Genomic DNA, 57,154 nt, shown 5'->3' with positions numbered 1-57,154 from the left:
GCCCGGGCGAACAGCCTGCCGTCGGCGGCGGTGACATCTTCCTCGGCGAGACCGTGCAGCGGGGAGCCCGCGTCGGCGACGGCCAGGCGGATCGCGGTGCGCCGGGCGTCGGCCGCCGCGAGATGGACGGCGCTGCCGGTGCTGCCCGAGGTCCGGGAGCCGAAGGTCGGCGCGGCCGCCGGCAGTTCGGTGTCTCCGCCGCGGATGCCGACCCGCCCGGGCGGGATCCCGGCGCCGGACGCGGCCACCTGCACCATGGTGGTCAGGGTGCCGCCGCCGATCTCGACCGTGCCGGTGCGCACCTCGGCCGTGCCGTCCCGGTGGATCTCCAGCACGGCGCCGGCGGCTGCCGCGTGCTCGACGCGGATCGCCGACGCCATCCCCCAGCCGACGAGGTCGTTGCCGTCCCGCATGGAGCGGGGCCGCATCTCGCGCCGGTCCCAGCCGAAGACCCGGGCGCCCAGTGCGTAGCACTCCAGCAGCCGGTTGCCGCCCCACGGCCGGCCGTCCTCGGGGCGGACCTCGGCGTAGTTGCGGCGACGCAGTTCCAGCGGGTCGACGCCGGTGATGTGGGCCAGCTCGTCCATGGCGGACTCCAGGGCGAACATGCCGGGGCTGTCGCCGGGGGTGCGCATCGCCCCCGACGTGCTGGTGTTCACCCGGGCCACCTTGGTGGTGGTCCGCAGATGCGGCACCGGGTACATCACCCGGGCGGCCTGGGCGGTGGTCTCGTGCCGGTCCACGACGAAGGAGGTCGGGTTCACGCTCTCGTGGATCACCGCCCTCAGCCGGCCGTCGCGGTCCGCGCCGAGCCGGACGGTCTGCAGCGTCTGCGGCATATGGCCGGTGCCGGTGAAGACCTGCTTGCGGTCGATGGTCAACCGGACCGGACGGCGTACCACGCGGGCGGCGAGCGGCGCCAGGAAGGTGTGCGCCCAGACGAAGGACTTGTTGCCGAACCCGCCGCCGACCAGTGACGACACCATCCGCACCTGGTCCTCGCGCAGGCCGAACGCGGCGGCCACCGCGGGCCGGTGCCGGAACACTCCCTGGCTGGAGTCGTACAGCGTGAGCCGGTCCGGCTCCTCCCAGGCGGCGAGCGTCGAGGAGGGCTCCATCGGCGCGTGCGACAGCGCGGCGGTGCGGTATCGGCCGGTCAGGGTGATCTCGGCGGCGCCGAGTTCGCGCTCGGGTTCGCCGCGCAGCGACTCGGGCGCGCCGAGCACCAGGTACGGGCTGTCGGTGGGCACGTAGGCGTCGGGCAGCGCGTCGTCGAGGGTGGGCACCGGCCGGTGGGTGCGGTAGTCGGTCCGGACGAGAGCGGCGGCGTACCGGGCCTGCTCCAGTGTCTCGGCGACGACCAGGGCCAGCGGCTGCCCGGCGTGCAGCACCCGGTCGTCGGTCAGCGGCAGCCGGGGCTCGGCGGCGAAGGGGACCGGCGGGACGCCCTTCCAGGCCGGGCGGTTGCGGTGGGTGAGGACGGCCAGCACACCGTCGGCGGCCTCGGCGGCGCGGGTGTGGATGCGCCGGATCCGGCCGGCCGACTCGGTGCTGGTCACCATCACGGCGTGCGCCGTTCCGGACAGCCGGACGTCCGCCGAGTACACGGCGCGGCCGGTGACCTTGTCCCGCCCCTCGACCCGGTCGAGTGCCGCGCCCAGGGGCTCCTGGGTGCCGGTCATCGGCGGCCTCCCGTCTCGGTTCCGGTGGTGCCCGTGCCTGCGCCCTTGCCCTTGCCCGTGCCCGTGCCTGTGCCTGTGGTGCCGGTGCCGGGCGACCGGGTGTCGGTGGTGCCGCCGGCGTCGGCGGTACCGGGGTGCTCGGCGGTCTCGGTGAGGGCGCGGCGGACGCAGCGGCGGATCAGCTCCACCTTGTAGGCGTTGCCGGGGAGCGGCCGCGCCCGCCGGGCGGCGGCCCGCGCGGCGGCGTCGATCGTCTCCGGGTCCAGCGGGCGCCCGGTCAGCGCGCGCTCCGCCGCGACGGAGCGCCACGGCTTGGCCGCGACGCCGCCCAGCGCGATCCGTGCCCGCCGGACCCCTCCGCCGTGTACGTCGACGGCGACCGCCACGGAGACCAGGGCGAACGCGAAGGACGCGCGGTCGCGGAACTTCAGGTAGCGGGAGCGCCGGCCCTCCGGCTGCGGCGGCAGCTGCACGGACTCGATCAACTCGCCACGCCGCAGCGCGTGCTCGCGGTGCGGCGCCCCACCGGGCAGGCGGTGCAGCTCCCCCACGGGGATGCTGCGCCGGCCCGACGGTCCCACCAGGTGGACGGTGGCGTCCAGCGCCCGGAGGGCGACCGCCAGGTCCGAGGGGTGGACGGCGACACAGGATCCGGTGGCCCCGAACACCGCGTGGCGGGAGCTGTCACCGCCGTCGGCGGCGGCACAGCCGGAGCCCGGGTCACGCCGGTTGCAGGGGAACTCGGGCATGCGGAAGTACGGGCAGCGGGTGGCCTGGAGGAGGTTGCCGCCGAAGCTGGCCATGGTGCGGATCTGCGGTGACGCGCCGGACGCCAGTGCCTGGGCCAGCAGGGGGTAGCTCTGGCGGAGCCGGGGGTCGAGCGGTGCGTTGCGGCACAGCGCGCCGATCCGGACGCCGCCGTCCGGCTGCCACACCACCTCGTCCCACGGCAGGTCCGCGATGTCCACCACATGGGCGGGGGCGCGGACGCCGTCCCGCATCAGCGTCACCAGGTCGGTGCCGCCCGCGACGACCCGGGCGCCGGGCCGGGCGGCGAGCAGGCCGACCGCCTCCGCCGCGTCGTCCGGCCGGGAGTACTGGAACGGTCGCACCGTCACATCTCCTTCCGTGCCTGGGCGATGGCGTCCGCGATGTGCGGATAGGCCGCGCACCGGCAGAGGTTGCCGCTCATCAGCTCGGGAACCTGTGCGGCGGGCACGCCGGGGTCCTCCGCCAGCAGGGCCACGGCCGACATGATCTGGCCGGAGGTGCAGAAGCCGCACTGGAAGCCGTCCTGCGCGACGAAGGCCCGCTGCATCGGGTGCAGTTCGCCGTCCCGGGCCAGCCCCTCGATCGTGGTGACCTCGCGCCCCTCGCAGCGCACGGCCAGCGTCAGACAGGACAGGGTGCGGCGCCCGTCGACCAGGACCGTGCAGGCCCCGCAGGCGCCCTGGTCGCAGCCCTTCTTGGTGCCGGTGAGCCCGATCCGGTCGCGCAGCGTGTCCAGCAGGCTGGCGCGGACGTCCAGCTCCAGGTCACGGGTACGGCCGTTGACGGTGAGCGCCACCGTGACCGTCTCGGTCGGCCGGGGTTCCCGCTCGGGCCCGTCCTGCGGTGGTGCCGCATGCGCCGGGGCGGCCCGGGTCACGGCGGCTCCGACCGCGCCGGCCGCCCCCGCCGACACCCCGGCCACCAGGACGGACCGGCGCTGCACCCCGCCGCCGGCCGGTTCGGCGGGGCTGTCGCCGTCGGCGGAACGGCCGCACCCCGCGCTCCTCGCGTTCTCTGCATCTCGTAACGCCATGACACTGACAGTACCCTGCACTCTGCTCATAGCCAATACTCTGTCAACATTCTCGGGCGTGAGTACCATGCGGACATGCAGATGCCGGTCACAGAACGCCTGGGCCACCACGTCAAGCGGGTGGAGCTGGAGCTCATCGCCCTCAAGCAGGCGGCGGTGAAGCCCGCGGGCCTGACGGTCCCCCAGTACACGGTGCTGGTGGTACTGGCGCAGAACCCGGGCGCGTCGGCGGCCGCCCTCGCCCGGCTGTGCCTGGTGACACCCCAGACCGTGGCGACGATCCTGTCCAACCTGGAGACCAAGGGCCTGGTCACCCGGACCCCGCACCCCTATCACCGCAACGCCATGGAGACCCGGCTCACCGAGGCCGGGCAGGACACGCTCGCAGTGGCCGACACGGCGGCGGTGGCGGTCGAGCGGCGCCTCGGCGACGCGTTCACCGCCGAGGAACGCGACCTGCTCATCGACCTGCTGCGCCGCTGCTCGACGGCCCTCCACGAACTGGCCGAAGAGGTCGACGGCGGCCGGACGGTGCTGGCCCCGTTCCGCTGACCCTGACCCGGAGGGCCCCGCACGGCCTCAGGCGTTCACCCGCACCGGATCCGCCGCGGCCAGCGAGCCGCTGCACGAGCGGAAGAAGTACGCCTGCCCCGCGGCCAGCAGGAGATTGGCGCCGGCCAGGGCGAGCCACAGCCCGGCCAGTCCGCCCGCGGCGGCGACCGGGACGGCGGCCAGGGCGAGCAGGCCGTAGCAGACGGCGAACACGGCCAGGCTGGGCAGCGTACGCCTGATGCCGACCAGTCCGAAGCCGAGGACCGCCTGGACGGCGTCGGCGACGACGGTGAGAAGAACCAGGGGCAGCAGCTCCAGCAGCCTGCCGCGCAGGCCGGGGTCGTGGGTGAACACCGAGATCACCGGTCCGCCCGCCAGGACGAGCAGGCCGGCCAGAGCGGCCACCGCGCCCAGGGCGACCCCCACCCCGGCCGACGCCGTGCGCCGGATCTCCGCGACGTCGCCGCGCCTCACCGGGTCCGCCATCAGCGGCACCGTGGCCTGGCCGACCGCCACGGCGGCCGTGAACACCGGATTCACCAGCGACAGCGCGATGCTGTGCACGGCCGCGCTGTCGGTGCCGATCCGGGCCGCGGAGAACGCCAGCACGCCCAGCACCGCGAACTTGATGAGCACGGTGGCCGCGAGCGGGATGCCGATCCCGGCGAGCCGGAGCACCTCGCGCGGACGCGGCCGGCCGAGGCCCGGACGTCGCCCGGCCAGTACGGTGCTCCGGCGGAGCAGGCGGTGCGCGAGAGAGGCGTTGACCGCGGCGGAGACGAGCATCGCGACGCCGGCACCGGGCAGACCGAGGCCGTCGAAGGAGCCGGCGCCGCCGACCAGCACGAGCGACAGCACCACCGCGGCCACCGTGCCCGCCATGCCGGAGCGCAGCACCGCCCTGCTCCTGCCCAGGCCGACCAGCGCCGAGGTGGCGGTGGCACCGACCGACATCACCACGACCGCACCGGCCAGCAGGCAGGGAAACGCGCCCAGTTCGCGGAGGGTCGACTCCGGGACCCCGCCGGCCCTGCCGATGACCGGGACCGCCGCCACCGCCACCGCGCCCGGAACGCCGACGAGGATGCCCAGCCACATGCCGTTGCGCAGCACCGGCAGCAGCCGGTCCGGATCGTCCCGGTGCTCGGAGACGAACGGCATCACCCCGCGCATCGCCCCCGACACCGCGGCGGCGGCCGGGCCGAAGACGGCCATCGTGACGGCGAACGCGGCGAGCGGGCCCGTGCCGTGCCGTCCCAGGACGGCCGTGTCCACCACCGACGCCGCCGACGATGCGATCATGGTGAGGCAGAGCGGCAGCGCCGCCCCCGCGATCCGCCGCGCCCTCCCCTGCGCCGCCGCCCCGTCCGGGCCGCCCGGGCCGTCGGAGGCGCTCCCCCGAGCGCGGAGAACCCCGGACGGACGGTTCACCAACATCTGCCACGGACGAACGAACATCAACCGAAAGGGCTTACGAGCCTTTAGCGGGCACCTCTGCCGCATCCCTACCGTTCCTCCCCGTGACTGCGATATCCCAGCGCCGGGCACTGGGCGCGATGGCCGGCGGGGCCGCCGTTTCCCTTCTTCCGCCGTCGCTCGTGAAGGCGATGGCCGCACCCATGCCGGCCGGCGGCCTGGACAACATCGGGCATGTGATCATCCTGATGCAGGAGAACCGTTCCTTCGACAACTATTTCGGCAGGCTCAGGGGTGTCCGGGGCTTCGGCGTACCGCACCGCGCTGTGGCTGCCGACCGGCCGCAGCGTCTTCGAGCAGCCGCAGGCCGGCGCAGACGACGTCCTGCCGTTCTCCGTCCGCGCCTCCGCCGTCGCCGCGGGCCGCGGGCCGCGAGGAGAGCGACATCCAGTACCTGGGCTCGCTGCCGCACGGCTTCGCCGACGCCACGTCCGCGTGGAACGACGGCTGGTGGCACCGGCGGGCCCGCCTGGTCGCCGTGGGCTGCGAGAACCCGTCGGAGCGCACCCGCACCCTGCTGGTCGGCGAGTCCACGTACCGGAGGGGCCGCGGCGGCGACCGGCTGCGCGAGGTGCGGCTGGCGCCCGGCCGGTCCCGGCGGGTGGTGCTGCCGCTGCCCGAGCACGGCTGGTTCGACGTGGTCGTCCTCGATGGCGACGAGCCGCTCTTCCTGCGTCGGACGACCGGCCGCATCGGCGACGGCAGACCGGGCACCACCGACCCGGCGGGCGGCCTGCCCGAGACGCTCACCGCGGAGATCGCCGTCGACGGCGGCACGTTGGTCCAGGGCATCCCGTCCCTGGTGACCGTCACCCTCACCAACAGCGGCCCGAGACACTCGCCGACCTCACGACGGCCCTCGTCGCCCCGGCGGGCTGGGCGGTCGAGCGGGTCGGCCGGGCCCCGGGCCGACTGCGTGCCGGGGCCGCCGCGGACGTCGTCCACCATGTCACCACTGCCGGGGACGCGACCACGGGCGCCCTGGTCGCCGCTGCGTACGGCGACGGCGACGGGCTCCTCGTCCACGCCGACACCCGTACCACCGCGGCGGTCACACCGGTCCTCGGCGTCGCACTGTCCGCCCCGGCGAGTTCGCCGCGGACCGCCGGTGCCGTCGTCTCGCCGGGCAGGCCAGTCGAGGTGACCGCCACCGTGACCAACTCCGGCCGGGAGGCGATCGGCGCCCTCACGGCCCGGCTGACCGTCCCGGCGGGCTGGTCGGCCCGGCCCTCCGGGGACATCCCGACGGGCGTCGAGGCCGGCGGCACCGCCACCCTCGGCTGGACGGTGACCGCGGACGGCTCCGCCGCCCGCTCCACGGCCACGCTCACCACCACCGTCACCGGCGCCCTTCAGGACGGTGCCGGGGGCGGAGCCGAGGCGGACGCCGAGCTCGCCGTCACGGTCGGCCCGGACCTGCGCGGCCGGCTCCTCGTGGAGGACTTCGAGTCCCTGCTGCCGCTGCCGGCCCCCGCCGTCGACCTGAACGTCCCCGAGGACGTCCTCGGCTGGACGCAGACCCCGCCCGAGGGCTGGAACATCGTCAACGCGCCCGGGGTGCCCGCGGGCCCCACGGAGGAGACCGGCTGGTCTCGGTCATGCACGTGACCGGGAGTCCCTCCTCCCCGCAGCATGCGCGGGCACGGCATCGGGCCGGCTCCGGCGGGGCCCGGCGATCGGCCTGCCGGCCACGGCAGGGCTCAGCGTTCGGCCACGAAGACGTACGCGGCGGTCCGCGCGGGGAGTTCGGCGGCCCGCCCTCCGCTGCCGACCGCCACGCCGCCGGGCGACGACGTCACCCTCACGTCCGCGCCGGGCCGCACTCCGGCCTGCCGCAGGGTGCGCATCAGCCGGGGGTCGGTCTGGACCGCCTCCCCGATGCGCCGGACGACCACGCTCGCGCCGTTCGGCCCGGGCTCCAGATCGCCGAGGCTGACCGTGCTCTCGTCGGGGGACGGATCCACCGTGCGTCTCCCGCCGAGCTCCTCCAGGCCCGGGATCGGGTTGCCGTACGGCGACTCGGTGGGGTCCCGCAGCAGCTCCAGGACCCGGCGTTCGACGGCCTCGCTCATCACGTGCTCCCAGCGGCAGGCTTCGGCGTGCACCTGCTCCCACTCCAGCCCGATCACGTCGACGAGCAGGCACTCCGCGAGCCGGTGCTTGCGCATCACGCGCGTGGCGATGCGCCGGCCCTCCCCGGTGAGCTCCAGATGCCGGTCGCCGGCGACCCGCAGCAGACCGTCGCGCTCCATGCGGGCCACGGTCTGGCTGACGGTGGGGCCGCTCTGGTGCAGGCGCTCGGCGATGCGGGCGCGCAGCGGGACCGCGCCCTCCTCCTCGAGCTCCAGGACGGTGCGCAGATACATCTCCGTGGTGTCGATGAGCCGGGACATGGCGTTCGTCAGGCCGGGGTTTCAGCGGTGGCGGTGAGCACCGCACGGCCGAGGACGTGGCCGGCCATGGTGAAGCCGAGGACGGCCGGGGTGGCGTCGGCCGGGACGCCGACGGACTCGACGCCGAGGGCGTGCACCACGACGAAATAGCGGTGCGGACCGTGCCCGGCGGGCGGCGCCGCGCCGATGAAGCGCGCCGCGCGGGCGTCGTTGGGCAGTTGGAACGCCCCCTCGGGCAGCCCCGATCCGGTGTCGTCGCCGGCCCCCTCGGGCAGTTCGGTGACGGTGGCGGGGATGTCGGCGACCGCCCAGTGCCAGAACCCGGACCCGGTGGGGGCGTCGGGGTCGTAGACGGTGACGGCGTAACTCCTGGTGCCGTCCGGGGCTCCGCTCCAGGACAGCTGCGGGGAGACGTCCCCGCCTCCGGGCACACCGGAGGAGAACTGCTCGGGCGGCCAGGCGGCGCCGTCGGCGACGGTGGTGCTGGTGACGGTGAAGGAGGCCGCCTCGGGGAGGCGGGCGAAGGGGTCGTTGGCGCTCATCGCGTCGTTCCTTTCGGGCCGGGCTGTCAGGTGGGTGGCGATACGGCCGGCGGGGCGCGCTGGGCGTGACGCGGGGGCACGGCCCACGGTCACGGCCACCGCCCGTCGCCGCTGAATCGACCATAGCATCGATAATCGATTATTACCTGGATCGTCTATGGTGGAGCCATGACGCAGACGGCCCACACCGCAGCCTCTCCGGGGAAGCAGATGCTCTCCGAGCAAGTCCACGCACACCTACGGGACGCGATCATGCGCGGCAACCACGCCCCGGGTGACGCCCTCAAACCGCAGGACCTCGCCAAGGAGCGGGGCGTGAGCCTGGCCGTCGTACGCGAGGCGCTCGTGCGGCTGGTCGGCGAAGGACTCGCCGACCGGCTGCCCAACCGCGGCTTCGCCGTCCCGGCCTTCTCCGATCACCGGTGGCAGGAGATCGCGGAAGCCCGCCGGGCCGTCGAACCGGTCATGCTGCGCATGGCCGTCGAGCGCGGCGACGTCGACTGGGAGGCCCGCGTACGAGCCGCCCACCACCGCCTGGCCCGCACCCCGCCGTACGTACCGGAGGAGGGCGAGCACTACAGCGACGCATGGGCCGAAGCCCACCGGGTCTTCCACCGCACCCTGCTGGAGGGGTGCGGCAATCCCGTCCTGCTCGACACCTTCGACCGCATGTGGACGGCGAGCGAACTGGCCCGCCGCTGGTCGGCACAGCGCACCCCCGACCGGGACGGTGCCGCCGAACACCGCCGCCTGGAGGAGGCCGCGCTGGCCCGCGACGCCGAGACCGCGGCCCGCGTGCTGGCCCGGCACCTCAGCCGGACCGCGTCCGGACTGACCGGCCCCACCCACGGCGAAACGGCGGAGGAAAACTGAGCGGGGGGTGCCGTCGGCCCCGGTCCTGCGGACGATCCCGACCGGTGGCGTCCGCGAAGCCGGTCACCTTCTCGTCCCGGGCCACGGCGAGGGAGACTCGCCAGGTCCACGTCTCCGCCCCGGCCGTCACCGGGCGATCATCGGACCGGCTCGGCCCGGGACAGCGGCGCGTGCTTCGGTCCGGGCCACAGCCGCACGCCCGACGCCTTCGAACGCCTTCGAGCGCCTTCGAGCGCCTTCGAGCGCCTTCGAGCGCCTTCGAAGGAAGGGCGCGAGGGGTCAGCGCCTGCGGCAAGGCCCGCCGGGCCCCGGCCGTCCCGCGCGGAAACCGCAGCCGAGCCGTCCGACCCCACGCCACGTCCTGACACTCCGACCACCCGGCTGCCCATCGGCCGGATCGCCACCGACCGCCCGTTCCACCCCGGCACACAGCAAGAAGCACGGGATGAACGTGCAGATGGTCACCGACTCTCGGGGCGCGCTATCCGGACCTCACCCGCTCCGCCCGGGCCGTCCCATTCCCTCGCGTCAGGGTGAGGCGGGAACGGGCTCACGGACCACCGCGTGCGTGTACAGCGGACACCGCATCTGGTCGAGTCCGGAGCGGCCGCAGCACTGCCATCCCTTCCTCGAGCCCGACCTTCATGGCGAAGTCGAACCGGTCGGCCTCCAGACACAGCTCCACGTCGGCGGGGTGAGCACCGCGGCGCAGTCCGGTGCGCAGGTCGTCCGCGGCTGGGGAGGTACGGGCGCGCTGCAGATAGGGGCCGCTGCCGGGACGCTCACCGGCCAGCAGCCGTTCCAGGTACTCGGCGCAGGCCAGATCCTCGGCGGCGCGGCCGTCCTCGCCGGTGGCCACGAACGTCACCGAGTCGGCGTCGGCATCCGCCAGGGCTCGGGCCGTCGCGCCCGCCACGACGAAACTGGCGCACAGCGCCAGTTCCGCCTCGGCAACCGCCAGAGCCCCAACCGTTCCCGCAGTGGTCTTCTGGACCACGGTGCGACCGGCCAGGTCCGTCTCCTGAATCACACCAGGAGAGTTGACCAGGTCGAACCCGCTGACGGGTGCCCCGTCCTTGAGCGCGAGCCAGCCCGGGTGACACGCCTTGATCGCCAGTGCCTCGCTCTCGTCGGCAGCGAGAACGATCTTGTCTGCCCCGCGGTGGAAAGCCCATGCGGCAGTGGTGAACGCCCGCATCACATCGATCACGACGGCCACCTGCTCGGTGCCGTCCACGCCGGGTATTCCGCCTACTCGCGACTCCATGCCGGGATGTTCGCAGCCCGCTGAAACGGTCCACAAGGCACGTTGACGGGAGCTGCCCCACAAGGCTCCGACCAGGCGACTATGTGGGTGCATCCCAGCGAGGTCTCCGAGCGCTCGATCCGCTCCAGCGGCCTGGACGCCGGTCTACCCGACCGTGCTGGCCAAGGACAAGGCGGCCGGGCTCCAGCGGGAACTCGACCAGATGCCACCCAAGCCGGGCTTCGCGGACCGGCTGCGGGATCAGACCTCCGAGGAGAAGGCGAAGCAGGAGCGGCAGGAGGAGAAGCGTAGCGGCAAGGAAAGCTCCCTGCACAGCGCCAACGCCGATCTGGAGGAGATACGCGGGCGGGCCGAGCGCCTGCGGGAACGTTACGTCGAAGAGGGCGAGGCCGTCGCCGACCGGCTCAAGCACGCGATGGACATCGCGCCGAACGAGCCGGGGATCTGGGACAAGATCGGTGAGGCCATCGCCGACTTCGCCAAGATGGCCGCCGAACTCGGCGAAGCCATCCTCGACGAGGTCACGGACTTCCTCAAGGAATACGCCTGGGTCTTCGAGTTCATCGGCAACGTGGCCGGGTTCGCCAGCACTGTGCTCGGCCTGCTGTCCCTTGTCCCTGCGCTGCAGTTCCTGGCCGCCCCCGCACTGATCCTCGGCGCTGTCGCCCTCGGGGCGCACTATCTGCAGAAGGTCGGCGAGACGGGGAGCTTCCTCGACGCGCTGAAAGACCCGACCGTGCTCGCGGACGCCGCTGCGCTGACCTTCGGCTTCGGTGCCTACCGCCTCGGCAGCCAACTCGGCAAGATGGCCGGAGCTTCACCCTATGGCTTTTTCCGAGGTGTTCTCACACAACCCGGTCGTGTCCTGCAAGGGGGCGAGTTCGGACTGAAAGTGGCCCAGTTCACCTCCAACTGGGCAGCCAACACCGCGGCGCTCGTTCCCGGTGGAGGAGCGCAGCTCATGTGGGACCTCGGGAAGTACACCATCCCGGGTGACCAGACGAAGGGGCCGGGTAAGGACGAGTGGCCCGATGCCCTTACGCCGGCGCCGCTCAGGGACAAGAAGTGACCTCAGACACAGCCAGTGCCCAGCCCCTTGCCTCCGTGCCGGCATTCCATACCTGCAGAATGGCATGACATGACCGTCTCCCCACCCCTCGAAGTCTCCGCACGGCAGGATGCGCTCGGTTCCGTGCTGCTGTACGCGCCGACCGATTGGTTCGACCTGCTCGCCGACGGCGACGACGAGGACGCCGCGCGGCTGCGCTGCACCGACCTCATCGGCCGAAGCTATCCGCACAAGCCCGCTGATGTGCGTCAGGCGTACACCGACGCCCTGATGGCCTGGCGGCGGGTCCTGCTGGACCAGGGTGTGATCACGCACGGGGTCGTTGCGGTACCCGACGGCGAGTACGGCAGGGCGGTGTGGCAGATCAGCATCGGCGTCGTCGAGGTACCTGCGGTCAACCAGGACGTGAACCTCGGAGAGGTTCTCGCGCGGCATTTCGGCCAGGGACTGCAGGGCCGACAGGCCTACACCGAGTCCTTTCCCACCGAGATGGGACTCGGCATGGGGATCATCTCTCAGCCGGAGCTGCTTTCGCCCGACAAGGTCGAACTGTTCCCGAAGCTGGCAGCGGCCGACGCAGACGAGCCTGAGGCGCCCCGTCCCCTCGCGAAGCTCGGACTGGCTGGCTGTCTGGCCTGCCCGCCGGGGGGTGGACCTGGGTTGTTGGTCGTCGGCAACTGTCTGGACGCCGAGCAGGTACTGGCGATGGCAAGCATCGTGGCCCTCATCGCCGGGAAATCGACCTTCCTTGAAGAACTGGATGCTGCCGTGGACGGTGCGTCGTCGTGAAGCCCGGAAACACATTGAGCCTTCCGCCGGACCCGCAGACCCTGACCTGGTTCGACCGTGCCAAGCTCCTGACGGATCGTGCGGCAGCCGTCGCCATCCTGTCCCGGCGCAGTGTGGCCATGCGGGACATGCTGTGGACCGGACTGGCCACAGTGGTGATCGCTGGAGGCTGGCTCGTGGTGTCGGCCGGAATCGGCTGGTACCGCGGCCTTGACGATCCCGGAGGGGCGGATCTCGTGGTGACTGTCATGCTGGCGGTCATCTCGCTGCTCGTCATGGGCGTGGCCGCTGTGGCGTTCGTGCGCATGGTGCGACGTGGCCGAGCCGCGCAGGAACTCCTGGAGGCGTGGACGGCGCTCGACCGCCAACCTGCATCGCGATCGCTTCCGCCTGGGAACATCCCACAACCACTCGCCTCTACCTGGGACCTGATGCGCGCGGGGCAGCCCTGGAAGGAAAGTGTTCCGCTGGACGGGCGCCGCTACCTGGTCTTTCTGTCAGGAAAGTCGCTCGCATGGATGATGGTGCCCGTCGTCCCCCTCAGGACCGGCGCGGTTGTCGCCCTCGCCGCTCTGATGGGCGACGTCGGCCAGGAGGACAGCGGCATCTACCTCCAGCTGGGAGGAGTGGGCGCGGGAACAGTCATCGTGGCTGCCAGCGTCTGGGCTATCGGTAAGGGGCTGCGGCACTACGTGTGGGCGCTGGGGGAGGCCCGTGCGAGAGTTTCCGAAGAGAAGACCTGGCCCGTCATGCCCGCGCACTGGTAAGCCACCTCACTGACGGTGCCGAGGCACCACGTCCGGCAGAGGCGGCGATGACGAACGGGACGAGGTGAGCTGTGGGTCCCGCATGGCTCGACAAGCTGGAGCGACGGCTCCCCGACCGGCACTTCTACGCCGGAACGGCCGTCCTGGCTTTCCTCGACGGCGCGATGCTCTCCGGGATCATCAGCCGTTGGCTCATGCTTCCCGGTCTCGCGGTGGCCCTCGGGCTCCTCTGGCTGCTCGCGGTACACACCGGCCAGCGCCTGGCGCTCACCTTGACCTTCTTCGCCTCCGCCGCCGTGCTCTTCACCATCGGCCTGTTCCTGATCCAGGACCGTGCCTTGAGCCAGCGTGGTGAATGGGTCGAGGGAGTGGTGGTCGCCAGGGAGCAGACCCGGGTCAACTCGACATGCGAGCTACGCAAGGACGACGGCGCTCACATCTCAGGCCCGTTCGGCGGATGCCGGGGTGCGCAGGTCGGCGACCAGATCCGCGTCTTCTACGACCCCGAAGGTGAGGTGCCACCGAGCTGGATCGCGCCCGATGTCACCTTGTGGGTCTGGCTGGCCATTGGCGTCGACGTCATATTCACTGCCTGCGTACTCCATACGGCTGTCCTCGGCGTGGGCCACCAACGTCAACTGCAGGCGGCGGAACGGGCACAAGCCCTTCCCTCCGCCGGGCCGCCCCCACCTCCGCCACCAACGATTTCGTGACAGGCCCTCTACCGGCTTGCTACATGGCACTTCCGCCGCCTTCCACGAAACACTCGTCGGCAAGGACCCGGCCGTTTCCCTGTGGGCAGCCCTGGCCACCGCAGATACGAGCCCGACGTTCAGGGCGACGACGCCGTCGCGCAGCCGACGGTGGCCCTACTTGGCTATTTAGCGCTGTGAGCGGGAAGGTTCACTGGGTTGTGTGTTCACGCGTCGCGTCAGATGGCGTCCCGCATCGGCAACGTGCCGACGGGCGAATCTCCGCACGTTATTGCGGGCGCATCACGACCAGCCCTTGATCGTGGCTCCCGCCGGAGACTCGGCCCTGCGGCCAACGACCGAGCCGCTTCACAGGTACAGAGTGGCCTCGACGGTGATCCGCGCCCCCGGCGACCACCGCCCGCCCCCGTTCCCATCTGCCTGGTGCCCCGCCGACGACTCGAACCTGCGGCAGAGCATCATCGGTCTACCGACTCAGCTGGATGCCCATCTGGATCACCAACTGCCCACCCCGCGACCGGTGGCTTCTCCGTTCCCATGTTCCGCGTCCCCTGCCAGGGGGTCGCTCCACTCGGCACCGTCCCCCCTGGAGCTCAAAGGACGCGATTCCGGCTCCTGCTCACCTCCGGTAGGGTCCGTGCGGACTCCAGCCGTTCAGTAAGGGCTCCAAGTCGCTGGGACCAGGCTCGGGCACTCGGGGCATGCGGAGCGGCCGGGTGAGTGGATCGAGTGATCGTACGTGGTCCGTCGCCCAGGACAGCCAGGTTTCCGCCTCGGTGCGCTCGGTGCCCTGTGGCATGGCGTCGATCCGCTCGCCCGCCGCGGTCAGGTAGGCGGTGAGCCGTGCGACCTGCCGCCATGCCTTCTCCTGCCGTTCCAGCGCGCGGACACGGAAGGCCTCGGCGTAGTCGTGGCGGGCCTGCCGCACCGCCGCCTCCCACTGGCGCTGTTTGAGCCGGGCCTGTTCCTCTTCCTCGGCACGCTTGCGTTCGGCGGCCTGTCCCCGCAGGTCCACCTCCTGAAGGATCTCCGGCAGTTGGTCTTCCAGCGGACGGTCGGCTGTGTCTCTCCACACGGACTGACGGTGGGGGATTCCTCCGTTGAGCGTGATGGTCAGGCGGTCGGAGGGCACGTGGTCGTATTCGGGGACCTTGACCCAGGAATACCGCTCAGCGTCGGCAAGCTCCTTCGCCGTGGGTACGTGCTCGATCATGTCCCGCTCCTGCCCGAGCGAGACGCCACACGCCTGCCCTTGGGCCGTGATGGTGAAGAGGCCGTCCCCGTCCGATCGGCGTGAGCGGTGTCCGTGGTGTCCGCCACGGGCCAGCCGTACCGTGTGTCCCCGACGCTCCGCCTCCGTCACGATGGCCTGCACCAGGCGCAGTGCTCGTGGCTGGACCGACTTGCTCAGGCCCAGAGCGGGCTCTCCGTCCCGGAGCGCGACCACGATGTCATGCGGCCGGTGGAGCCGCTCCGGAACGGGGACGGGGTCCGGAACAGCCAGTTTCCACGCCGGCATGTCCTGGATGGTGATCTCGTACCCTCCCGCCCTCCAGCGGTGGACCAGCTCCTTCCCCGCGGGCAGCTTCCCGCAGAACTGCGCCGATCTGATCCGAGCCGTCCAATTGGGTGCCCCTGCCCCGTACTCCTGCTTGACCACGAGCGAACCGCGGCTGCGAGGAGATCGTCGATGAGCTGCTCTCCAAGCGTCTTCCGCGGTTGCTTCGCTTCTTTACGTCGCCTGTGTGTCGGGGGAACCACGTCCCCTCGGGCCGCGGGATCACTTGGAGAGGGGTCTTGCGGCGGCGTGCTCAGTTCCGTAGCCGCCGTCGTCGAAGAAGCTCGGGGCTTGGTGTGCCGCACGGCGTGCTCGTGCGGCACCGTTCGCGTGGGATACGTCCCGTGCTCAAGGTAGTGACGACCTGCGGCTGTGATCTCGGCGCTCCACACGCCACCACGTCTGGCGATCTTCACCAGCCCGCGGTTCTGCAGCGCCTGCGCGCTGGTCTTGTAGGTGAAGTCGTCCTCGTCCCAGGTACCCGAGGCGCAGCCCTCGGCGATCCAGCGGAGCACCTTCGACTGGCGCTCGTTCAGGGAAGGCTTGACCATCTCTCTCCTGCTCACACGCCACGGACGATGATGTCGCCGACCAAGCATTGATATCGGCCCACGGAGGGCTCAACCGGGCGGCCGCATCCTGCGGAATTCCGCAACGGGGATCTCGAACTGTGCCTCGATCTTCGCAGCGTCCCTGTCCCGGCCCGCTTGCCGAAGCATGCCGACGGCCCGCTCCACGATTCGGCCGATCCTGACAACCTCGGCCCGTAGAAAGCGGAGTTCGGCGTAGGCCTCGACGGCCTGCTCACCACACCACTGCCGTACAAGGTCTCGGGCGGGCTTGTACTTCTTGTCGACCTCGGCACAGACCTCGGGACTGAAGTGATGTCCCTCCCGTCTGCCTCGCCCGGGGGTATACGAACCGTAGATCGCCTCTCGCTGGGCACGCTGCTCGTCCCGCTCCACATCGGCCATGACCCGCTCGGCGTGCAAGGTGGCGCCCTTGCGCGCGCACGCCAGCGTCACGGGCCAGGGCGCCTCCGCACTCCCGTCATCGTGAAGGACGGTCAACGGGTCACCGGTGAGGAAGTCCGTGCTCTCCTCCAGTGCCGCGGCGAACGCCGTCACGTCATGGACGTACAAGACGCCGTCGTCGTGCCGTGAAAAGCCGACGCTCGCCAGTTCCTCCCATGGACAGGCCTCGAATACGGTGTCCACCGCACAGCGTTCGGGGGCGTCACGGGGAGGCCCAGCCGCGCTCAGTTCCCGCCTGCGGCGCTCCCTCGCCGGCCAAGAGTCAGCCTCCTCCCACGGTACGTGCAGCTGAGAGGGCGACACCCAAGCTTCGCGGCCCTCTTCCTCGTCCTCGGTGAAGCGGACCTTGACGCGCGGCGGACGCTTGGTACCGAGACGGAGCACCTCCACCCGAGCTATCGCATCATGAGCCCGAGCACGGTGTGCCCAGAACTCCCCAACTTCCAAGGTCACTTTCCTCACGTGAGTCCGGGCGCGAAGGCATTCGCAGATCCCCAACAGCCACTTCTCTGCGGCGGCAACGAGGTACTCCACTCGTCAGGACGACCAGTCTCGGCGCCCGCTGCACTCGCGTACGTCTGCATCGCCAATGCCACAAAAATGCGCCACGGCACCGGTATCCTGGCCTTTTCCGGCCGAAGGATCAGAGTCGGCCTCCGCCGGTACAAGGACGCCACCGAAACCTCGGCAACCCCTCATCACCGTTCACCCAAGTCGATCGGTACCAGCCGGGACCGCCCCTCAACCGCCACGGTGGCGCAAATCCGCAGATCAGCGCCCCGGACACGACCAGCCATGTTTTGTGGCTCCTGCCGGGGACTCGAACCTGCGGCCAACCCGGCCATCACCCCACACTCAGCGCCCCGCACACGGCCACCACGAGCGGCGACAGCGCCGCCGACACCGCCCCCGGCCCCATCATGCGGACCCACCGCCACCCCGCCCCACGCCCCTGCCCGCTGACTCCCCGTTCAGCCCCCTCCAGCCAGAATCCAGCCGCCGTACAGAGATCGACAGATGACGGCAGGTGACGAGCCGTCAGTTCATCCAGCCAACATCCAGCCACGGGTACGCCAACGGAGCCGCCCCGAAACCAGGTCGGCTCCGCCTGACCTGCACGTTTGCCTAGTTCGCCAGGTCCACGCCAACGCATGACCTATACATTGAAGCGGAATGTCTGCCCCGGGTTCGACGTAATTCGCGCGTTCTAGAGGTCGCGCGAGGCTGAAGGCGCAGGTCGTCGGGCTGTGATGGGCGCGGACGCCGCAGAGTGCCTAGAGACGCGACTTTCCTGATTCACCTGCGTTGGCCTGTGGCTTCGGCCTATCGTCTGGAGCCGTGTACGTAAAGACGACGAAGCGGGAGAACAAGTCCGGGACGGTCCGGTACCTGCACCTGGCCCACAACGAGTGGGATCCGGTGAAGGGGCGGGCGGTGCCGAAGGTGCTGTTCACCTTCGGCCGCGAGGACGACCTGGACCGCGACGCGGTCAAGCGCCTGGTCGCGTCTCTATCGAAGCTGCTGGAGCCGGGTGACGCCCTGGCCGCGACCACCGCACCAGGCCTGGAGTTCACCTCCTCGGTGCCGTTCGGCGGCACCTACGTGCTGGACCACCTGTGGCGCCGGCTTCGGATCGACCAGATCGTGGGCCGGGTCGGGCAGCCCAAGCGGGGTCGCCGCCGGGACATGACCGCGACCGAGCGAGTGCTGTTCGCCCTGGTCGCCAACCGCGCGCTGGCCCCGTCCTCGAAGCTTGCGGCGGCGGACTGGATCACGAACGACGTGCACATCGACGGCCTGGCCGAGACCGGTGAACAGACCTGTTACCGGGCGATGGACTGGCTGCACGAGGTGAAGGACGACCTGGAGAAGCAGGTGTTCGACGAGGTCGCGAACCTGCTGAACCTGGAGGTGGACCTGCTGTTCTTCGACACCACCAGCACCTACTTCGAGCTGGAAGAGGCCGACGAACCGGTCGCCCGCGACGACACCGCCCGCAAGCTGGAGGGCGGCCGGGCAGACAGCGACGCGAAGCAGGTGGGGTTCCGCACCTACGGCAAGTCGAAGAACTCCCGCGACGACCTGCCGCAGATCGTGATCGGCATGGCGGTCACCAGGGACGGCATCCCGGTCCGTTGCTGGTGTTGGCCGGGCAACGCCTCCGACCAGGCCCTGATCCGGCAGGTCAAGGACGAGATGCGGGACTGGACCCTCTCCAAGATCGTGTGGGTGGCCGACCGGGGCTTCTCCTGCGCCGAGAACCGCCGCTACCTGCGCAAGGGCGACCACGCCTACATCATCGGCGAGAAGCTCCGCTCCGGGAGTCCCGAGGTGCAGGCCGCCCTGTCCCGGCAGGGCCGCTACCAGGACGTCGGCGAGAACATGCGCGTCAAGGAGGTGCGGATATCCGACACCGACCGGTTCGTCATCTGCCACAACCCCGAAGCCGCCGAGCGCGACCGGCACATGCGCGGACAACTCGTCGCCCAGCTGACCGACTTGATCGCCGACACCGACAAGCTCAGCGACTTCAAGCGGGGCGAACTGCGCGGGAGGATCGCCGACAAGCCGGGCCTGAACCGCTACCTTCGCGCCACCCCGGCCGGCAAGCTCCGCATCGACCAGGCGAAGATCAAGGCGGAGGAGAACCTCGACGGGAAGTACCTCCTGCGCTGCTCGGACCCCCACCTGAGCGCCGAGGACATCGCCCTGGGCTACAAGCAACTGCTGGAAGTCGAGCGCGGCTGGCGCGACATGAAGCAGATCATCGACCTGCGGCCCGTCTACCACCGACTCGAAGAACGCATCCGAGCCCACGTAGTCCTGTGCTGGCTCGCCCTCCTGCTGATCCGGATCACCGAGACCACGACCGGCGACACCTGGCCGCACATCCGACGCGAGCTCGACCGCCTCCATCTGGGCACCTTCACCGGCCCCACCGGAACGTTCCAGCAGGTCACCGCCCTGACGAAGCCCCAGCGAAACCTGCTCGCGAAGCTGGAGATCCCCGTCCCCAAGCAGGTCATCGCGCTTCAGCCCACACCCCGCTGACCAGCTGAAACGCGGCCGCCTAGAGAAACGCCCTCCAGGCGGCCACAAGCACGTCCACCCAGGTCATACCCCCAGATTCGCGACTCCAGGCTGCCGAATTGCGTCGAACCCGGGTCTGCCACAGCGCTGTGACCTGCGAAGACGATCCTCTGAGAGATTCAGGTCAGCACAGAACCAGCACGGGGGGAGTCACAGACAGGGGGGGTGCGGACAGGGCCGAACGGGAGAGGTCCCCATCGCCGACGGTCTCATGGCCCTGACCCTTCCGAATCGCTACGGTTGTGCCATGACCGCACTGCCCGACTGGATGCGCCCGCCGCGCGCGGAAGGCTGGTTCGCGGAGGACCTGGACCGCCTCCCCGAGGCGCCCCGCCACACCGAGCTCATCGACGGAGCCCTCGTCTTCATGATGTCGCCCCAGCGGTGGTGGCACGGCCACCTCGTCACCATGCTCACCGTCGCCCTCATGGAGCAAACGCCCGCCGATCTCAGGGTCGGCCGCGAGATGACCATAAGGCTCGACCAGCGCAATCGACCCGAACCGGATCTGCTGGTGACGACGGCCGACTACGACGGCGATCGCACCTGGTTCACACCGGACGAGGTACGACTTGTCATCGAGGTCGTGTCCCCCGAGTCCGCCCACCGGGACCGCACGGTAAAGCTTCGCAAGTACGCAGAGGCCGGCATCCCGCACTACTGGTGCATCGAGGACGAGGACGGTTCTCCTGTCGTCCACGTCTACGAACTCGACGAACCGACAGGCGTCTACGCGCCTGTCGGCATCTTCCGGGGCGACCTGAAGCGCCCTGTGCCTTTCGAGATCAGCCTGGATCTCGACAAGCTCACCCCGCCGCGGGGCAGCTAGAAGTCAGCACCAAATGAGCACGGGAACACAGAAGGGGCCGGGCTCGCCAGAGCTCCACCCCTTCTGAACTGCCCGCTTGACCAACTATCTAGCACATGGTAATCAACTGATCACACATTGAAGCGGAACTCCACCACGTCCCCGTCCCGCATCACATAGTCCTTGCCCTCCATGCGGGCCTTGCCCTTGGCGCGGGCCTCGGTGACCGAGCCGGTCTCCACGAGGTCGTCGAAGGAGATGACCTCGGCCTTGATGAAGCCCTTCTGGAAGTCGGTGTGGATGACGCCGGCGGCCTCGGGGGCGGTGGCGCCCTTCTTGATGGTCCAGGCACGGGATTCCTTGGGGCCGGCCGTGAGGTAGGTCTGCAGGCCGAGGGTGCGGAAGCCGACGTGGGCGAGGGTGGCGAGGCCGGGCTCGTCCTGGCCGACGGACTGCAGCAGCTCCAGGGCCTCGTCCTCGTCCAGCTCGGCGAGGTCGGCCTCAAGCTTGGCGTTGAGGAAGATCGCCTCGGCGGGGGCGACCAGGGCACGCTGCTCGTTCTTGAAGTCCTCGTCGGTCAGCTCGTCCTCGTCGACGTTGAAGACGTAGAGGAAGGGCTTGGTGGTGAGCAGGTGCAGGTCGTGGAGGAGCTCGTTGCGCTCGGTGCCCTGGACGATGCCGTGGGCGAAGAGCGTGTCGCCCTTCTCCAGGATCTCCTTGGCCTCCTCGACCGCCTCGACCTTGGGCTGGAGATCCTTCTTGATCCGGGACTCCTTCTGGAGCCGGGGCAGGACCTTCTCGATGGTCTGGAGGTCGGCGAGGATCAGCTCGGTGTTGATCGTCTCGATGTCGTTCCGGGGCGAGACCTTGCCGTCGACGTGGACGACGTTCTCGTCCTGGAAGGCGCGGATGACCTGGCAGATCGCGTCGGACTCCCGGATGTTGGCCAGGAACTTGTTGCCCAGGCCCTCGCCCTCGCTCGCGCCGCGCACGATGCCCGCGATGTCGACGAAGTCCACCGTCGCCGGCAGGACCCGTTCCGAGGAGAAGATCTCGGCCAGCTTCGCCAGCCGGGGATCGGGGACGCCGACCACGCCCACGTTGGGCTCGATCGTGGCGAACGGGTAGTTGGCCGCCAGCACGTCGTTCTTGGTCAGGGCGTTGAACAGGGTCGACTTGCCGACATTCGGCAGACCGACGATTCCGATCGTGAGCGACACGTTGCGACTTCCCGTACGTGAGGATGCGGAGGGAGGGGGCGGGCCCGGCAGGGCCGATCCACCAGTCTACGGGGTGGCTCCTTCCCGTCCCCGCCAAGCGTCGAACGCTTGGCCAAGGTCTGCCGCACGGCGTGTCCGAGAGCCGAGCGGGCACATTGATCGACCTAGGTTGGTCCGGTGGAGCAACACAGGACGCGACCCCCGCACCACGGAACGCGACGCGGTCGGCCGCCGCTGCCCCCGCAGGGGCGGGGCGCGGAGGGCGGCCCGGCGGGCCGGGCCGGCCCGGCCGCGCGCGGTGGGTCCGGAGGACGGGGCGGCGGGAGCGGGCGGGCCGGTGCGGGGCGTGGCGGCGGGCCGCCGCGGCGGCGTCCGGCGGCGCGGGCGCTGGCGGCACTGCGGCGAATGCCCAATCCGCGGCTGACCGGGCTGGGCTGCGGACTGTTCTGCGCGGCGGTGATGCCGGCCGTCGGGTTCCTCGACCGGCTGCTGTTCGGGGCCTCGCTGACCGTGTACAGCGTGCTGTTCCTGCCGGTGTGTGTGCTGACCGCGGTCTGGGTGCGCCGCGGTGACCTGCTGACGGCACCGGTCGTGGTGCCGATCGCGTTCGCCCTGGGGCTGCTGACCGTCGCCGAGAAGGGGGACGGTGGCAGTGGGCGGCTGATGGGTCTGGTGACCGCGCTGGCCACGGAGGCCGGGTGGCTCTACGGAGGGACTCTGATCGCCGGGTCGGTCGTGATCGTGCGGAGGATCCGGATGGTACGGGCGCTGCGGCGCCGGGCCGCCACCGCCCGGACGCCGGCCCGCTCCAGAGCGATGAGCCGCCCGCCCGGGCATCCGCCGAAGCATCCCTGAGATGACCGCCCGGCCGGCGGGCCGGGCGGTCACCGGCCCGCCGCGCCGCGCGCGGTCAGCCGGACACCGCCCCCGGCGCTGCCCGGGGCGCCGGCCGGTCCACGTCCGCCGCTCTCATCGCCGCGCCCACGATGCCCGCGTTGTTCTGCAGCTGGGCCGGGACGATCTCGGCCTTGATGCCCTCGATGTGGGGCAGGAACTTGTGGGACTTGCGGCTGACCCCGCCGCCGATGATGAACAGCTCGGGCGAGAAGAGCATCTCGACGTGGGCGAGGTACTTCTGCACCCGGTGCGCCCAGTGCTCCCAGGACAGGTCGTGGTCCTCCTTGACCTTGCTGGAGGCTCGCTTCTCCGCGTCGTGGCCGTGCAGCTCCAGATGGCCCAGCTCGGTGTTGGGGACCAGGGTGCCGTCGACGAATACGGCACTGCCGATGCCGGTGCCGAGGGTCAGCAGGATCACCGTGCCCCGCCGGTCGCGGCCCGCGCCGAAGTGCATCTCGGCCACGCCCGCCGCGTCCGCGTCGTTGACGACGGTCACCGGCAGCTCGCCGAGGCGGTCGCGGAACAACGCGCGCGCGTCCGTGTCGATCCAGCCCTTGTCGACGTTGGCCGCCGTGCGGATCGTGGCGCCGCCGGTGACGACGCCGGGGAAGGTGAGTCCGACCGGGCCGGCCCAGCCGAAGTGCTCCACGACCTCCTGCACCCCGTCGGCCACGGCGTCCGGCGTGGCCGGATGCGGGGTCAGTACCTTGCAGCGCTCCTGGGCCAGGGCGCCCCTGTCGAGGTCCACAGGGGCGCCCTTGATCCCGGATCCGCCGATGTCCACGCCGAAGATCTGCATGGCTCCACGTTACGGCCTGCGACTGACAGTCACTCCCCGGCCGTACCGGACGCGCCCGCGCCGCCGCGCTCGGCCACCAGGGACGCCGCCTCCTCGCGGAGATCGCGGCGCAGTTCCTTGGGCAGCGAGAAGGTGATGGACTCCTCGGCGGTCTTGACGATCTCCACGTCCGCGTAGCCCCGCTGCGCCAGCCACTCCAGGACCTGCTCGACCAGGACGTCCGGGACGGAGGCGCCGGAGGTGACGCCGACCGTGGTCACGCCCTCCAGCCAGGCCTCGTCGATCTCGTCGGCGTAGTCCACCAGGTACGCCTCACGGGCACCTGCCTGCTTGGCGACCTCGACGAGCCGCTTGGAGTTGGAGGAGTTGCGGGAGCCTACGACGATCACCAGGTCGGACTCGGCGCCCATCTCCTTCACCGCGAGCTGGCGGTTCTGCGTGGCGTAGCAGATGTCGTCGCTGGGCGGGGAGATCAGCCGGGGGAACTTCTCCTTGAGCGCGTCGACGGTCTCCATGGTCTCGTCGACGGAGAGTGTGGTCTGGGAGAGCCAGACGACCTTGGACGGGTCGCGGACCTCGACCTTCTCCACATCGCCGGGCCCGTCGACGAGCTGGATGTGGTCGGGGGCCTCTCCGGAGGTGCCGATGACCTCCTCGTGGCCCTCGTGGCCGATCAGGAGGATGTCGTAGTCCTCGCCCGCGAAGCGGACGGCCTCCTTGTGGACCTTGGTCACCAGGGGGCAGGTGGCGTCGATGGTGGCGAGCTGTCCGCGCGCGGCCTCCTCGTGGACGACGGGCGCGACGCCGTGCGCGGAGAACATGACGATGTTCCCCGGCGGGACCTCCTCCGTCCGCTCGACGAAGACGGCGCCCTTCCTCTCCAGGGTCTGCACGACGTACTTGTTGTGGACGATCTCGTGCCGGACGTAGACGGGGGCCCCGTACTGCTCCAGGGCCTTCTCGACGGCGATCACGGCGCGGTCCACACCCGCGCAGTAGCCACGGGGGGCGGCGAGCAGGACACGGCGGCCAGACGAAGCAGTCATGGGCACCATCGTAAGGCCGCTTTCGGCCGCGCAGAGATCGCGCCGCCCGTGCGCACCCGGGAGGCCGACCGGGCCTGACGGAGGACTGGCGGGAGGCTGACGCGGAGCCTGGCGGGAGGCTGACGCGGGGCCTGGCGGGAGCTCCGGCACGCCGGCGAACCGGCGACCGAGCGACCGTCCGGGGACGCGTTGTCGGTGGTGCCGACTACGCTCGCGGCATGGCGGTGAACACGAGTCCCGAGTCCCCTCTTCCGGTGGGTGAGGTGTCGCGGCTGATCGGCGGCTGGATCGACCGGCTCGGCGCGGTGTGGGTCGAGGGCCAGATCACGCAGCTGTCCCGGCGACCCGGCGCCGGGGTGGTGTTCCTGACGCTGCGCGACCCGTCGTACGACATCTCCGTGGGCGTCACCTGCTATCGGCAGGTGTTCGACGCGGTCGCCGATCTGGTCGGCGAGGGCGCCCGTGTCGTGGTGCACGCCAAGCCCGAGTGGTACGCGCCGCGGGGACAGCTGTCGCTGCGGGCCGCGGAGATCAAGCCGGTCGGGGTCGGTGAGCTGCTGGCCCGGCTGGAGCAGCTGAAGAAGACGCTGGCGCGGGAGGGTCTGTTCGCGGCGGAGCGGAAGAAGCCGCTGCCGTTCCTGCCGCATCTGGTCGGGCTGGTGTGCGGCAGGGCCTCGGCGGCCGAGCGGGATGTGCTGGAGAACGCCCGGCACCGCTGGCCCGCGGTCCGCTTCGAGGTGCGCAATGTCGCCGTGCAGGGCGTGCACGCCGTGCCGCAGGTGGTGCAGGCGGTCAAGGAGCTGGACGCGATCGACGACGTGGACGTGATCGTCGTCGCGCGCGGCGGCGGCAGTGTGGAGGACCTGCTGCCGTTCTCCGACGAGCAGCTGGTGCGCGCGGTCGCGGCCTGCCGAACGCCGGTGGTGTCGGCGATCGGGCACGAGCCGGACAGTCCGCTGCTCGACCATGTGGCGGACGTGCGCGCCTCCACACCGACGGACGCCGCCAAGAAGGTGGTGCCGGACGTCGGGGAGGAGTACGAGCGGGTGCGGATGCTCCGGGACCGGGCGCGGCGGTGTGTGGAGGCGTTTCTCGAGCGGGAGGAGCGGGGGCTCGCCCATGCGCTGGCCCGCCCTTCGATAGAGGACCCGCACCGGATGATCGACGAGCGGGCGGAGCAGGTCACCGGCCTGCTGGAGCGCAGCCGGCGCACCCTGCGGCACCATCTGGACCGCGCCGACTCCGAGCTGACGCACACCCACGCGCGCGTGGTGGCCCTCTCCCCCGCGGCGACCCTCCGGCGGGGGTACGCGGTGCTGCAGCGGTCCGACGGCCACGCCGTCCGCGATCCGGGCGAGGTGACGGCGGGTGAGACGCTGCGTGCACGGGTGTCCGAGGGCGAGTTCTCCGTACGAGTCGATACCTAAGGTGTGGGGATGACCAGCGAGGTGGAGCAGACGGCGGCCCGGGACGAGGCGCTCGGCTACGAGCAGGCCCGGGACGAGCTGATCGAGGTCGTACGGCGGCTGGAGGCGGGCGGTACGACGCTGGAGGAGTCCCTCGCCCTGTGGGAGCGTGGCGAGGAACTGGCCGGGATCTGCCGACGCCGGCTGGACGGCGCCCGGGCCCGGCTGGACGCGGCCCTGGCGGAGGAGGCGGAGACCGGCCAGGAGTGACCGGTCCCGTCATCGGCCGGGCTACCGGCCGCTGTCCTCGGCGAGCGTGTGTGCGACGAGGGCGTTGGCGTGTCCGTGGCCCAGTCCGTGCTCGCTCTTGAGCCAGGAGACCAGCTCCATGTGCTTGGCCAGCGGCGAGGAGCGGATCAGCTCCTGCCACTCCGCGATCGGACGGCCGTACTTCTTCTCGATCGACGGGAAGTAGCTCGCGGGCCCCTTGGCGGTGGCGGTCATGACGGTGCGGTCCCCTCTGTCGCGTCTGCGTGCGTGACGGCGTGCAGTCGTACCTGCGTGCGCGTCTGCGTCGTGTTCGTCCGGTAAGACGGCGGCAGGGGGCCGTAATCATCGGCCGCCTCGGGTGACCCTCGTCACATCACACTCCAGCCTCGCCCCGGCGGCCGCGTGAGCCCGGTCACGACACCCGGCTTTAGTTGAACATTGAACATCCCTCGCGTACGGTCGGTTCCGTCAACGGATCCGTGCCATGCACACGGACCCGACGCACTCCCCGAGAAAGATCACGCATGTCCCTCGTTCTCGACCCCGCCGCCCAGGACCTGCTCTTCCGCGAGGCCCGCACCGCGAACACCTTCACCGACGAGCCCGTCACCGACGAGCAGGTGCAGGCCATCTACGAGCTGGTCAAGTACGGCCCCACCGCCTTCAACCAGTCCCCGCTGCGCATCACCCTGGTCCGCTCCCCCGAGGCCCGCGAGCGCCTGGTGCAGCACATGGCCGAGGGCAACCGGGCCAAGACCGCCGCCGCCCCGCTGGTCGCGATCCTGACCGCGGACAACGAGTTCCACGAGGAGCTGCCCCGGCTCTTCCCGCACTTCCCCCAGGCCAAGGACGTCTTCTTCGGCGAGCGCCCCGCCCGGGAGGGGTCGGCTGCGCTGAACGCCGCCCTTCAGGCCGCGTACTTCATCGTCGGCGTCCGCGCCGCCGGTCTGGCCGCCGGTCCGATGACCGGGCTCGACCTCGAGGGCGTGCGCAAGGAGTTCCTGGATGACGACCACACCCCGCTGATGGTGGTCAACATCGGCCGTCCGGGCCCGGACGCCTGGCTCCCGCGCTCCCCGCGCCTGGCCTACGACCAGGTCGTCACCACGGTCTGAACTCCGACGGGGCGGACGAAGGCCCCCGGCACGCCTCTGCTTCCAGAGACCTGCCGGGGGCCTTCGTCATGCGCGCGCTCAGCCGGTCTCCGGGGCGGGTGCGCCGTCCAGCCCGAGCGCCGCCGCGACCGTCGTCAGCTGCTCGAACGAACCCGTGCCCGCCACGACCGTCGTCGCGCCCTGGACGCCCTCCGTGTCCTTCAGCACCAGGGCGTCGTACCGGCCGCCGTCGTACCGCGTCCACGTCCGGCCGTCGATCTCCTGCGCCCGCTCGGTCGCCGAAGCGCCCTGGGTCGCGTCGTCGATGAACTCGGCCGGCTTCCGCGTCGACTGCTGGATCTGCACATACGTGCCGTCCGGCCCGTGGAGGCCCAGGTGCCAGGTGTCGAAGTCGTCACCGCGGTAGCGGACCGACGTGGCCTTCCAGTCCTCGGCGAGCCCCTCGGGCGCCGCCACCGGGTACGGCGCGGCACGCTGCGCGGTCAGCAGCTCCACGCGGTAGTCGACCGCCTTGAGGTCGGGCTTGCTGTCGTCGTGCGGGATGAACATCCACATGACCAGCCCTGCGAGGACGACGACCCCCATGGAGAGGACCATGTCCCGGGCCGTCTTCTGCTTGCCTTCTGAACCTGCCACGCCCCCATCGTCGCAGGTCCCCCGGGCGCTCATCCGTGGGGTCCCCTGCTCATCCGTGGGGCCCTCTGCTCATTTCGCCTGCCTAACGATAGAGTCATGGCCAACACCCTCATCCGGCCGTCGTCGTATCAGAAAGGTGCGCTCCGATGACCGAGCATCATCACCTGCCGTCCGAGCTGGACGTCCCCTCCGAAGCCCCCGACCGCAACCTCGCCATGGAACTGGTCCGCGTCACCGAGGCCGCGGCGATGGCCGCGGGCCGCTGGGTCGGGCGCGGGGACAAGAACGGCGCCGACGGTGCCGCGGTGCGCGCCATGCGGACCCTCGTCCAGACCGTGTCGATGAACGGCGTGGTCGTCATCGGCGAGGGCGAGAAGGACGAGGCGCCGATGCTCTTCAACGGCGAGCGCATCGGTGACGGAACCGGCCCCGAGTGCGACATCGCCGTCGACCCGATCGACGGCACCACGCTGACCGCGAAGGGCATGACCAACGCGATCGCGGTGCTGGCCGCCGCCGAGCGCGGCTCGATGTTCGACCCGTCCGCCGTGTTCTACATGGACAAGCTGGTCACCGGGCCGGAGGCGGCGGACTTCGTCGACATCGACGCGCCGGTGTCCGTGAACATCCGCCGGGTCGCCAAGGCCAAGCGGTCCACTCCCGAGGACGTCACCGTGGTCATCCTGGACCGGCCGCGGCACGAGGGCCTGATCCAGGAGGTCCGGGAGACCGGCGCCCGGATCAAGCTGATCTCCGACGGAGATGTGGCCGGCTCCATCCTCGCGCTGCGCGAGGGCACCGGCATCGACCTGCTGCTCGGTGTCGGCGGCACGCCCGAGGGCATCATCTCGGCCTGCGCCGTGAAGTGCCTGGGCGGCACCATCCAGGGCAAGCTGTGGCCCAAGGACGACGCGGAGCGGCAGCGGGCCGTCGACGCCGGGCACGACCTGGACCGCGTGCTGACCACCGACGACCTGGTCTCCGGGGACAACGTCTTCTTCGCCGCGACCGGTATCACCGACGGCGAGCTGCTGCGCGGGGTGCGGTACCGCGCGGAGACGGCCACGACGTCGTCGATCGTGATGCGGTCGCGGTCCGGCACGGTGCGGCGGATCGACTCCGAGCACCGGCTGAGCAAGCTGCGGGCGTACAGCGCGATCGACTTCGACCGGGCGAAGTAGCGCTCCGCTGGTTTACGGGGCCCGTGGAATCGGGGGTTCCTGTGCGGTGCGACTGCGGGCCGGCGGGGGCCGGTAGCGCAGTTCCCCGCGCCCCCCGTCGAGGAGGACACACCCGCCCTGGCACCTGAGGTGGTGCGCTATGCGGCACCCCGAAGGGCGCCCCCTGGAAACTGCCGTTTCCAGGGGGCGCCCTTCGGGGTGCTGGGCTGCTAGCCGGCCGCCGCTATGCGGGCCGCTCGGGTGGCCTTCTTCAGTTCCAGTTCGCGGCGGCGGCGCCGGGCCAGGACCACGCGGCGCTCCGCGGCGGTGAGACCGCCCCAGACCCCGTACGGCTCGGGCTGGAGCAGGGCGTGCTCACGGCACTCGACCATGACCGGGCAGCGGGCGCAGACGCGCTTGGCGGCCTCCTCGCGGGAGAGCCGGGCGGCGGTCGGCTCCTTGGACGGCGCGAAGAACAGGCCTGCCTCGTCGCGCCGGCACACCGCCTCGGTGTGCCAGGGAGCGTCTTGGTCCCTGTCCCTCGTCGGCACCCGCTGGGCCGGAACGGCAGCTACCTGCAGGGACGAATGCGGCGGTTGCAGCACGGTCTACTCCTGACGACGGCTTCGCGAGCGAGAGACGATGCGTCAAGGCCTACCCGCTGTACGCACGCCTATGCACTGAGTTCCGAACCGCCGACCAGGTCTTCACATCCGTCAACACTCACCACTGCTTGCGCAGACTCCGGTCGACCTTGTGCTGCACCCGGTCGAGGATGTCCGCGACCAGCCTGCCCCGCCTGGGCCGCGCCTCCACACTGCCGAGGACCGCCCAGCCGTCCACATAGACGACGGGGGCCTCGGGCTCGCCGGAATCGAGCGTGTCCACCTCGAAGCTGCCGAGGACACCGCCGCCGGCACCGCGCAGCGACACGTTCTCCGGGACGCGGACCTCGACGCTGCCGAAGACCGAGAACGCCTTGATCACGACCTGCCGGTACTGGAAGATCGCCTCGCTGAGGTCGATCTCGACGCTGCCGAAGACCGCGTACGCGTGGATACGGCGGCCCGGGCGCCAGCGGCCCTTGCGGACGGCGCTGCTGAAGACCGCGACCGCGCTGTGGTCCGGGTCGGCGGGGATGGCGCCGACGGGAGGACGGTCCGGTGCGACGGGTCCGTCCGACGAGGGCCGGTGTGCGGCGGGCAGGTCCCGGACGAACCCGTCCAGCTCGCCGACCGTCCGGGCGGCCAGCACGCCCTCGACCCGCTCGGCGTGCTCCTCCGCGGTGAGCCGGCCCTCGGCGAGCGACTCGCGGAGCAGGTCGGCGACGCGGTCACGGTCGGCGTCCGAGGCACGCAGCTCCGTGGCGGCGAGCGGGGCGGTGTCCGGCTGTCGGGCGTGCTTCTGAAGGTCCACGGGCAACAGCGTACCGAAACGCGATAGATCGCGACTAGAGGTGTGGACGACGAACTGAGCCTTACCTCACAAGCTCCCGCCGGACGGCAGGTTCTACGCTGGTTGGCGCTGCCAATGGAGGCCCAGCGCCGTCTGCCGTGAGTGAGGAATGGGCGAGATGACCCTTAGTTCCCCCCCTGCCCGCCCTGCGTTTGCGTACACCGATCTGCTCCCCGTGGGAGAGGACACCACCCCGTACCGGCTGGTGACCTCCGAGGGTGTCTCCACCTTCGAGGCCGACGGGCGGACGTTCCTCAAGGTCGAGCCGGAGGCGCTGCGCAAGCTGGCCGAGGAGGCCGTCCACGACATCCAGCACTATCTGCGCCCGGCCCACCTGGCCCAGCTGCGCCGCATCATCGACGACCCCGAGGCGTCGGGCAACGACAAGTTCGTGGCGCTGGACCTGCTGAAGAACGCCAACATCGCGGCGGCGGGCGTGCTGCCGATGTGCCAGGACACCGGCACGGCGATCGTCATGGGCAAGCGCGGTCAGAACGTGCTGACCGAGGGCGGCGACGAGGAGGCCCTGTCCCACGGCATCTACGACGCCTACCAGAACCTGAACCTGCGCTACTCGCAGATGGCCCCGCTGACCATGTGGGAGGAGAAGAACACCGGCTCCAACCTCCCCGCCCAGATCGAGCTGTACGCGACGGACGGCGGCGCCTACAAGTTCCTGTTCATGGCGAAGGGCGGCGGCAGCGCCAACAAGTCGTTCCTCTACCAGGAGACGAAGGCCGTTCTGAACGAGGCCTCCATGATGAAGTTCCTGGAGGAGAAGATCCGTTCGCTGGGTACGGCCGCCTGCCCGCCTTACCACCTGGCGATCGTGGTCGGCGGCACGTCGGCGGAGTACGCGCTGAAGACGGCGAAGTACGCCTCCGCGCACTACCTGGACGAGATCCCGGCCGAGGGCTCGCCGCTCGGGCACGGGTTCCGGGACAAGGAGCTGGAGGAGAAGGTCTTCGAGCTGACGCAGAAGATCGGTATCGGGGCGCAGTTCGGCGGCAAGTACTTCTGCCACGACGTGCGGGTGGTGCGGCTGCCGCGGCACGGGGCGTCCTGCCCGGTCGCCCTCGCCGTCTCCTGCTCCGCCGACCGCCAGGCCGTCGCGAAGATCACCGCCGAGGGAGTCTTCCTGGAGCAGCTGGAGACCGACCCGGCACGGTTCCTGCCGGAGACGACGGACGAGCAGCTCGAGGAGAGCGGTGACGTCGTGAAGATCGACCTCGGCCGCCCGATGGACGAGATCCTCGCCGAGCTGACCAAGCACCCGGTCAAGACCCGGCTGTCGCTGACCGGTCCGCTGGTCGTGGCCCGCGACATCGCGCACGCCAAGATCAAGGAGCGGCTGGACGCGGGCGAGGAGATGCCGCAGTACCTGAAGGACCACCCCGTCTACTACGCCGGTCCGGCGAAGACGCCCGAGGGCTACGCGTCCGGTTCGTTCGGGCCGACGACGGCCGGGCGGATGGACTCCTACGTCGAGCAGTTCCAGGCGGCGGGCGGGTCCCGGGTGATGCTGGCGAAGGGGAACCGCAGCAAGCAGGTGACCGAGGCGTGCGGGACGCACGGCGGCTTCTACCTGGGCTCGATCGGTGGCCCGGCGGCGCGGCTGGCGCAGGACTGCATCAAGAAGGTGGAGGTCCTCGAGTACGAGGAGCTCGGCATGGAGGCGGTCTGGAAGATCGAGGTCGAGGACTTCCCGGCGTTCGTCGTCGTCGACGACAAGGGCAACGACTTCTTCCAGGACCCGGCTCCGGCTCCGACGTTCACGTCGATCCCGGTGCGGGGGCCTGGGCCGGCGTAGCCCTTCGCCGGGGGCGGCTGGGGAACGGCTCACGCCCTCGCGCCCCTTCCCCTTCCCCTTCCCGTTCCAGACCCCGGGGGCTGCCGCCCCCGGAGCCGCGCTTCGGCCCGGACGGCCTCGACCTCGGCACTCAGGACCGCTGCGGGCCCCGGAACATCCGCACCGCCTGCCACGCTGTACCCGGTATGAGCGAATACCGCATCGAGCACGACTCCATGGGTGAGGTCCGGGTCCCCGCGGACGCCAAGTGGCGGGCCCAGACCCAGCGCGCCGTCGAGAACTTCCCCGTCTCCGGGCAGCGCATCGAGCGCGCGCACATCGAGGCGCTGGCCCGGATCAAGGGCGCCGCGGCGAAGGTCAACGCCCGCCTCGGCGTCCTCGACCAGGACGTCGCCGAGGCGATCGGCACCGCGGCCGACGAGGTCGCCGCCGGCCGCTGGGACGACCATTTCCCGGTCGACGTGTTCCAGACCGGCTCCGGCACCTCGTCGAACATGAACACCAACGAGGTCATCGCCACCCTCGCGAGCGAGCGGCTCGGGCGGGACGTGCACCCCAACGATCACGTCAACGCCTCCCAGTCGTCCAACGACGTCTTCCCGTCCTCCATCCACATCGCCGCCACCGCCGCCGTCAGCCGGGACCTGATCCCCTCGCTGGAGCACCTGGCAGCCGCGCTGGAGCGCAAGGCCGAGGAGTTCGCGGACGTGGTGAAGTCGGGGCGCACGCATCTGATGGACGCCACGCCCGTGACGCTGGGCCAGGAGTTCGGCGGGTACGCCGCCCAGGTGCGGTACGGCATCGAGCGGCTGAACGCCTCCCTCCCGCGGCTCGCCGAGCTGCCGCTGGGCGGCACTGCCGTCGGCACCGGGATCAACACCCCGCCGGGCTTCTCCGCCGCCGTCATCGAGGAGGTGGCCCGCACCACCTGGCTGCCGCTCACCGAGGCGCGCAACCACTTCGAGGCACAGGGCGCCCGGGACGGCATCGTCGAGGCCAGCGGACAGCTGCGGACCATCGCCGTCGGACTGACGAAGATCGCCAACGATCTGCGCTGGATGTCCTCCGGCCCGCGCACCGGGCTGGCCGAGATCCGGCTGCCCGATCTGCAGCCGGGGTCGTCGATCATGCCGGGCAAGGTCAACCCGGTGGTTCCGGAGGCGGTGCTGATGGTCGCCGCGCAGGTCACCGGGAACGATGCGACGATCGCCGCCGCGGGCGCCTCCGGCAACTTCGAGCTGAACGTGATGCTGCCGGTCATCGCCAAGAACGTGCTGGAGTCGATCCGGCTGCTGGCCAACGTCTCGCGGCTGCTGGCCGACCGGACCGTCGACGGCATCGAGGCCGACCGGGAGCGGGCCCGCGAGTACGCCGAGTCCTCGCCCTCCGTCGTCACCCCGCTCAACAAGTACATCGGGTACGAGGAGGCCGCCAGGGTCGCCAAGAAGGCGCTGGCCGAGCGGCGGACCATCCGCGAGGTGGTGGTCGAGGGCGGGTACGTCGAGCGCGGCGACCTGACCGAGGAACAGCTGGACGAGGCGCTGGACGTCCTGCGGATGACGCGCCCCTGACCGCACGCGGGCCCGGGGCCGACCGTGACCGCCGCCGCAGCGTCGTATGCCCGTGACACCTACTATCTGGCCATGACAGACGGTGAATCGGTGAGTACGGCGGCGGCACCCGCGCCCTTCTGGGCGCCGGGGAGCCGGATCCTGTGGCGGTACCGGGAGAACGGCGGCCGGCGGGTGCACATCGCCCGCCCCGTCACCGTCGTCCGCGACGACGCCGACCTGCTCGCCGTGTGGCTGGCCCCCGGCACCGAGTGCGTGAAACCGGTGCTCGCCGACGGCACCCCCGTCCACCGGGAGCCGCTGGCCACGCGTTACACCAAACCGCGCGAGGTGCGGCGCGACCGGTGGTTCGGCACCGGGGTGCTGAAGCTGGCCCGCCCCGGCGAGCCCTGGTCGGTGTGGCTGTTCTGGGAGCCGGGCTGGCGGTTCAAGAACTGGTACGTCAACCTGGAGGAGCCGCTGACCCGCTGGTCCGGCGGAGTCGACTCCGAGGACCACTTTCTGGACATCTCGGTGCACCCGGACCGCAGCTGGCACTGGCGCGACGAGGACGAGTTCGCGCAGGCGCAGCGGGACGGGCTGATGGACGCCGCGCAGGCGGAGCGGGTGCGCCGGGCGGGCCACGCGGCGGTCGGGGTGATCCGTGCCTGGGGGCCGCCGTTCCCGGACGGCTGGGAGGGCTGGCGCCCGGATCCGGCGTGGCCGGTACCGCCTCTGCCGGAGGACTGGGATCGTACGCCCGCGCATGTGTCCTCATGAGACCCTTGATGCGCCCCCCGGCGGGAAACGTAGGATCGTCCTCCGCAAGTAGGCACGGCAGCAACTTCCGGAGCACGCGGCGGGCTTGACCGATCGTCACCGAGGGGCGGCAGGACGTGAGCGAGAGGGACGAGGGCAAGACCGGTCCGGGCCGCCCGCGGCCCGCGGTCGGCACAGGCACGGCCGCTGACGGCGCGGAAGTTCCGTTCCCGGGGCACGCATTCCGGGTATCGGGACTTCTGCGGGACGATTTGCACGCGCGGCGCGCAGTCGCAGACGGATGGATTCCACACGCGTGACGGAGCACCCGACCTCCTTCGAACGCCCCCAGCCGGGCGTCGACCCCGCGGACTCCCGCGGGGCGCTGCTGCGTTCCCCGGCGGCGCCGCGTGCGCCCGGAGCCGCCCCGTCGGCCCGGGGCCGTACCGACGAGCCGTCGCCCGCGGAGACCGCCCCCGTGGGCGGGCTCTCCGAGCACTCGCAGCCCGGCGCCGAGCAGGGAGCCGAGCCCGACACGCACCGCCCGCGCCCCGCGCCCGACGGCATCCCGGCCCAGCCGGACGGCGGGCCGGCGGGGGGCGACGGGCCGCCCGCGGGGCAGGAGCGGCGTACGGCCCGGCAGCCGGCGCCCGGGCGGCCCACCCCGATGCGGCGGGACGGCGACCGGCTGCGGTTCGTGGGCGCCGCGACCCGGCGCATCGCCCGGGGCATGGACCTCGACGAGATCGTGATGGGGCTGTGCCGGGCCACCGTGCCCACGTTCGCCGACGCCATCCTGGTCTATCTGCGCGAGCCGCTGCCGGTCGGCGACGAGCGGCCAACCGGCCCGCTGGTGCTGCGGCTGCGCCGCACCGACCGGATACCGGCCGAGCGGGACACCGAGGGCGGGTTCCTGCCCGCGGACCGGCCCGAGCCGTCCGAGCTGGACGCGCTCGGCTCCGAGCTGTGCGAGGTACGGCCGGGCAGCGCGCTCGCCGAGGTGCTGCGCGGGGTGCGCCCGGTCTTCACGGACGCGCCCGCGGCCCGCGCCGCGCTGCCGGAACTGCTCGGCGACGGCCGCGAGTCGGTGGTGCCGGGCGGCCGGCGGGCGATCCTCGCGCCGCTGCGCGGCCGGCGCCGGGTGATCGGGGCCGCGCTGTTCCTGCGCCGCCCGGAGCGGATCGCCTTCGAGCCGGACGACCTGCTGGTCGCCGCGCAGCTCGCCACGCACAGCGCGCTCGGCATCGACAAGGCGGTGCTGTACGGCCGCGAGGCCTACATCGCCGACGAGCTGCAGCGCACCATGCTGCCGGAGCACCTGCCGCGCTGCACCGGCGTCCGGCTGGCCTCCCGCTATCTCCCCGCCGCCGAGACCGCCCGGGTCGGCGGCGACTGGTACGACGCGATCCCGCTGCCCGGCAGCCGGGTCGCCCTCGTCGTCGGCGACGTCATGGGCCACTCGATGACCTCGGCGGCCATCATGGGCCAGCTCAGGACGACGGCGCAGACCCTCGCGGGGCTCGACCTGCCGCCGCAGGAGGTGCTGCACCACCTCGACGAACAGGCGCAGCGGCTGGGCACCGACCGCATGGCCACCTGTCTGTACGCCGTCTACGACCCGGTGACGCACCGCATCACCATCGCCAACGCCGGCCATCCGCCGCCGGTCCTGCTGCATCTGGGCGGCCGGGCCGAGGTGCTGCGGGTGCCGCCGGGGGCCCCGATCGGCGTCGGCGGCGTGGACTTCGAGGCGGTGGAGCTGGACGCCCCCGCCGGCGGCACCCTGCTGCTGTACACCGACGGCCTGGTGGAGTCCCGGCTGCGGGACGTGTGGACCGGCATAGAGCAGCTGCGCGAGAAGCTCGCCGCGACCGCCCAGCTGACCGGACCGGACCATCCGCCGCCGCTGGAAGCCCTGTGCGACGAGGTGCTGGACATGCTCGGGCCGGGCGACCGGGACGACGACATCGCGCTGCTCGCCGCCCGCTTCGACGGGATCGCGCCGAGCGACGTGGCGTACTGGTTCCTGGAGCCGGAGGACGCGGCCCCGGGCCGGGCCCGCCGGCTGGCCCGGCGCGCGCTGGCCCGCTGGGGCCTGGAGGACCTCACCGACTCGGTGGAGCTGCTGGTCAGCGAGGTCGTGACCAATGCCGTGCGGTACGCGACCCGGCCGGTCACCCTGCGGCTGCTCCGTACGGACGTGCTGCGGTGCGAGGTCGGCGACGATGTGCCGCAGCTGCCGCGGCTGCGGCAGGCGCGGGCCACCGACGAGGGCGGGCGCGGGCTCTACCTGGTGAACCGGCTGGCCCGGCGCTGGGGGGCGACCCGGCTGAGCACCGGCAAGGTGGTCTGGTTCGAGCTCAACCGGGGCTGAACCGGAGCTCGTTCCGGCTGCCCCGGGCCGAACCGGACTGAACTGAGCCGAGCCGGACCGAGCCGGGCCCAGCGGGACGGGACCGGGGCGGACCGGACGGGACCGAGCCAAGCCGGACTGAGCCGGACCGGACCGAGCCGGACCGGACCGAGCCGGACCGGACCGGACCGGGCCAAGCCGAGCCGGACCGGACCGGGCCAAGCCGAGCCGGAGCGGGCCAAGCCGAGCCGGAGCGGGCCGAGCCGGACAGGACCGGGACGGACGGGACCGAGCCGGACAGGACCGGGACGGACGGGACCGGGCCGAGTCAAGCCGGGCTGGGCCGGTCCGTGCGGGCCGGTCCCGGCTCAAGCTCCGGTCCGGCCGCCGGATCAGTCGTCTCTGCGGTTGATGTCGCGGTCGCCGTTCGGCAGCAGCGGGTTCTCCGGGGACTCCTCGTCCGTCGGCTCCTCGCTCGTCGGCGGCGTGCTCGGCGGAGTCGACGACGGGGTCTCGGTCGGCTCCTCGGTGGGCGCCTCGGTGGTGGGCGCCTGCGAGGTCGGTTCCTGCGTGGTGGGCGCCTGCGAGGTCGGCTCCTCGGTGGGCGTCTGCGACGGCGTCCGCGTGGCCGGCGGCGGGGTGCTGCGCCGGACCGCGGCACCCTGCTTGGTGTCCAGGTCGAACTTGCTGGTCCCGTCCATCACCCCGAAGGTGTAGGCGGCCCAGATCTCCGCCGGGAAGCCACCGCCGTTGACCCGGTGGTCGACACCTCCCGCCTGGTACATCGGGACCTGTTTGTGCGGCGGCTCGTCGTCCTCGCCGAACAGGCCGACCGAGGTGACCAGTTCCGGCGTGTAGCCGGTGAACCAGGCCGACCTGTTGTTGTCGGACGTACCCGTCTTGCCCGCGACCTGCTGGCCGTCGCGCAGCGGGTTGTTCCGCACGGACTTCCGGGCCGTACCGTCGTTGACCACACCGGTCAGCACGGACGTCACCGTGTCCGCGGCCTCGCGGCTGATGACCTGCTCGCCGAGCGGGTCGGGGAACTCCACCTTGCGGGAACTGTGTTCGGCGGACTTCACCAGCGCCGGGGTGACCTTCTCGCCGTGGTTGGCGAGGGTGGCGTAGACCCCCGCCATCTCCAGCGGGCTCGCGCCCATACTGCCCAGGGTCTGCGCGGGCACCGCCTCCATGCCCTTGGTCTCCATGCCGAGCTTCCCGGCGACGTCCACCACCTCGGACATGCCGACGTCGATACCCATCTGGGCGAAGACCGAGTTGACGGACTTGTTCATCGCCTCCTGGACGGTGATGTCGCCGTAGTCGACCTCGTCCTCGTTGGGGGGCGCGAAACCGACCGCGCGGCCGTCGTCCACGACCGGGCGCCTGCTGTCACCGTCGTAGATCGTGTTCGCAGTGATGGGCACGCCGTCCTGCGTCTCGGCGCCTCCGTCCACGGCGGCGGCCAGGACCACCGGTTTGAAGGTGGACGCGGGCTGGTAGTCGTCCCGGGTGGCGTTGTTGGTGAAGTGCTTCAGGTAGTCCACGCCGCCGTACATCGCCACGACCGCGCCCGTCTTCGGGTCGACGGAGACGGCACCGGCCTGGACGTCGGCGTCGACCTTCCGCTGCCCGGGGTCGAGCTTGCCGGTCAGCTGGGCCTTGACGGCCTTCTCCAGCTCGGCCTGCTTCTTCCTGTCGACGTTGAGCGTGACGGTCCAGCCGCCCGCGTCGACCAGGGCCTTGGCCTGCTCCAGGTCCTCGGCCGCACCCTCGGCGACCAGCTGCTCCTTCAGCGCGGCGTTGGCCGCCTCGACCAGGTACCCGGCCTGGCCCTTCAGCCCGGCGTTGGGCTTGGGCTCCTCGGGCACGGGGAACTTCATGGCCCGCCGCTCGGACGCGTCCAGCCATTTCATCTCGACCATGTTGTCCAGGACGTAGTTCCAGCGTTCCTGGGCCAGCTTCTTGCCGGTGTCGGTGGCGATGGCCCAGTCGTACTGGTTCGGCGCCTGGAGCAGCGCGGCCAGGTAGGCGCCCTGCTCGATGGTGAGGTTCTCGGCGTCGACGCGGTAGTAGGCCTGGGCGGCGGCCTGGATGCCGTAGGCGCTGCGGCCGTAGTAGCTGGTGTTCATGTAGCCGGCGAGGATGTAGTCCTTGGACTTCTCCCGGTCCAGCTTGAGCGAGATGACCAGTTCCTTCAGCTTGCGGGTGACGGTCTGGTCCTGCGTCAGGTAGTAGTTCTTGACGTACTGCTGGGTGATGGTCGAGCCGCCCTGCGCACCCTTGCCCGAGAGCGTGTTGAACACACCGCGCGCGGTGCCCTTGAGGTCGACACCGGAGTCCTTGTAGAAGGTCTTGTTCTCGGCGGCGACGAAGGCGTGCTGGACGTCCTTGGGCACGTTGGCCAGGTCCACGATCTCGCGGTTGCGCTCGCCGTCCCGGGTGAGGACCGTGCCGTCGCTGTACTTGTAGACGTTGCTCTGCAGCTTCGCGTCGGACTTGGCCGGCGGGATGTCGATGACCATGTACAGCACGATGAACGCGCCCATGCCGAGCAGGCAGAGGCCGAAGAACGTGCCGAGGATCTTCTTCCAGGTGAACAGCCGGCGTATGCCGCTCTTCCCGGGCGCACCCGACGAGCGGCCACGTCTCGGCGCAGCGCGGCGGCTACCGCGCTGCCGTGCCCTTCTCTCTTCCGCTCGTCCCATGGATCCGATCCGCTCCGCTTCGGTCATGTGTGTTCAGAAGTCACACAGGTTTCGTCGGCAGGTCAGCTCAGAAAGCTAACACCGCCAGATGCGACAAAGGGCCGCCGATCCGCCCTTTTACGGACGTGAGAATCAGCACCCGCCCCGATGGAACCGACGTGCGAGGGGGGTACAGGGTTGCCATGAACAGGTAATCTGCTCACAATTAGATAGCAGAAAGCAAGCGTCCCAGAGGCGCCGGAACAGACGGGGGAACACCCATGCCCACACAGGACACCCACGCCACCGCGGACGTCCCGGAGATGCCGGCGCCACGCGTCCGCGAGTTCCCGGCGCACAGCGTCGGGGGCGGGCTCGCACTGCTGCTCGGGCTGGTCGGACTGCTGGCCGGCGGCGGACTGATCGCCGCGTCGGCGGCCGTCTCCGCCGCAGGCGGCAAGGCGGCACTGATAGTCGGCGGGATCCTGGTCGCCATCGCCTCGATCATGGCGATGAGCGGGCTGAACATGGTGGCGCCGGGCGAGGCCCGGGTGGTCCAGCTCTTCGGGCGGTACCGGGGCACGATCCGGCAGGACGGGCTGCGCTGGGTGAACCCGTTCACCTCCCGCCAGAAGATCTCCACGCGGGTGCGCAACCACGAGACCGCGGTACTGAAGGTCAACGACGCCTACGGCAACCCGATCGAGCTGGCCGCGGTCGTGGTGTGGCGGGTCGAGGACACCGCGCAGGCCACGTTCGAGGTGGACGACTACGTCGAGTTCGTCTCCACGCAGACCGAGGCGGCCGTGCGGCACATCGCCATCGAGTACCCCTACGACGCACACGAGGAGGACGGCCTCTCGCTGCGCGGCAACGCCGAGGAGATCACCGAGAAGCTCGCGGTCGAGCTGCACGCGCGCGTGGAGGCGGCCGGTGTACAGATCATCGAGTCCCGGTTCACCCACCTCGCCTACGCCCCCGAGATCGCCTCGGCGATGCTGCAACGGCAGCAGGCCGGCGCGGTCGTCGCGGCACGGCGGCAGATCGTGGACGGCGCGGTCGGCATGGTCGAGGCGGCGCTGGCCCGGATCACCCGGCAGGACATCGTGGAGCTGGACGAGGAGCGCAAGGCGGCGATGGTGTCCAACCTCATGGTGGTGCTGTGCGGGGACCGCTCCACCCAGCCGGTGATCAACACGGGGACCCTCTACCAGTGACGGCCCCCGCCGAGGACCCGTCCCCGCGGCGTCGGCCGCAGCGGCGCAAGCAGGTGCTGCTGCGGCTGGACCCGCTGGTGTACGAGGCGCTGGCCCGCTGGGCGGGGGACGAGCTGCGCTCGGCCAACGCCCAGATCGAGTTCCTGCTCCGCCGGGCGCTGGCCGAGTCCGGCAGGCTGCCCGGCGGAGCGGGCCCGATCCCGCGCCGGGGCCGCCCGCCGGCCGCGGCACCGGAGGCCGGGGGCGACCCGGAGGAGTGACTCCCGCCGGGTCCCTCGGCGCCGTAGCGGAACCGTGACAATCGGCTCCGACCAGCACCGCCGTACCGGCCGCCACCAGCTACACACTCCGCGTATACATAGTGCGTATACACCGTGTGTAGAGTGCTGGCATGTCCATCGGTCACACTCTGCTCGGGCTCCTGGAGTCCGGGCCCCGCCACGGCTACGACCTGAAGCGGGCCTTCGACGAGAAGTTCGGTCACGACCGGCCGCTCCACTACGGCCAGGTCTACTCGACGATGTCCCGGCTGCTGAAGAACGGCCTCGTCGAGGTCGACGGCATCGAGGCCGGCGGCGGCCCCGAGCGCAAGCGGTACGCGATCACCGAGGCCGGCATCACGGATGTCGGGCAGTGGCTCGCCACCCCGGAGAAGCCCGAGCCGTATCTGCAGTCGACGCTGTACACGAAGGTCGTCCTCGCGCTGCTCACCCACCGCAACGCAGCCGACCTCCTCGACACCCAGCGCTCGGAGCATCTGCGCAGCATGCGGATCCTCACCGACCGCAAGCGCAAGGGCGATCTGGCCGACCAGCTCATCTGCGACCACGCCCTGTTCCATCTGGAAGCCGACCTGCGCTGGCTGGAGCTGACCGCGGCCCGCCTCGACAGGCTCCGGGAGGCGGTGACCCGATGACCCCGGCCGGTTCGCTGCTCACCGCCGAGGGCCTGCGCAAGGCCTACGGCCCCACGCTCGCCCTGGACGGCGCCGAGTTCTCCGTCCACCCCGGCGAGGTCGTCGCCGTGATGGGCCCGTCCGGGTCCGGCAAGTCCACGCTGCTGCACTGCCTCGCCGGGATCGTCACCCCCGACTCCGGGACGATCACGTACCACGGGCGCGAGCTGTCCGCCATGAGCGACGCCCAGCGCAGTGAGCTCCGGCGCTCGGAGTTCGGGTTCGTTTTCCAGTTCGGGCAGCTGGTGCCGGAGCTGACCTGCGTGGAGAACGTGGCGCTGCCGCTGCGGCTGAACGGCACCTCCCGCAGGGAGGCCGAGCGGGCGGCGCTGTCCTGGATGGAGCGGCTCGAGGTCGACGACCTGAGGAAGAAGCGGCCCGGCGAGGTGTCCGGCGGCCAGGGGCAGCGGGTCGCCGTCGCCCGGTCGCTGGTCACCGGCCCGCGGGTGCTGTTCGCCGACGAACCCACCGGCGCCCTCGACTCCCTCAACGGCGAGCGGGTGATGGAGCTGCTCACGGATGCCGCCCGGTCCTCCAACGCCGCCGTCGTGCTGGTCACGCACGAGGCGCGGGTGGCCGCGTACTCCGACCGCGAGATCGTCGTACGGGACGGGAAGTCCCGGGACATGGAGCGCGCGATATGAGCCGGGTGCGCGGCCGGCAGTGGGCCTCCGACCTGGCCATGGGCGTCCGGTTCGCGTTCACCGGCGGGCGCGAGGGCTGGACCCGGGCGCTGCTGACCGCCGTCGGCGTGGGGCTCGGGGTGACGCTGCTGCTGCTCACCACCGCCATCCCCAACGCCCTGGCCGCCCGGGACGACCGGGCCAACGCCCGCACCGACATCACCTACGCCCAGCAGCAGATCCCGAAGGCCGACGACACTCTGGTGGTCGCCAACGTCGACACGACGTTCCGCGACGACGACGTGCGCGGCCGGGGACTGCAGCCCGAGGGCCCGCGGGCACCGCTGCCACCGGGTGTGGACGAGTTTCCCGGCGTGGGCGAGATGGTGGTCTCCCCCGCGCTGAAGGAGCTGCTGGAGTCGGACGGCGGGAAGCTGCTGCGGGAGCGGCTGCCGGAGGAGATCGTGGGCACCATCGGCGAGAGCGGGCTGATCGGCCCGGCCGAACTCTCCTTCTACCGCGGCGCCGACGGGCTCGACCGGCAGATCGACGGCGGCCTGATGGAACGGATCGACACCTTCGGGAACCCCGGCGCCACCGCCGAGCCGCTGGACGCGGTGCTGCTTCTGCTGATCCTGGTCGTCTTCGTGGTGCTGCTGATGCCGGTCGCCGTGTTCATCGCCGCGGCCGTGCGCTTCGGCGGCGAGCGGCGCGACCGGCGGCTCGCGGCGCTGCGGCTGGTCGGCTCCGACAGCGGGATGACCCGCCGGATCGCCGCCGGCGAGGCGCTGGCCGGGGCGGTGCTCGGGCTCGCCTTCGGTGCCGTGTTCTTCCTGATCGGGCGGCAGCTCGCGGGCCGGGCCGAGGTGTTCCGCGTCAGCGTGTTCCCGAGCTATCTCAACCCCTCGCCCGCGCTGGCGCTGCTGGTCGCGGTGGCGGTCCCGGCGGCGGCGGTCGTGGTGACGCTGTTCGCACTGCGCGGGGTGGTCATCGAACCGCTCGGCGTGGTGCGTACGGCCAGGCCCACGCGGCGCCGACTGTGGTGGCGGCTGCTGCTGCCGCTGGCCGGACTGGCGATGCTCTACCCGATGCTGGGCCAGGGCCGGGACAACGGTGAGTTCAACCAGTACCTGGTGATCGGCGGTGTCGTGCTGCTGCTGTTCGGCGTGACCGCGCTGCTGCCCTGGGTGGTGGAGCGGGTCGTCGCCCGGCTCGGTTCCGGCGGAGTGTCGTGGCAACTGGCGGTGCGCCGGCTGCAGGTGAGCACCGGCACCGCGGCCCGCATGGTCAACGGCGTGGCGGTGGCCGTCGCCGGGGCGATCGCGCTGCAGATGCTGTTCGCGGGCGTCGACGACGACTACACCCGGAGCACCGGCCGCGATCTGATGCGGGCGCAGATGCAGGTGACCCTGCCGGAGGAGGTGCCGGTCGGCCCGGCCGCGGAGCGGCTGCGCAGCACCGAGGGCGTGCGCGGGGTGGATGCCTACGCCGTGGGCTACCTCGGCGACCGGCGGGCCGATCCGGAGCTGAGCACGGAGCTGACCGTCGGCGACTGCGCCGCCCTGCGCGAGATCGCTCGGCTGCCGTCGTGCCGGGACGGCGATGTGTTCGCCGTGAAGCGGGCGGAGTACGACGCGGACACCGCGAAACTCGCAACGGGCGGCCGGACGCTCTACCTCGACCCGAGCTACGAGGGCTCGCCGAAGGGCAAGGAGATCCCCTGGAGCGTGCCGGAGGGTGTGCGGGACGCGGAGCCTCGGCTCGGCCCGACCGGCAGGGAGACCGGCGGCTTCCTGGTGACGCCGAAGGCGCTGGCGGCCACGGCCGAACCGGCCCTGGAGGGAGACATCTACCTCCAGCTCGACAGGTCCGTGCCGGACGCCGTGGACCACGCCCGCAACACGGCCACGGCCGTCGACCCGATGGCGTACCCCATGCTGTGGGAGTCGACGAAGCAGTCAGAACGGTTCACCGCCGTCCGCACCGGTCTGTTCGTCGGCGCCGCGTGTGTGCTGGCGCTGATCGGGGCCAGCATGCTGGTGTCCCAGCTGGAGCAGCTGCGCGAGCGCAAGAAGCTGCTGTCGGCGCTGGTCGCCTTCGGCACCCGGCGGCGCACGCTGAGCCTGTCGGTGCTGTGGCAGACGGCGATCCCGATCACGCTGGGCCTGGTGCTGGCGTCGGTGGTCGGCCTGACGCTGGGTGCCGTGCTGCTGAGGATGACGTCCACACCGGTCCGTGTCGACTGGGCGAGCGTGTGGTCGATGACCGGCATCGGCGCGGCGGTCGTGGTGGTGGTGACGCTGCTCAGCCTCCCGCCCCTGCTCCGCCTGATGCGGCCGGAGGGCCTGCGCACGGAGTAGCTGCGCGGTCCTCGGACCGGTCCCCGGGCCCCGGACGGGCTGTGTTCTCGGCACGTCCGGGGCCCGGGGACCGTCCGGCGTTCGAGGACGGGACCGTTCAGGCCGGAGCAGGGGATCCGGGGGCGGCAGGCTGGTCGTCCCCGTCCCCCCGGTGCACGATCCGCACCGGGAGATCCTCCATCGCCCCCCGCAGGGCGGCCGCCAGCTCCTCGTACTCCTCCGCCCGCGCCGCCCCCGCCCGCATGGCCAGCGCGACCCTCCGGGTGGGGGCCGGATCGGCGAACGACGCGGTGAGCAGCTGCGACGACCGCGAGGTCTCCACCCGCACCGCGGTACGCGGCAGCAGCGTCACCCCGAGCCCACCCGCCACCAGCTGCACCAGCGTGGACAGCCCGGCCGCCGTGGTCGTGGCCGGCACGTCCGCTCGGCCGGCCTCCCGGCAGATGTCCAGCGCCTGGTCCCGCAGGCAGTGCCCCTCGTCGAGCAGCAGCAGGTTCAGCGAGCGCAGCGCCTCCCGCGGAATGCCCTCCCGACCGCCGAGCCAGTGGTCGAGCGGGGTGACGAGCACGAAGTCCTCGTCGAAGAGGGGAAGTTCGGTGACGCCGGGTACCCCGAGCGGCACGGCGAGCAGCAGCAGGTCGAGCCGGCCGGCGGCCAGCCCGTCCAGCAGGCTCGCCGTCTGCTCCTCGTGGACCTGCAGGTCGAGGTCCGGGTAGCGGTCGTGCGCCAGCCGCAGCACCGTGGGCAGGACGTACGGCGCCACGGTGGGGATGACACCGAGCCGCAGCGCCCCGGTGAAGGGCGCCCGGACCGCCTCCGCCTCCTCCATCAGCGCCCCGACCTCCGCCAGTACCGCCTTGGCCCGCACGGAGAGCCGCTCGCCGGCCGGCGAGAGCAGCACCTTGCGGGTCGTACGCTCCAGGAGCGTGACACCGAGGGTCTCCTCCAGGGCGGACACCGCACCGGACAGCGCGGGCTGGCTCATCCCGATCGCCGCCGCGGCGTCCCGGAAGTGCAGATGCTCGGCGACGGCGGCGAAGGCGCGGAGCTGGGCGAGGCTGGGCTGCCTGGGTTTGACGACGGTACTGATAGCAACCTCCGATCAACTCGACCGAGTGTAGCTATTTCCGTAATCAATGCACGCTGTGCCAACATCAGCAACGTCCAACCCATGGGAAACGCCCGCGATCCGGGAGTTTCTTCGCTGCAAGGAGAGCGTGTGCTCACTGTCGGTGACAAGTTCCCCGAGTTCGAACTGACCGCCTGCGTCTCGCTGGAGAAGGGCAAGGAGTTCGACACGATCGACCACAAGACCTACGAGGGCAAGTGGAAGGTCGTCTTCGCCTGGCCCAAGGACTTCACCTTCGTGTGCCCGACCGAGATCGCCGCCTTCGGCAAGCTGAACGACGAGTTCGCGGACCGCGACGCCCAGGTCCTCGGCTTCTCCGGTGACTCCGAGTTCGTCCACCACGCCTGGCGCAAGGACCACGACGACCTGCGCGACCTGCCGTTCCCGATGATGGCGGACTCCAAGCACGAGCTGATGCGCGACCTCGGCATCGAGGGCGAGGACGGCTTCGCCAAGCGCGCCGTCTTCATCGTCGACCAGAACAACGAGATCCAGTTCTCGATGGTGACCGCCGGTTCCGTCGGCCGTAACCCCAAGGAGGTCCTGCGGGTCCTGGACGCCCTGCAGACCGACGAGCTGTGCCCCTGCAACTGGAGCAAGGGCGACGAGACCCTGGACCCGGTCGCGCTGCTGGCCGGTGAGTGACATGTCGCTCGACGCCCTGAAGTCCGCCGTACCGGACTACGCCAAGGACCTGAGGCTCAACCTGGGCTCGGTCATCGGCAACTCCGAGCTGCCGGCCCAGCAGCTGTGGGGCACCGTGCTGGCGACCGCCATCGCCTCGCGCTCCCCCATCGTGCTGCGCGAGCTGGCCCCGGAGGCCAAGGCCAACCTGACGCCGGAGGCGTACACGGCCGCCAAGGCCGCCGCCGCCGTGATGGCGATGAACAACGTGTTCTACCGCACCCGGCACCTGCTGTCGGACCACGAGTACGGCACCCTGCGGGCCGGTCTGCGGATGAACGTCATCGGCAACCCCGGCGTCGACAAGGTCGACTTCGAGCTGTGGTCGTTCGCGGTCTCCGCGATCAACGGCTGCGGTCTGTGCCTGGACTCGCACGAGCAGGTGCTGCGCAAGGCGGGCCTGGACCGCGAGACGATCCAGGAGGCCTTCAAGATCGCGTCCGTCGTCCAGGCCGTGGGCGCCACGCTGGACGCCGAGGCGGTCCTCGCCGAGTAGCCGGCCACGGACGCGCACCGCGCCGTCCCGCGGACGGACACACGGGCCCCGCTCACCCTGACGGTGAGCGGGGCCCGTTGCCGTCGGGCGGCGGCAGGTCCCATCTGCGTCCCGTCTGCGTCCCAGACTCCGCGCGTCCTCGCTGGTCAGGGTTCACGCTGTCCCGGGACGTCCCAGATGCTGGACGGAGCACCGACTGCGCCTGTACTGCTTGCACTCGCCGATCAAGCACAACAGAAGGAACGCAGACACGTGAACATACGCAAGTCCCTCGCGGCTGCCGGAACCCTCGCCGCTGCCCTGGCCCTGACCTTCACCACCGCCGGGTCGGCCGGCGCCGCCGGCCTCGGCCACGAGTTCTGGAACTCGGACGACAGGTACCCGGGCAGCGCCTACTTCGTCCTCAAGAACGACAGCCGAGAGGCAGGCCGCGTCTACTGGATCGCCGACCCCGGCCACTTCGGCCGCAATTTCGGCGACAGCGTCTACGTCTCCGACACCCGCTCCGACGGCTACTCCGTCCGGGGCCAGGCCAAGACGATCGAAGGCGGAAAGATGCTGTGGAACGCGTCCACCGCGGGCAAGACCGCCCCAGCCTCGGCCCGCTCGACCGACAACGTCAAGGAGGGCACGTACATCTTCTTCCGTGGCTGCCTCGAGAAGAAGGGCGTCAGCTACGGCTGCACCCCGTGGCGCGTCGGCAGGGCCTGATCCGGTCCCGTCCGCCCGAACGACTCACCCCGCCCGGGACGGCCCGGGCGGAGTGAGTCCCCGCCGCAGGCACCCCTGCTACGCCTCCTGCTACGCCTCCGCCGGATCCGGTGGAGCCGCAGGCGGCGGGGCGGGCCGTTGCTTCGGGGCGGGGCCGGGCGGGGCGTCCGGTGCCGTCGCGCCGGACGGCGGGGCCGTCCTGCGCAGCGCGGCCTCCTGGGAGTAGGCCCGTAGATAGCCGACGACGGTGTTGGTCACCGCGACCAGCGGTACGGCGACCACCGCGCCGCCGATACCGGCCACCAGGCCGCCGCAGGAGACGGCCAGCACCACGGCCAGCGGATGGACCCGGACCGCGCGGCCGAGGATGAACGGCTGGAGGATGTGGCCCTCGATCTGCTGCACCGCCAGGACGACGACGAGGGTCATCACGGCGGTGAACACCCCCTGGGTGACCAGCGCGACCACCACCGCGAGTGCGCCCGAGACCACCGCGCCGACCAGCGGGATGAACGCGAACAGGAAGATGAACACCGCCAGCGGCACGGCCATCGGCACATCGAGGAAGTAGATGCCGATACCGATGAAGACGGCGTCGATCAGGGCCACCACCACCGTGCCGCGCACATACGCGGTAAGGGTGCGCCAGGCCCGCGGGCCGGCGCCGGCCACGCCCGGGCGGGCGGCGGCCGGGACCAGCTTCAGCGTCCACTCCCAGATGCGCCGGCCGTCGTAGAGCAGGAACAGCGTCGCGAAGACCGCCAGCAGGATGCCGGTCAGGGTCTCGACGACGACGGTGACGCCCTCCAGTCCGGCCGAGGTGATCTGGTCGGTGTTGGCGCCGACCGCTTCGCGCAGGTTCTTGGCGATCTCGTTGATCTGTTTGTCGGTGACGTGGAAGGGGCTGTTCAGCAGCCATCTGCGGAGCTCGTCGATGCCGTCCTGAACCTGGTCGGAGAGGTTGTCGATGTTCTCCATGACCTGCCAGGTCACGAACCAGCCGATCAGGCCCATGACGACGAAGCCGAGGATCGCGGTGAGCGCCGTGGCGAGCCCGCGCGGCACCCCGAGCCGGCGCAGCCGCGCCACGGTCGGCTGCAGCAGGGCCGTGATCAGCAGGGCGGCCACGAAGGCCAGCACCACCAGCTGGACGGCGCTGATGACCCGCATCAGCACCCACAACGTGCCGGCCAGGACCAGCAGCCGCCAGCCCACCTCGGCCGCGACCCGCATGCCCCAGGGCACCGCCTGGGCGGGGTCGGGGCGGGCCGGGACCGCGGGCGGATGGTCCGGGGGCGGCGGCACGGGGTCCTCGGCGCGCGGCAGGTGCTCGGCCTCGGCGCGGGCGTGTTCCCGCTCGACCTCGGCGCGGCGCTGCTCCAGCCTCCGGCCCATCCGGGTCAGTCCGGCGCCGAGCCCGCCGAGCCCGCCGAGCCACCCTGGCACTCGCGACATGATCCGTCCTCTTCCCCCGTCTTTCCCCACCACTCCCCCCTGGAGTCGTCCGGCCCGACCGTAGCAGGGCGAAAGCCCCCCACCGTAGGACGGTGAGGGGCTGCGCGGAGTTGAGCGGTGCCGGGCGGGTCCGGGGGGCCGCTCGCGGTGGGGCGGGGGCCGGGTGGCGGCCCCGGCCCGTCCGCCGACGGCTCAGTACCAGTGGTTGGCCTGCCAGAACGCCCAGGCGTCGCACGGGCTGCCGTACCGGTCGTTCATGTAGTTCAGGCCCCACTTGATCTGGGTGGCCGGGTTGGTCCGCCAGTCGGCGCCGGCCGAGGCGTACTTGCCGGCCGGCAGCGCCTGGAACAGGCCGTAGGCGCCGGAGGAGGGGTTGACCGCCTTATAGTTCCAGCTGGACTCGTGGTCCACGATGTTGCTGAAGCACTGCCACTGGCCGCTGGGGACCATCTGCCGCGCCATCGACTGGATCTGCGAGATGGAGTACGAGCTCTGGACGGTGAAGTCGGAGGCGTCGCGGGCGGCGCTGCGGCTGGCGGCCTTCTTGGCCTCCTCGCGCTTCTTGGCCTCCTCGGCGGCCTTGGCCTTCGCGTCGGCTTCCTTCTTCTTCGCGACGGCGGTCTCGGCGGCGGCCTTGCGGGCCGCTTCCTCGGCCTCCTTCTTGGCGCCCGCGTCCGCGGCGATCGCCTGTGCGTCGGCCTGCTGCGTCAGGGACGCGGTCTGTACCTGGGCCTGCTGCCCCACGGGGATGTCCGCGAGGAGCGTCGTGCCGCTGGCCGTCGCTTCGGCGTCGTTGTTCTGCGCGGTGCTGCCCGAGGCAACGCCGACGACGCTTCCGACAGCGGTGACCGCCGTGGCCGAGGCCACTGCGAATCCCCGGACCGAGATCCGGCTCACACGGTTTCCTTCCAGCATCGCCCGCTTCGGTGACCCTCGCGGACGCAATCGTGCCCCTGGCGCTGGCCTCCCCAACTTCGGGGTCACGGGAGGCGCGGGCCCGGTGGGCAACTCCCGCAGGGGGAGCGCCGCGTGGTGCTCGGGCGGCATACGACGCTGCTATGGAGTTGGCTCTGGTACTGCTGTGGCGCCACACCGCTGGGGGCGTGGCTGTGTCGTATGCGGGGCCTGACAGGAGTGAGACTCTGCCGTAACACGACGGCGGGAGGCAATTCTGTGTTGCGTGTGAAAGCTCACATCCCGTTTGCCCCAGGGGATTCGCGGAAACCCCCACGCGCGAAGGCGCCGCCCGGCTAGGCTCTCGCCTTCCCCGGACGGCGCCAACCGCCGTGCAACCGGCCCGTATTGGACCAGATGAGGCACTTCCGCTCAGAGCTGCCCTTCCTCGAGCATTTCGGTCACTAGCGCCGCGATCTGGGACCTCTCGGACCGCGTCAGCGTGACGTGCGCGAAGAGCGGATGCCCCTTCAGCTTCTCGACGACTGCGACGACTCCGTCGTAGCGACCGACGCGGAGATTGTCCCGCTGTGCCACGTCATGGGTGAGTACGACCCTGGAGTCGGCCCCGATCCGGGACAGCACGGTCAGCAGGACGTTCCGCTCCAGCGACTGGGCCTCGTCCACGATGACGAACGCGTCGTGCAGCGACCGGCCGCGGATGTGGGTGAGCGGCAGCACCTCCAGCATGCCGCGGGCGGTGACCTCCTCGATGACCTCGCGGCTGGTGACCGCCGACAGCGTGTCGAAGACCGCCTGCGCCCAGGGGCTCATCTTCTCCGCCTCGGTGCCGGGCAGATAGCCGAGCTCCTGCCCGCCCACCGCGTACAACGGACGGAAGACCATCACCTTCTGGTGCTGTCGGCGCTCCAGCACCGCCTCCAGGCCCGCGCAGAGCGCCAGCGCCGACTTGCCGGTGCCGGCCCGGCCGCCCATGGACACGATCCCCACGTCCGGGTCGAGGAGCAGGTCCAGCGCGATCCGCTGCTCGGCGCTGCGGCCCTTGATGCCGAACGCCTCGCGGTCGCCGCGGACCAGGCGGACGTCTCCCTCGGCGGTGACCCGCCCCAGTGCGTTGCCCCGCTCCGACTGGATGGTCAGACCGGTGTGCACGGGCAGGCCGGCGGCCTCGGGGACCTGGACGCGCCCCGCCTCGAAGAGGATGTCCACCTGCTCACCGGGCAGGGTCAGTTCGGACATTCCGGTCCATCCGGAGGCGTCCGTGATGGCCAGCTCGGCGCGGTACTCCTCGGCGAGCAGTCCGACGGACGACGCCTTGATCCGCAGCGGGAGGTCCTTCGACACGACGGTGACGTCGAACCCCTCGGCCTGCAGATTGCGGGCGACCGCGAGGATGCGGGAGTCGTTGTCCCCCAGGCGGTAGCCGGTGGGCAGCACGCTGGGGTCCGAGTGGTTGAGCTCGACCCGCAGGGTGCCGCCGAGGCCGCCGATCGGAATGGGGGCGTCGAGGCGGCCGTGCCGGACCCGGCAGTCGTCCAGCAGACGCAGGGCCTGCCGGGCGAAGTAGCCGAGCTCGGGATGGTGCCGCTTGGCCTCCAGTTCCGTCACCACGACGACGGGGAGCACTACCTCGTGCTCGTCGAAGCGGCTCAGGGCGTTCGGGTCGGCCAGCAGGACGCTGGTGTCGAGGACGTAAGTGCGCCGGTCGGGCTTGTGGCGCTTTGTGCTGGTCACCACGGAAGGACGTACCCCCTCGTTAGAGGTCGGGGAGCGACGAGGCGGAGCTGGACCGGTCGACGGCCCCCATGCACGCCCGGCACGGGCCGGCGACCGGCCCTCCGCTGCTTCTTCCGTGCCGTGACCGCACGGTCGGGCTGGTGCAAAGGGCCTCCCGGGCGGACGGCCCCGTGCCGCCCGCTGAGATGCGATGCCCGTGGTTCGGACATCGACCTGCTGGGGTTATGCCCTCGAACAAGCGCTGCCATGCCACGGCATATGACGGCGGACCGGTGAACTCCTCGTGACGGCGGTGGAAGTGCGGATCAGCGCGCGGGAGCGGGACACGCGGGCCCGGTGGGGGCGCTCAGGGGGCGAGGACCTCGTTCACGGCGCGAGGGCCTTGTTCAGTGTGCGCAGGCACAGCGAGAGGGCGGCGTGCTTCGACGCGCCGCGGCTGCGGGAGAGTTCCCAGGCCGAGTAGAGCAGCGACCACAGCACGCTCTGCACCCACTCGGGGGTCATCTCCGCATCGACGCTGCCCTCGGCGTGGCCGCGCTCGACCAGCCGGAACAGCGCCCGGTCGGCAGGGGTCTCCTCGTCCCAGCCCGACCAGGTCATCAGCTGCGGCGAGTCGAACATCAGGGTCAGCCCCGCGCCGAGTTCGAAGTACTCCTGACAGAGCCGCTCCAGGGCCCTCGGCACCGCGTCCTCGTCGAGCCGGGCGCGCTCGGTCGCCTCCGCGACGTTCTCCAGCACCTCCGTGCCGATCGCGGCCAGCAGGTCGGACCGCTCGGGGAAGTACCGGTGGACGGTGGTCCGCCCGACCCCCGCCGCGGTCGCCACGTCGGCCAGCGACGCGCCCGCGTCCTTGGACAGCAGGGCGACGGCCGCGTCCAGGATGGCGCGCCTGGTGCGGGTACGCGTACCGCTCTCGGCCATCGCGATGCGTTGCTGCTCAGCCATGCCCCATACGGTAGCGCCTCGCCCTGGAAAGAAATTCAGTTGCCCTTTAAGGAACACTCGTGTTCCACTCAGATACATGGATGCTCCTCAGGTAATGGTCTCGCGCGCCCCGCGACTGGGAATCCTCTGGTCGTTCGCCCGTCCGCACACCGGCACGCTGACCCTCGGACTGGTTCTGGCGCTGGTGGGATCGGCGATGGGACTCGCCACACCGATGGTCACCAAGTGGGTGCTGGACGCCCTGGGCGGGTCGGCGTCGTTGAGCCGCCCCGTCACCGGACTGCTCGTGCTGCTCGTGATCGGCAGCGCCGTCTGGTACTGGCAGTGGACGCTGCTCGGCTCGCTGGGCGAGCGCGTTGTGCTGGACGCCCGCGCGTCCATGGTGCGGCGGTTCCTGCGGTCCACGGTGCCCGCTGTCACCCGCCGCCCGACCGGCGAGCTGGTCACCCGCGTCACCTCGGACACCGTCCTGCTGCGCGAGGCCGCGACCGGCGCCCTGGTCGGACTGATCAACGGCACCGTGATGCTGCTGGGCACGCTGATCCTGATGGCCGTGCTCGACCTGGTGCTGCTCGGCACCACGCTGGTGGCGGTGGTGCTGATCGGTGTGCTGTTCGCGGTCCTGATGCCGGGGATCGCCACGGCGCAGCAGCGGGCCCAGGAGCACATCGGCCGGCTCGGCGGTGTGCTCGAGGGCGCGCTGCGCGCCATCCGCACGGTGAAGGTGAGCCGAGCCGAGGAGCGGACCGCCGAGCGGATCATGGCCGAGGCGCGCATATCAGCCGAGTACGGGGTGCGCGCCGTCCGCCGTGAGGCGCTGGCATGGACCATCGCGGGTTCCGGCATCCAGCTGGCCATCATCGCGATCCTGGGCCTGGGCGCGTGGCGGGTCGCCGAGGGCGAGCTGGCGGTGTCCGGCCTGATCGCCTTTCTGCTGTACGCGTTCGGCCTGATGGAACCGATCAGCGAGCTGAGCCAGAACGTCACCGCACTGCAGGCCGGTCTGGCCGCGGCCGAGCGGATCCGCGAGACGGACGACATGCAGACGGAGGACACACGGACGGCGGACGCACCGACGGCAGACAAACGGGCGGCAGACAAACGGGCGGCGGACAAACGGACGGCGGACAAACGGACGGCGGAGATACGGACGCCGGACACGCGGGCGCCGGAAACACGGACGCCGGATTCACAGACAGCGGAGATGCAGGCGGCGGACGCGACGGGCCGGGTGCCGGCGCCGAGCCCGGCGCGGGAGCCGCACGACCGGTCCCCCGTACTGGAACTGAAGGATGTGACGGCCGCCTACGGCCCGGACGCCGAACCGGCGGTGCGCGGGGTCACGCTGACCGTCCCCCGGCGGGGCCACACCGCGATCGTCGGCCCGTCGGGTGCCGGAAAGACCACGCTGTTCTCCCTCGTGCTGCGCTTCCTGGAACCGACGGGCGGCGAACTGCTGCTGGACGGCCGCCCCTACCGCGACCACGGCCACGGCGAGATCCGCGCGCGTCTCGCCTACGTGGAGCAGGACACGCCGATCGTGCCCGGGACCGTCCGCGACAACCTGCTGCTCTCCCGTCCCGACGCGACGGAGGAGGAACTGCGCCGAGTACTGCGCGACGTCCGCCTGGCCGAGAAGATCGACGCCCTGGAGTCCGGCCTGGACACCCAGTTGTCCGCCGCGACCGTCTCGGGTGGCGAACGCCAGCGCATCGCCCTGGCGCGGGCCCTGCTGCGCACGCCCGACGTCCTGCTCCTCGACGAGGCGACCGCCCAGCTCGACGGTCTGACCGAGGCCGCCGTCCACGACTGCGTACGGGCCCGCGCCGACCGCGGCGCGGTGGTCACGATCGCCCACCGGCTGTCGACGGTGCTGGACGCCGACACCATCGTGGTGATGGACCAGGGCCGCGTCCGCGCCCGGGGCACCCACGAGGAGCTGCTCGCGCGGGACCCGCTGTACCGCGAGCTGGTGGAGGCGTTGCGCATCGCCGCGCCCGCGGCGGTCGCACCCTGCTGACCGGGGCGGGTCCTGCCGTGGGACCGGGACAGAGAAACGGGCCGGTCCGTGGGGGGGATACGGACCGGCCCGAGGGGGGGTTTCCACCATAACCCTTCGTAAGTGATGCTGCGTGCATCGGCGCGGCACAACTACTCTCCGAAATCGTCCGGCAACACACCGAAGGCCACGGAGGCCCCACGTTCACCTGGGCGCCACAGCCGCAACACATGAGGATTCCGCGGATCTGGACACGACCGGGGGGACGGGTCACCCGCATCCCTCCACCGGGTGACCCGAGCGGCGAACGCGCGCTTGACCCGGCACCGCGCAGCCCCCTCCACTGCGCGGTGCCGCCCGCGCAGCTTTGCTCACGCGAATTACCTTGGTCTGAACTTACGTGATGGCGTCCCGCAGATGCGACCAATTCGCGATAACGATGCGGCAACCGGCGAGCCGGAGACTGGAGGGGAGAGCGAAAAGACAGTGGGGGTAAATAGGACAGAATCTGGCCTATAGGGGCCGTACCGTCACCGCATGACGACAACCGCGAGGGTCACGTGGGCCGCGGCGAGCGCGCGACGGCTGGAGCGGCAGTTCCTGACGACGGCGGCCCGGCAGGGCACACCGGTCACCGAGGTGGTCGGCGCGATGCTCGGCGCGCACGCTCAGGTCCTGTCGGCGGCGGAGCTGTCCGTCGGTCTGCGGACGGCCGGGGTGACCAGGTCGGACGTGCGGGCCGCGCTACGGGAGGGGGAGGCAGGGGAAGCGGGAGAAGCACGGTACGCGGCGGAGCGGACCGCGGGCGAGGCACGGGCACGGGCACGGTATGCGGCGGAGCGGACCGTGGAGGTGGCGCCGCCTGCGCCGCCGACAGCAGAGGCCCGACTGTCGGCCCGGCTGGTGAAGACGTTCGGTCCGCGCGGCACGGTCCACCTGCTGCCCGCGGCCGAACTGCCGCTCTGGTCCGCCGCGTTGTCCGCCGTGCCCTCCGGCCCGAACCCGTTCCGGCCCGACGCCCGCCTCACCGACGAACAGGCCGAGCAGGTGGTGGCAGCGATCGGCGAGGCGCTGGAAGGCGCATGCCTGACCGCCGACGAACTGACCGAGGAGATCGTGGTCCGCACCGGACCGTGGGCCGGTGACCTGGTGATGCCGGCGTTCCAGGGCTGGTGGCCGCGCTGGCGGCAGGTACTGCACCGGGCCGGGCAGACGGGCGCACTGTGCTTCGGCCCGGACCGCGGCCGCAAGGTGACGTACACCCGCCCGCCGCACTTCACCCCGCTGCCGCCCGAGCAAGCCCTGCGCACTCTCGTACGCCGCTACCTGTACTCCTACGGCCCGGCCCGGCCCCAGCACTTCGCCCGCTGGCTGGCGACCGGTGCCACCTGGGCGACGGCGCTCTTCGAGAAACTGGCCGCCGACGGCGAGATCGAGGAGACGGTGTTCGAGAACGAACGGGCCTGGGTGGCGGCCGGCGACCACGACTTCCCGGAGAATCCGCGGGAACGGCAACGGGGCGTACGCCTCCTCCCCTACTTCGACGCATACGCCATCGCCGCACAGCCCAGGGAACGCCTGTTCCCCGGCGCCGCGAGCGACCGGGCGCTGGCGGGCGGACAGGCGGGCAACTACCCCGTCCTGCTGGTGGACGGCGTGGTGGCGGGCGTCTGGCACCAACGCCGCAGAGGCCGCCGCACGACACTGACGGTGGAACCCCTCGGCGACTTGACGGCCCACCAGCAGCGACAGCTGGCCGATCAGGCGGAACGGGTGGGCGAGGTACTGGAGGCGACGGCGGAACTGGTGGTGGGCGAGGTGACGGTGGGCCCGCACGCCTGACCCGCAGGGGCCCCGTGGCCGAGACGTCCTGACCTGGCGTCAGCTTGCAGGCCGAAGGAACGAGATTGCGCGTCCGCATCCCTGCTGGACGCCGTCGGCCTGACCGGCGCCGTGACCATCACGGACGCCCCGCACGCCAAGCAGGCCAAGCCCGCCCACGGGCTCCCACCTGCGGGAACGCTGACCCCACTCGTCGCAGTCGCCCGGCGCAACCGACCGGGTCCGTCCGACCGCACCCCGCCCCGGCCCGGGCCCTCCAACTCGTGCGCCGACGCCGCGACCTGGGAACCGTGTCGCAGAACCTCGACATGCTCCCGATCGCCGTGCACACGAACCCGGCACCGCCGGCATCGGGTTCACCCACCACGGGGAAGCCGCCGTACCACCGGCGCACCGACTGACCGGCTGACCAGCTGGTCGACTGACCGGCGAACTCTGCAGCAGCGCTGGGCAGTCATCGCAGCCGCCCCAAGACAGCCTGGCTGAAACACCGTCTGATGAAATTG

At 71.3% G+C, this 57,154-nt stretch carries 51 protein-coding genes and 1 pseudogene (1 of these 52 cut by a window edge); 29 read left to right on the top strand and 23 right to left on the bottom strand.

Going from position 1 to position 57,154, the window contains the following annotated elements; all coding sequences use genetic code 11:
- The 3 genes in view from V5O46_RS18460 to V5O46_RS18450 are tightly spaced (at most 2 nt apart) and all read right to left on the bottom strand, a layout consistent with a single transcriptional unit that may run on beyond the window.
- Positions 1-1,682, bottom strand: partial view of a xanthine dehydrogenase family protein molybdopterin-binding subunit gene (locus V5O46_RS18460; RefSeq protein ID WP_332885710.1) — the 5' portion only. Its footprint begins 550 nt before the window's first position; only the first 1,682 of its 2,232 coding nucleotides appear in the window; the start codon lies at positions 1,680-1,682; its stop codon lies beyond the left edge, outside the window.
- On the bottom strand, positions 1,679-2,794 hold the full coding sequence (locus V5O46_RS18455) for an FAD binding domain-containing protein (protein WP_332885709.1): 1,116 nt from the start codon (positions 2,792-2,794) through the stop codon (positions 1,679-1,681). The genes V5O46_RS18460 and V5O46_RS18455 overlap by 4 nt, the downstream gene beginning before the upstream one ends.
- 2 nt (positions 2,795-2,796) lie before the next feature.
- A complete protein-coding gene (locus V5O46_RS18450) occupies positions 2,797-3,486 on the bottom strand; it encodes a (2Fe-2S)-binding protein (RefSeq protein ID WP_408649014.1) in 690 nt (229 codons plus the stop codon).
- Between the two features lie 75 nt (positions 3,487-3,561).
- On the opposite strand from V5O46_RS18450, the gene V5O46_RS18445 reads away from it, so the two are divergent.
- Positions 3,562-4,038: a MarR family winged helix-turn-helix transcriptional regulator gene (locus tag V5O46_RS18445; protein ID WP_332885708.1), complete on the top strand. Its 477-nt coding sequence runs from the start codon at positions 3,562-3,564 to the stop codon at positions 4,036-4,038.
- A 27-nt stretch (positions 4,039-4,065) separates the two neighbouring features.
- Here V5O46_RS18445 and V5O46_RS18440 read toward each other — a convergent pair whose 3' ends face one another.
- Entirely contained in the window at positions 4,066-5,475 is a 1,410-nt protein-coding gene (locus V5O46_RS18440) for an MATE family efflux transporter (RefSeq protein ID WP_332885782.1), read from the bottom strand.
- A 119-nt stretch (positions 5,476-5,594) separates the two neighbouring features.
- On the opposite strand from V5O46_RS18440, the pseudogene V5O46_RS31955 reads away from it, so the two are divergent.
- Positions 5,595-5,732 (top strand): annotated as a pseudogene (locus tag V5O46_RS31955) (hypothetical protein); the annotation flags it as partial.
- 10 nt (positions 5,733-5,742) lie between these two features.
- On the opposite strand, the gene V5O46_RS18435 reads toward V5O46_RS31955, so the two are convergent.
- A complete protein-coding gene (locus tag V5O46_RS18435; protein WP_332885787.1) occupies positions 5,743-6,540 on the bottom strand; it encodes a hypothetical protein in 798 nt (265 codons plus the stop codon).
- Between V5O46_RS18435 and V5O46_RS18430 the strand changes: the two genes are divergently transcribed.
- Entirely contained in the window at positions 6,427-7,122 is a 696-nt protein-coding gene (locus V5O46_RS18430) for an NEW3 domain-containing protein (RefSeq protein WP_332885781.1), read from the top strand. The genes V5O46_RS18435 and V5O46_RS18430 overlap by 114 nt on opposite strands.
- A 92-nt stretch (positions 7,123-7,214) precedes the next feature.
- On the opposite strand, the gene V5O46_RS18425 is transcribed toward V5O46_RS18430, so the two are convergent.
- Positions 7,215-7,907 carry a metal-dependent transcriptional regulator gene (locus V5O46_RS18425; RefSeq protein ID WP_332885707.1) on the bottom strand — a complete coding sequence of 231 codons (693 nt, stop codon included), beginning with the start codon at positions 7,905-7,907 and terminating at the stop codon, positions 7,215-7,217.
- An 8-nt stretch (positions 7,908-7,915) separates the two neighbouring features.
- Positions 7,916-8,449: a YbhB/YbcL family Raf kinase inhibitor-like protein gene (locus V5O46_RS18420; RefSeq protein ID WP_332885706.1), complete on the bottom strand. Its 534-nt coding sequence runs from the start codon at positions 8,447-8,449 to the stop codon at positions 7,916-7,918.
- 168 nt (positions 8,450-8,617) lie between these two features.
- Here V5O46_RS18420 and V5O46_RS18415 point away from each other — a divergent pair, with 168 nt between their 5' ends.
- Positions 8,618-9,322, top strand: a complete 705-nt coding sequence (locus V5O46_RS18415; RefSeq protein WP_332885705.1) for a GntR family transcriptional regulator — start codon at positions 8,618-8,620, stop codon at positions 9,320-9,322.
- 550 nt (positions 9,323-9,872) lie between these two features.
- Here V5O46_RS18415 and V5O46_RS18410 read toward each other — a convergent pair.
- Entirely contained in the window at positions 9,873-10,589 is a 717-nt protein-coding gene (locus tag V5O46_RS18410; protein WP_332885704.1) for a 2-phosphosulfolactate phosphatase, read from the bottom strand.
- A gap of 154 nt (positions 10,590-10,743) precedes the next feature.
- On the opposite strand from V5O46_RS18410, the gene V5O46_RS18405 reads away from it, so the two are divergent.
- The 4 genes from V5O46_RS18405 (at position 10,744) to V5O46_RS18390 (ending at position 13,927) form a co-directional block, all read left to right on the top strand.
- Positions 10,744-11,658 (top strand): hypothetical protein, encoded by a 915-nt coding sequence (locus V5O46_RS18405; protein ID WP_332885703.1) that lies wholly within the window; start codon positions 10,744-10,746, stop codon positions 11,656-11,658.
- A gap of 69 nt (positions 11,659-11,727) precedes the next feature.
- Positions 11,728-12,447 (top strand): hypothetical protein, encoded by a 720-nt coding sequence (locus V5O46_RS18400; RefSeq protein WP_332885702.1) that lies wholly within the window; start codon positions 11,728-11,730, stop codon positions 12,445-12,447.
- The gene (locus V5O46_RS18395; RefSeq protein ID WP_332885701.1) at positions 12,444-13,214 is read left to right on the top strand and encodes a hypothetical protein; all 771 of its coding nucleotides are present in this window, start codon (positions 12,444-12,446) and stop codon (positions 13,212-13,214) included. Before V5O46_RS18400 ends, V5O46_RS18395 begins: the two co-directional genes overlap by 4 nt.
- Positions 13,215-13,285: 71 nt before the next feature.
- A complete protein-coding gene (locus V5O46_RS18390; protein WP_332885700.1) occupies positions 13,286-13,927 on the top strand; it encodes a hypothetical protein in 642 nt (213 codons plus the stop codon).
- 619 nt (positions 13,928-14,546) lie between these two features.
- Here V5O46_RS18390 and V5O46_RS18385 read toward each other — a convergent pair.
- Together V5O46_RS18385 and V5O46_RS18380 are read right to left on the bottom strand one after the other, a co-directional pair.
- Positions 14,547-15,140 (bottom strand): hypothetical protein, encoded by a 594-nt coding sequence (locus tag V5O46_RS18385; protein WP_332885699.1) that lies wholly within the window; start codon positions 15,138-15,140, stop codon positions 14,547-14,549.
- Between the two features lie 965 nt (positions 15,141-16,105).
- Positions 16,106-16,702, bottom strand: a complete 597-nt coding sequence (locus V5O46_RS18380; protein WP_332885698.1) for a hypothetical protein — start codon at positions 16,700-16,702, stop codon at positions 16,106-16,108.
- Between the two features lie 1,155 nt (positions 16,703-17,857).
- Here V5O46_RS18380 and V5O46_RS18375 point away from each other — a divergent pair.
- The gene (locus V5O46_RS18375; RefSeq protein ID WP_332885697.1) at positions 17,858-19,570 is read left to right on the top strand and encodes an IS1634 family transposase; all 1,713 of its coding nucleotides are present in this window, start codon (positions 17,858-17,860) and stop codon (positions 19,568-19,570) included.
- A gap of 286 nt (positions 19,571-19,856) precedes the next feature.
- Positions 19,857-20,438: a Uma2 family endonuclease gene (locus tag V5O46_RS18370; protein WP_332885696.1), complete on the top strand. Its 582-nt coding sequence runs from the start codon at positions 19,857-19,859 to the stop codon at positions 20,436-20,438.
- Between the two features lie 110 nt (positions 20,439-20,548).
- Here the strand turns inward: V5O46_RS18370 and ychF are convergent, their stop codons facing one another.
- Complete coding sequence (gene ychF / locus V5O46_RS18365; RefSeq protein WP_332885695.1) at positions 20,549-21,637, bottom strand: redox-regulated ATPase YchF; 1,089 nt, start codon at positions 21,635-21,637, stop codon at positions 20,549-20,551.
- Positions 21,638-21,814: 177 nt separating this feature from the next.
- Between ychF and V5O46_RS18360 the strand changes: the two genes are divergently transcribed.
- Positions 21,815-22,492, top strand: coding sequence for a DUF6542 domain-containing protein (locus tag V5O46_RS18360; protein WP_332885694.1), 678 nt, complete (start codon positions 21,815-21,817; stop codon positions 22,490-22,492).
- A 55-nt stretch (positions 22,493-22,547) separates the two neighbouring features.
- On the opposite strand, the gene ppgK is transcribed toward V5O46_RS18360, so the two are convergent.
- Positions 22,548-23,333 carry a polyphosphate--glucose phosphotransferase gene (gene ppgK / locus V5O46_RS18355; RefSeq protein ID WP_332885693.1) on the bottom strand — a complete coding sequence of 262 codons (786 nt, stop codon included), beginning with the start codon at positions 23,331-23,333 and terminating at the stop codon, positions 22,548-22,550.
- Between the two features lie 29 nt (positions 23,334-23,362).
- A complete protein-coding gene (locus V5O46_RS18350; RefSeq protein ID WP_332885692.1) occupies positions 23,363-24,388 on the bottom strand; it encodes a 4-hydroxy-3-methylbut-2-enyl diphosphate reductase in 1,026 nt (341 codons plus the stop codon).
- A 209-nt stretch (positions 24,389-24,597) separates the two neighbouring features.
- Between V5O46_RS18350 and xseA the strand changes: the two genes are divergently transcribed.
- Positions 24,598-25,806, top strand: a complete 1,209-nt coding sequence (gene xseA, locus V5O46_RS18345) for an exodeoxyribonuclease VII large subunit (protein ID WP_332885691.1) — start codon at positions 24,598-24,600, stop codon at positions 25,804-25,806.
- Positions 25,807-25,815: 9 nt separating this feature from the next.
- Entirely contained in the window at positions 25,816-26,055 is a 240-nt protein-coding gene (locus tag V5O46_RS18340) for an exodeoxyribonuclease VII small subunit (RefSeq protein WP_332885690.1), read from the top strand.
- Between the two features lie 21 nt (positions 26,056-26,076).
- Here the strand turns inward: V5O46_RS18340 and V5O46_RS18335 are convergent, their stop codons facing one another.
- Positions 26,077-26,289, bottom strand: a complete 213-nt coding sequence (locus V5O46_RS18335; protein ID WP_332885689.1) for a DUF4287 domain-containing protein — start codon at positions 26,287-26,289, stop codon at positions 26,077-26,079.
- A gap of 290 nt (positions 26,290-26,579) precedes the next feature.
- On the opposite strand from V5O46_RS18335, the gene V5O46_RS18330 reads away from it, so the two are divergent.
- The gene (locus tag V5O46_RS18330; protein ID WP_332885688.1) at positions 26,580-27,170 is read left to right on the top strand and encodes a malonic semialdehyde reductase; all 591 of its coding nucleotides are present in this window, start codon (positions 26,580-26,582) and stop codon (positions 27,168-27,170) included.
- Positions 27,171-27,248: 78 nt separating this feature from the next.
- On the opposite strand, the gene V5O46_RS18325 is transcribed toward V5O46_RS18330, so the two are convergent.
- Entirely contained in the window at positions 27,249-27,806 is a 558-nt protein-coding gene (locus V5O46_RS18325) for a DUF4245 domain-containing protein (RefSeq protein WP_332885687.1), read from the bottom strand.
- Positions 27,807-27,952: 146 nt separating this feature from the next.
- On the opposite strand from V5O46_RS18325, the gene glpX reads away from it, so the two are divergent.
- Positions 27,953-28,987 (top strand): class II fructose-bisphosphatase, encoded by a 1,035-nt coding sequence (gene glpX / locus V5O46_RS18320; protein ID WP_332885686.1) that lies wholly within the window; start codon positions 27,953-27,955, stop codon positions 28,985-28,987.
- A gap of 209 nt (positions 28,988-29,196) precedes the next feature.
- Here the strand turns inward: glpX and V5O46_RS18315 are convergent, their stop codons facing one another.
- Both V5O46_RS18315 and V5O46_RS18310 read right to left on the bottom strand, forming a co-directional pair.
- A complete protein-coding gene (locus tag V5O46_RS18315; protein ID WP_332885685.1) occupies positions 29,197-29,571 on the bottom strand; it encodes a WhiB family transcriptional regulator in 375 nt (124 codons plus the stop codon).
- Positions 29,572-29,689: 118 nt separating this feature from the next.
- On the bottom strand, positions 29,690-30,382 hold the full coding sequence (locus V5O46_RS18310; protein WP_332885684.1) for a DUF1707 SHOCT-like domain-containing protein: 693 nt from the start codon (positions 30,380-30,382) through the stop codon (positions 29,690-29,692).
- Between the two features lie 157 nt (positions 30,383-30,539).
- Here V5O46_RS18310 and V5O46_RS18305 point away from each other — a divergent pair, with 157 nt between their 5' ends.
- The 4 genes from V5O46_RS18305 (at position 30,540) to V5O46_RS18290 (ending at position 36,914) form a co-directional block, all read left to right on the top strand.
- Positions 30,540-32,231 (top strand): fumarate hydratase, encoded by a 1,692-nt coding sequence (locus V5O46_RS18305; protein ID WP_332885683.1) that lies wholly within the window; start codon positions 30,540-30,542, stop codon positions 32,229-32,231.
- Positions 32,232-32,416: 185 nt separating this feature from the next.
- A complete protein-coding gene (locus V5O46_RS18300; protein WP_332885682.1) occupies positions 32,417-33,802 on the top strand; it encodes a class II fumarate hydratase in 1,386 nt (461 codons plus the stop codon).
- 72 nt (positions 33,803-33,874) lie between these two features.
- Positions 33,875-34,561 (top strand): cytidylyl-2-hydroxypropylphosphonate hydrolase, encoded by a 687-nt coding sequence (gene fomD, locus V5O46_RS18295; protein ID WP_332885681.1) that lies wholly within the window; start codon positions 33,875-33,877, stop codon positions 34,559-34,561.
- 280 nt (positions 34,562-34,841) lie between these two features.
- Positions 34,842-36,914 (top strand): SpoIIE family protein phosphatase, encoded by a 2,073-nt coding sequence (locus V5O46_RS18290; RefSeq protein ID WP_332885680.1) that lies wholly within the window; start codon positions 34,842-34,844, stop codon positions 36,912-36,914.
- A 371-nt stretch (positions 36,915-37,285) separates the two neighbouring features.
- Here the strand turns inward: V5O46_RS18290 and V5O46_RS18285 are convergent, their stop codons facing one another.
- Complete coding sequence (locus V5O46_RS18285; RefSeq protein ID WP_332885679.1) at positions 37,286-39,601, bottom strand: transglycosylase domain-containing protein; 2,316 nt, start codon at positions 39,599-39,601, stop codon at positions 37,286-37,288.
- Positions 39,602-39,861: 260 nt separating this feature from the next.
- Here V5O46_RS18285 and V5O46_RS18280 point away from each other — a divergent pair, with 260 nt between their 5' ends.
- The 5 genes from V5O46_RS18280 to V5O46_RS18260 all read left to right on the top strand — a co-directional run bounded on the left by V5O46_RS18280 (position 39,862) and on the right by V5O46_RS18260 (position 44,735).
- Entirely contained in the window at positions 39,862-40,797 is a 936-nt protein-coding gene (locus V5O46_RS18280; RefSeq protein ID WP_332885678.1) for an SPFH domain-containing protein, read from the top strand.
- Complete coding sequence (locus tag V5O46_RS18275) at positions 40,794-41,057, top strand: hypothetical protein (RefSeq protein WP_332885677.1); 264 nt, start codon at positions 40,794-40,796, stop codon at positions 41,055-41,057. Before V5O46_RS18280 ends, V5O46_RS18275 begins: the two co-directional genes overlap by 4 nt.
- A 131-nt stretch (positions 41,058-41,188) precedes the next feature.
- Complete coding sequence (locus V5O46_RS18270; protein WP_332885676.1) at positions 41,189-41,713, top strand: PadR family transcriptional regulator; 525 nt, start codon at positions 41,189-41,191, stop codon at positions 41,711-41,713.
- Complete coding sequence (locus tag V5O46_RS18265) at positions 41,710-42,396, top strand: ABC transporter ATP-binding protein (protein ID WP_332885675.1); 687 nt, start codon at positions 41,710-41,712, stop codon at positions 42,394-42,396. Before V5O46_RS18270 ends, V5O46_RS18265 begins: the two co-directional genes overlap by 4 nt.
- Entirely contained in the window at positions 42,393-44,735 is a 2,343-nt protein-coding gene (locus V5O46_RS18260) for an ABC transporter permease (RefSeq protein ID WP_408649013.1), read from the top strand. Before V5O46_RS18265 ends, V5O46_RS18260 begins: the two co-directional genes overlap by 4 nt.
- Before the next feature lie 97 nt (positions 44,736-44,832).
- Here the strand turns inward: V5O46_RS18260 and V5O46_RS18255 are convergent, their stop codons facing one another.
- Positions 44,833-45,825, bottom strand: a complete 993-nt coding sequence (locus V5O46_RS18255; RefSeq protein ID WP_332885779.1) for a LysR substrate-binding domain-containing protein — start codon at positions 45,823-45,825, stop codon at positions 44,833-44,835.
- Positions 45,826-45,954: 129 nt separating this feature from the next.
- Between V5O46_RS18255 and V5O46_RS18250 the strand changes: the two genes are divergently transcribed.
- The 3 genes from V5O46_RS18250 to V5O46_RS18240 all read left to right on the top strand — a co-directional run bounded on the left by V5O46_RS18250 (position 45,955) and on the right by V5O46_RS18240 (position 47,755).
- Positions 45,955-46,509 carry a peroxiredoxin gene (locus tag V5O46_RS18250; RefSeq protein WP_332885674.1) on the top strand — a complete coding sequence of 185 codons (555 nt, stop codon included), beginning with the start codon at positions 45,955-45,957 and terminating at the stop codon, positions 46,507-46,509.
- A gap of 1 nt (position 46,510) precedes the next feature.
- Positions 46,511-47,044: an alkyl hydroperoxide reductase gene (locus V5O46_RS18245; protein WP_332885673.1), complete on the top strand. Its 534-nt coding sequence runs from the start codon at positions 46,511-46,513 to the stop codon at positions 47,042-47,044.
- Between the two features lie 252 nt (positions 47,045-47,296).
- Positions 47,297-47,755, top strand: a complete 459-nt coding sequence (locus V5O46_RS18240) for a hypothetical protein (protein WP_332885672.1) — start codon at positions 47,297-47,299, stop codon at positions 47,753-47,755.
- Positions 47,756-47,845: 90 nt separating this feature from the next.
- Here the strand turns inward: V5O46_RS18240 and V5O46_RS18235 are convergent, their stop codons facing one another.
- The 4 genes from V5O46_RS18235 to V5O46_RS18220 all read right to left on the bottom strand — a co-directional run bounded on the left by V5O46_RS18235 (position 47,846) and on the right by V5O46_RS18220 (position 52,807).
- Positions 47,846-49,210 (bottom strand): AI-2E family transporter, encoded by a 1,365-nt coding sequence (locus V5O46_RS18235; protein ID WP_332885671.1) that lies wholly within the window; start codon positions 49,208-49,210, stop codon positions 47,846-47,848.
- Positions 49,211-49,402: 192 nt separating this feature from the next.
- Positions 49,403-50,107: an aggregation-promoting factor C-terminal-like domain-containing protein gene (locus V5O46_RS18230; RefSeq protein WP_332885670.1), complete on the bottom strand. Its 705-nt coding sequence runs from the start codon at positions 50,105-50,107 to the stop codon at positions 49,403-49,405.
- Between the two features lie 429 nt (positions 50,108-50,536).
- Positions 50,537-51,862 carry a PhoH family protein gene (locus V5O46_RS18225; protein WP_332885669.1) on the bottom strand — a complete coding sequence of 442 codons (1,326 nt, stop codon included), beginning with the start codon at positions 51,860-51,862 and terminating at the stop codon, positions 50,537-50,539.
- 366 nt (positions 51,863-52,228) lie between these two features.
- Positions 52,229-52,807: a TetR/AcrR family transcriptional regulator gene (locus V5O46_RS18220; protein WP_332885668.1), complete on the bottom strand. Its 579-nt coding sequence runs from the start codon at positions 52,805-52,807 to the stop codon at positions 52,229-52,231.
- 76 nt (positions 52,808-52,883) lie between these two features.
- Between V5O46_RS18220 and V5O46_RS18215 the strand changes: the two genes are divergently transcribed.
- Positions 52,884-54,827, top strand: a complete 1,944-nt coding sequence (locus V5O46_RS18215; RefSeq protein WP_332885667.1) for an ABC transporter ATP-binding protein — start codon at positions 52,884-52,886, stop codon at positions 54,825-54,827.
- Positions 54,828-55,343: 516 nt separating this feature from the next.
- Positions 55,344-56,648, top strand: a complete 1,305-nt coding sequence (locus V5O46_RS18210; protein WP_332885666.1) for a winged helix DNA-binding domain-containing protein — start codon at positions 55,344-55,346, stop codon at positions 56,646-56,648.
- Positions 56,649-57,154 lie beyond the last annotated feature (506 nt).

This window comes from Streptomyces poriticola (assembly GCF_036689765.1).
Classification (GTDB): domain Bacteria; phylum Actinomycetota; class Actinomycetes; order Streptomycetales; family Streptomycetaceae; genus Streptomyces; species Streptomyces poriticola.
Note: the sequence above shows the minus strand (reverse complement) of the source record. Positions and strands in the feature narration are given on the sequence as shown.

Excerpts from the sequence above, each read along its gene's own strand:
- V5O46_RS18450 (WP_408649014.1), bottom strand. The coding sequence starts at position 3,486 with ATGGCGTTACGAGATGCAGAGAACGCGAGGAGCGCGGGGTGCGGCCGT.
- V5O46_RS18445 (WP_332885708.1), top strand. The coding sequence starts at position 3,562 with ATGCAGATGCCGGTCACAGAACGCCTGGGCCACCACGTCAAGCGGGTG.
- V5O46_RS18440 (WP_332885782.1), bottom strand. The coding sequence starts at position 5,475 with ATGTTGGTGAACCGTCCGTCCGGGGTTCTCCGCGCTCGGGGGAGCGCC.
- V5O46_RS18425 (WP_332885707.1), bottom strand. The coding sequence starts at position 7,907 with ATGTCCCGGCTCATCGACACCACGGAGATGTATCTGCGCACCGTCCTG.
- V5O46_RS18420 (WP_332885706.1), bottom strand. The coding sequence starts at position 8,449 with ATGAGCGCCAACGACCCCTTCGCCCGCCTCCCCGAGGCGGCCTCCTTC.
- V5O46_RS18415 (WP_332885705.1), top strand. The coding sequence starts at position 8,618 with ATGACGCAGACGGCCCACACCGCAGCCTCTCCGGGGAAGCAGATGCTC.
- V5O46_RS18410 (WP_332885704.1), bottom strand. The coding sequence starts at position 10,589 with ATGGAGTCGCGAGTAGGCGGAATACCCGGCGTGGACGGCACCGAGCAG.
- V5O46_RS18400 (WP_332885702.1), top strand. The coding sequence starts at position 11,728 with ATGACCGTCTCCCCACCCCTCGAAGTCTCCGCACGGCAGGATGCGCTC.
- V5O46_RS18385 (WP_332885699.1), bottom strand. The coding sequence starts at position 15,140 with ATGATCGAGCACGTACCCACGGCGAAGGAGCTTGCCGACGCTGAGCGG.
- V5O46_RS18370 (WP_332885696.1), top strand. The coding sequence starts at position 19,857 with ATGACCGCACTGCCCGACTGGATGCGCCCGCCGCGCGCGGAAGGCTGG.
- ppgK (WP_332885693.1), bottom strand. The coding sequence starts at position 23,333 with ATGCAGATCTTCGGCGTGGACATCGGCGGATCCGGGATCAAGGGCGCC.
- V5O46_RS18350 (WP_332885692.1), bottom strand. The coding sequence starts at position 24,388 with ATGGTGCCCATGACTGCTTCGTCTGGCCGCCGTGTCCTGCTCGCCGCC.
- xseA (WP_332885691.1), top strand. The coding sequence starts at position 24,598 with ATGGCGGTGAACACGAGTCCCGAGTCCCCTCTTCCGGTGGGTGAGGTG.
- V5O46_RS18340 (WP_332885690.1), top strand. The coding sequence starts at position 25,816 with ATGACCAGCGAGGTGGAGCAGACGGCGGCCCGGGACGAGGCGCTCGGC.
- V5O46_RS18335 (WP_332885689.1), bottom strand. The coding sequence starts at position 26,289 with ATGACCGCCACCGCCAAGGGGCCCGCGAGCTACTTCCCGTCGATCGAG.
- V5O46_RS18330 (WP_332885688.1), top strand. The coding sequence starts at position 26,580 with ATGTCCCTCGTTCTCGACCCCGCCGCCCAGGACCTGCTCTTCCGCGAG.
- glpX (WP_332885686.1), top strand. The coding sequence starts at position 27,953 with ATGACCGAGCATCATCACCTGCCGTCCGAGCTGGACGTCCCCTCCGAA.
- V5O46_RS18305 (WP_332885683.1), top strand. The coding sequence starts at position 30,540 with ATGACCCTTAGTTCCCCCCCTGCCCGCCCTGCGTTTGCGTACACCGAT.
- V5O46_RS18300 (WP_332885682.1), top strand. The coding sequence starts at position 32,417 with ATGAGCGAATACCGCATCGAGCACGACTCCATGGGTGAGGTCCGGGTC.
- fomD (WP_332885681.1), top strand. The coding sequence starts at position 33,875 with ATGACAGACGGTGAATCGGTGAGTACGGCGGCGGCACCCGCGCCCTTC.
- V5O46_RS18290 (WP_332885680.1), top strand. The coding sequence starts at position 34,842 with ATGGATTCCACACGCGTGACGGAGCACCCGACCTCCTTCGAACGCCCC.
- V5O46_RS18285 (WP_332885679.1), bottom strand. The coding sequence starts at position 39,601 with ATGGGACGAGCGGAAGAGAGAAGGGCACGGCAGCGCGGTAGCCGCCGC.
- V5O46_RS18280 (WP_332885678.1), top strand. The coding sequence starts at position 39,862 with ATGCCCACACAGGACACCCACGCCACCGCGGACGTCCCGGAGATGCCG.
- V5O46_RS18270 (WP_332885676.1), top strand. The coding sequence starts at position 41,189 with ATGTCCATCGGTCACACTCTGCTCGGGCTCCTGGAGTCCGGGCCCCGC.
- V5O46_RS18265 (WP_332885675.1), top strand. The coding sequence starts at position 41,710 with ATGACCCCGGCCGGTTCGCTGCTCACCGCCGAGGGCCTGCGCAAGGCC.
- V5O46_RS18260 (WP_408649013.1), top strand. The coding sequence starts at position 42,393 with ATGAGCCGGGTGCGCGGCCGGCAGTGGGCCTCCGACCTGGCCATGGGC.
- V5O46_RS18245 (WP_332885673.1), top strand. The coding sequence starts at position 46,511 with ATGTCGCTCGACGCCCTGAAGTCCGCCGTACCGGACTACGCCAAGGAC.
- V5O46_RS18235 (WP_332885671.1), bottom strand. The coding sequence starts at position 49,210 with ATGTCGCGAGTGCCAGGGTGGCTCGGCGGGCTCGGCGGGCTCGGCGCC.
- V5O46_RS18220 (WP_332885668.1), bottom strand. The coding sequence starts at position 52,807 with ATGGCTGAGCAGCAACGCATCGCGATGGCCGAGAGCGGTACGCGTACC.
- V5O46_RS18215 (WP_332885667.1), top strand. The coding sequence starts at position 52,884 with ATGGATGCTCCTCAGGTAATGGTCTCGCGCGCCCCGCGACTGGGAATC.
- V5O46_RS18210 (WP_332885666.1), top strand. The coding sequence starts at position 55,344 with ATGACGACAACCGCGAGGGTCACGTGGGCCGCGGCGAGCGCGCGACGG.